General features: G+C 70.4%; 43 protein-coding genes, 1 tRNA gene and 1 pseudogene. 24 read left to right on the top strand and 21 right to left on the bottom strand.

Annotated features, from left to right (window positions below; all coding sequences use genetic code 11):
- The first annotated feature begins 11 nt into the window (after window positions 1–11).
- Entirely contained in the window at window positions 12–683 is a 672-nt protein-coding gene (locus G3I71_RS33320; RefSeq protein WP_164320526.1) for a response regulator transcription factor, read from the top strand.
- A 95-nt stretch (window positions 684–778) separates the two neighbouring features.
- On the opposite strand, the gene G3I71_RS33315 is transcribed toward G3I71_RS33320, so the two are convergent.
- From G3I71_RS33315 to metH, 4 genes are all read right to left on the bottom strand, one after another.
- Window positions 779–2,359: an ABC transporter substrate-binding protein gene (locus G3I71_RS33315; protein WP_164320524.1), complete on the bottom strand. Its 1,581-nt coding sequence runs from the start codon at window positions 2,357–2,359 to the stop codon at window positions 779–781.
- Window positions 2,360–2,444: 85 nt separating this feature from the next.
- Complete coding sequence (locus G3I71_RS33310; protein WP_164320522.1) at window positions 2,445–4,049, bottom strand: ABC transporter substrate-binding protein; 1,605 nt, start codon at window positions 4,047–4,049, stop codon at window positions 2,445–2,447.
- 487 nt (window positions 4,050–4,536) lie between these two features.
- A complete protein-coding gene (locus G3I71_RS33305) occupies window positions 4,537–5,235 on the bottom strand; it encodes an HAD family phosphatase (protein ID WP_164320520.1) in 699 nt (232 codons plus the stop codon).
- A 117-nt stretch (window positions 5,236–5,352) separates the two neighbouring features.
- Window positions 5,353–8,871 (bottom strand): methionine synthase, encoded by a 3,519-nt coding sequence (gene metH / locus G3I71_RS33300; RefSeq protein ID WP_164320518.1) that lies wholly within the window; start codon window positions 8,869–8,871, stop codon window positions 5,353–5,355.
- Window positions 8,872–9,179: 308 nt separating this feature from the next.
- Here metH and G3I71_RS33295 point away from each other — a divergent pair, with 308 nt between their 5' ends.
- The 4 genes from G3I71_RS33295 to G3I71_RS33280 all read left to right on the top strand — a co-directional run bounded on the left by G3I71_RS33295 (window position 9,180) and on the right by G3I71_RS33280 (window position 14,301).
- Window positions 9,180–9,944 (top strand): IclR family transcriptional regulator, encoded by a 765-nt coding sequence (locus G3I71_RS33295; protein ID WP_164320516.1) that lies wholly within the window; start codon window positions 9,180–9,182, stop codon window positions 9,942–9,944.
- Between the two features lie 304 nt (window positions 9,945–10,248).
- Window positions 10,249–11,034, top strand: a complete 786-nt coding sequence (locus tag G3I71_RS33290) for an MIP/aquaporin family protein (RefSeq protein ID WP_164320514.1) — start codon at window positions 10,249–10,251, stop codon at window positions 11,032–11,034.
- Between the two features lie 90 nt (window positions 11,035–11,124).
- Window positions 11,125–12,675, top strand: coding sequence for a glycerol kinase GlpK (gene glpK / locus G3I71_RS33285; protein WP_164320512.1), 1,551 nt, complete (start codon window positions 11,125–11,127; stop codon window positions 12,673–12,675).
- A 9-nt stretch (window positions 12,676–12,684) separates the two neighbouring features.
- Window positions 12,685–14,301, top strand: coding sequence for a glycerol-3-phosphate dehydrogenase/oxidase (locus G3I71_RS33280; RefSeq protein ID WP_164320510.1), 1,617 nt, complete (start codon window positions 12,685–12,687; stop codon window positions 14,299–14,301).
- A 130-nt stretch (window positions 14,302–14,431) separates the two neighbouring features.
- Here G3I71_RS33280 and mtnK read toward each other — a convergent pair whose 3' ends face one another.
- The 4 genes from mtnK to G3I71_RS33260 form a co-directional block, all read right to left on the bottom strand.
- On the bottom strand, window positions 14,432–15,601 hold the full coding sequence (mtnK, locus tag G3I71_RS33275; protein ID WP_164320508.1) for an S-methyl-5-thioribose kinase: 1,170 nt from the start codon (window positions 15,599–15,601) through the stop codon (window positions 14,432–14,434).
- 11 nt (window positions 15,602–15,612) lie between these two features.
- Window positions 15,613–16,653, bottom strand: a complete 1,041-nt coding sequence (locus tag G3I71_RS33270) for an ABC transporter permease (protein ID WP_164320506.1) — start codon at window positions 16,651–16,653, stop codon at window positions 15,613–15,615.
- Between the two features lie 232 nt (window positions 16,654–16,885).
- Window positions 16,886–18,421 carry a sugar ABC transporter ATP-binding protein gene (locus tag G3I71_RS33265; RefSeq protein WP_164320504.1) on the bottom strand — a complete coding sequence of 512 codons (1,536 nt, stop codon included), beginning with the start codon at window positions 18,419–18,421 and terminating at the stop codon, window positions 16,886–16,888.
- Window positions 18,408–19,505: a substrate-binding domain-containing protein gene (locus G3I71_RS33260; protein ID WP_164320502.1), complete on the bottom strand. Its 1,098-nt coding sequence runs from the start codon at window positions 19,503–19,505 to the stop codon at window positions 18,408–18,410. The genes G3I71_RS33265 and G3I71_RS33260 overlap by 14 nt, the downstream gene beginning before the upstream one ends.
- 596 nt (window positions 19,506–20,101) lie before the next feature.
- Between G3I71_RS33260 and G3I71_RS33255 the strand changes: the two genes are divergently transcribed.
- From G3I71_RS33255 to mtnB, 3 genes are read left to right on the top strand one after another with little or no spacing between them, the layout of a single operon-like run.
- Window positions 20,102–20,701 carry an acireductone dioxygenase gene (locus G3I71_RS33255; protein ID WP_164320500.1) on the top strand — a complete coding sequence of 200 codons (600 nt, stop codon included), beginning with the start codon at window positions 20,102–20,104 and terminating at the stop codon, window positions 20,699–20,701.
- A complete protein-coding gene (gene mtnC, locus G3I71_RS33250; protein WP_343243141.1) occupies window positions 20,698–21,480 on the top strand; it encodes an acireductone synthase in 783 nt (260 codons plus the stop codon). The genes G3I71_RS33255 and mtnC overlap by 4 nt, the downstream gene beginning before the upstream one ends.
- Window positions 21,477–22,085: a methylthioribulose 1-phosphate dehydratase gene (mtnB, locus tag G3I71_RS33245; RefSeq protein ID WP_164320498.1), complete on the top strand. Its 609-nt coding sequence runs from the start codon at window positions 21,477–21,479 to the stop codon at window positions 22,083–22,085. Before mtnC ends, mtnB begins: the two co-directional genes overlap by 4 nt.
- Before the next feature lie 64 nt (window positions 22,086–22,149).
- Here mtnB and mtnA read toward each other — a convergent pair whose 3' ends face one another.
- A complete protein-coding gene (mtnA, locus tag G3I71_RS33240) occupies window positions 22,150–23,190 on the bottom strand; it encodes an S-methyl-5-thioribose-1-phosphate isomerase (RefSeq protein ID WP_164320496.1) in 1,041 nt (346 codons plus the stop codon).
- A 317-nt stretch (window positions 23,191–23,507) separates the two neighbouring features.
- On the opposite strand from mtnA, the gene G3I71_RS33235 reads away from it, so the two are divergent.
- The 8 genes from G3I71_RS33235 (at window position 23,508) to G3I71_RS33200 (ending at window position 32,350) form a co-directional block, all read left to right on the top strand.
- Complete coding sequence (locus G3I71_RS33235; RefSeq protein ID WP_164320494.1) at window positions 23,508–24,560, top strand: BMP family ABC transporter substrate-binding protein; 1,053 nt, start codon at window positions 23,508–23,510, stop codon at window positions 24,558–24,560.
- Entirely contained in the window at window positions 24,538–26,088 is a 1,551-nt protein-coding gene (locus tag G3I71_RS33230; RefSeq protein ID WP_164320492.1) for an ABC transporter ATP-binding protein, read from the top strand. The genes G3I71_RS33235 and G3I71_RS33230 overlap by 23 nt, the downstream gene beginning before the upstream one ends.
- A gap of 37 nt (window positions 26,089–26,125) precedes the next feature.
- Entirely contained in the window at window positions 26,126–27,217 is a 1,092-nt protein-coding gene (locus G3I71_RS33225) for an ABC transporter permease (RefSeq protein WP_239149492.1), read from the top strand.
- Window positions 27,217–28,131 (top strand): ABC transporter permease, encoded by a 915-nt coding sequence (locus G3I71_RS33220; RefSeq protein ID WP_164320490.1) that lies wholly within the window; start codon window positions 27,217–27,219, stop codon window positions 28,129–28,131. Before G3I71_RS33225 ends, G3I71_RS33220 begins: the two co-directional genes overlap by 1 nt.
- Window positions 28,128–28,919, top strand: coding sequence for a nucleoside phosphorylase (locus tag G3I71_RS33215; protein ID WP_164320488.1), 792 nt, complete (start codon window positions 28,128–28,130; stop codon window positions 28,917–28,919). Before G3I71_RS33220 ends, G3I71_RS33215 begins: the two co-directional genes overlap by 4 nt.
- Window positions 28,916–30,217: an amidohydrolase gene (locus tag G3I71_RS33210; RefSeq protein WP_164320486.1), complete on the top strand. Its 1,302-nt coding sequence runs from the start codon at window positions 28,916–28,918 to the stop codon at window positions 30,215–30,217. The genes G3I71_RS33215 and G3I71_RS33210 overlap by 4 nt, the downstream gene beginning before the upstream one ends.
- Window positions 30,218–30,435: 218 nt before the next feature.
- A complete protein-coding gene (locus G3I71_RS33205) occupies window positions 30,436–31,107 on the top strand; it encodes a FadR/GntR family transcriptional regulator (RefSeq protein WP_164320484.1) in 672 nt (223 codons plus the stop codon).
- Window positions 31,108–31,345: 238 nt separating this feature from the next.
- Window positions 31,346–32,350, top strand: coding sequence for a PAC2 family protein (locus G3I71_RS33200; protein WP_164320482.1), 1,005 nt, complete (start codon window positions 31,346–31,348; stop codon window positions 32,348–32,350).
- Between the two features lie 129 nt (window positions 32,351–32,479).
- Here G3I71_RS33200 and G3I71_RS33195 read toward each other — a convergent pair whose 3' ends face one another.
- From G3I71_RS33195 to G3I71_RS33175, 5 genes are all read right to left on the bottom strand, one after another.
- Window positions 32,480–33,445: an SMP-30/gluconolactonase/LRE family protein gene (locus G3I71_RS33195; protein WP_164320480.1), complete on the bottom strand. Its 966-nt coding sequence runs from the start codon at window positions 33,443–33,445 to the stop codon at window positions 32,480–32,482.
- Between the two features lie 200 nt (window positions 33,446–33,645).
- Window positions 33,646–34,875 (bottom strand): cysteine--1-D-myo-inosityl 2-amino-2-deoxy-alpha-D-glucopyranoside ligase, encoded by a 1,230-nt coding sequence (gene mshC / locus G3I71_RS33190; RefSeq protein ID WP_164320478.1) that lies wholly within the window; start codon window positions 34,873–34,875, stop codon window positions 33,646–33,648.
- Window positions 34,876–35,006: 131 nt separating this feature from the next.
- Window positions 35,007–35,867 (bottom strand): SCO1664 family protein, encoded by an 861-nt coding sequence (locus G3I71_RS33185; protein WP_164320476.1) that lies wholly within the window; start codon window positions 35,865–35,867, stop codon window positions 35,007–35,009.
- Window positions 35,831–36,421: a DUF3090 domain-containing protein gene (locus G3I71_RS33180; RefSeq protein ID WP_164320474.1), complete on the bottom strand. Its 591-nt coding sequence runs from the start codon at window positions 36,419–36,421 to the stop codon at window positions 35,831–35,833. The genes G3I71_RS33185 and G3I71_RS33180 overlap by 37 nt, the downstream gene beginning before the upstream one ends.
- Before the next feature lie 91 nt (window positions 36,422–36,512).
- Window positions 36,513–37,199: a histidine phosphatase family protein gene (locus tag G3I71_RS33175; RefSeq protein WP_164320472.1), complete on the bottom strand. Its 687-nt coding sequence runs from the start codon at window positions 37,197–37,199 to the stop codon at window positions 36,513–36,515.
- 77 nt (window positions 37,200–37,276) lie between these two features.
- On the opposite strand from G3I71_RS33175, the gene corA reads away from it, so the two are divergent.
- Complete coding sequence (gene corA / locus G3I71_RS33170) at window positions 37,277–38,281, top strand: magnesium/cobalt transporter CorA (RefSeq protein ID WP_164320470.1); 1,005 nt, start codon at window positions 37,277–37,279, stop codon at window positions 38,279–38,281.
- Here the strand turns inward: corA and G3I71_RS51535 are convergent.
- Both G3I71_RS51535 and G3I71_RS33160 read right to left on the bottom strand, forming a co-directional pair.
- Window positions 38,248–38,430: pseudogene (locus tag G3I71_RS51535) on the bottom strand (ferritin-like domain-containing protein); the annotation flags it as partial. The gene corA and the pseudogene G3I71_RS51535 overlap by 34 nt on opposite strands.
- 194 nt (window positions 38,431–38,624) lie before the next feature.
- Complete coding sequence (locus G3I71_RS33160; protein WP_164320469.1) at window positions 38,625–39,680, bottom strand: LLM class F420-dependent oxidoreductase; 1,056 nt, start codon at window positions 39,678–39,680, stop codon at window positions 38,625–38,627.
- 371 nt (window positions 39,681–40,051) lie between these two features.
- Between G3I71_RS33160 and G3I71_RS33155 the strand changes: the two genes are divergently transcribed.
- Both G3I71_RS33155 and G3I71_RS33150 read left to right on the top strand, forming a co-directional pair.
- Window positions 40,052–41,035 (top strand): aldo/keto reductase, encoded by a 984-nt coding sequence (locus G3I71_RS33155; protein WP_164320467.1) that lies wholly within the window; start codon window positions 40,052–40,054, stop codon window positions 41,033–41,035.
- Window positions 41,032–43,338 carry a helix-hairpin-helix domain-containing protein gene (locus G3I71_RS33150; RefSeq protein ID WP_164320465.1) on the top strand — a complete coding sequence of 769 codons (2,307 nt, stop codon included), beginning with the start codon at window positions 41,032–41,034 and terminating at the stop codon, window positions 43,336–43,338. The genes G3I71_RS33155 and G3I71_RS33150 overlap by 4 nt, the downstream gene beginning before the upstream one ends.
- An 80-nt stretch (window positions 43,339–43,418) precedes the next feature.
- Here G3I71_RS33150 and G3I71_RS33145 read toward each other — a convergent pair whose 3' ends face one another.
- Window positions 43,419–44,141, bottom strand: coding sequence for a hypothetical protein (locus G3I71_RS33145; protein ID WP_164320463.1), 723 nt, complete (start codon window positions 44,139–44,141; stop codon window positions 43,419–43,421).
- A gap of 47 nt (window positions 44,142–44,188) precedes the next feature.
- On the opposite strand from G3I71_RS33145, the gene G3I71_RS33140 reads away from it, so the two are divergent.
- Entirely contained in the window at window positions 44,189–44,377 is a 189-nt protein-coding gene (locus G3I71_RS33140; RefSeq protein ID WP_018549191.1) for a DUF5703 family protein, read from the top strand.
- A 122-nt stretch (window positions 44,378–44,499) separates the two neighbouring features.
- Here G3I71_RS33140 and G3I71_RS33130 read toward each other — a convergent pair whose 3' ends face one another.
- The 3 genes from G3I71_RS33130 to G3I71_RS33120 form a co-directional block, all read right to left on the bottom strand.
- The gene (locus tag G3I71_RS33130; RefSeq protein WP_239149491.1) at window positions 44,500–45,789 is read right to left on the bottom strand and encodes a chaplin; all 1,290 of its coding nucleotides are present in this window, start codon (window positions 45,787–45,789) and stop codon (window positions 44,500–44,502) included.
- Between the two features lie 136 nt (window positions 45,790–45,925).
- Window positions 45,926–46,159 carry a chaplin ChpH gene (chpH, locus tag G3I71_RS33125; protein WP_164320461.1) on the bottom strand — a complete coding sequence of 78 codons (234 nt, stop codon included), beginning with the start codon at window positions 46,157–46,159 and terminating at the stop codon, window positions 45,926–45,928.
- Window positions 46,160–46,381: 222 nt separating this feature from the next.
- Entirely contained in the window at window positions 46,382–47,707 is a 1,326-nt protein-coding gene (locus G3I71_RS33120; RefSeq protein WP_164320459.1) for a M20/M25/M40 family metallo-hydrolase, read from the bottom strand.
- A gap of 188 nt (window positions 47,708–47,895) precedes the next feature.
- Here G3I71_RS33120 and G3I71_RS33115 point away from each other — a divergent pair.
- The 3 genes from G3I71_RS33115 (at window position 47,896) to G3I71_RS33105 (ending at window position 52,837) form a co-directional block, all read left to right on the top strand.
- Window positions 47,896–47,980 (top strand) — tRNA-Leu (locus tag G3I71_RS33115).
- Window positions 47,981–48,148: 168 nt separating this feature from the next.
- A complete protein-coding gene (locus G3I71_RS33110; protein WP_164320457.1) occupies window positions 48,149–51,457 on the top strand; it encodes a right-handed parallel beta-helix repeat-containing protein in 3,309 nt (1,102 codons plus the stop codon).
- Window positions 51,458–51,625: 168 nt separating this feature from the next.
- Entirely contained in the window at window positions 51,626–52,837 is a 1,212-nt protein-coding gene (locus G3I71_RS33105) for a S8 family serine peptidase (RefSeq protein WP_164320455.1), read from the top strand.
- A gap of 103 nt (window positions 52,838–52,940) precedes the next feature.
- Here G3I71_RS33105 and eccCa read toward each other — a convergent pair whose 3' ends face one another.
- Window positions 52,941–56,870 carry a type VII secretion protein EccCa gene (eccCa, locus tag G3I71_RS33100; protein ID WP_164320610.1) on the bottom strand — a complete coding sequence of 1,310 codons (3,930 nt, stop codon included), beginning with the start codon at window positions 56,868–56,870 and terminating at the stop codon, window positions 52,941–52,943.
- Window positions 56,871–57,125: 255 nt separating this feature from the next.
- Between eccCa and eccD the strand changes: the two genes are divergently transcribed.
- The coding region (gene eccD, locus G3I71_RS33095; protein ID WP_164320452.1) for a type VII secretion integral membrane protein EccD at window positions 57,126–57,671 on the top strand (546 nt) is incomplete at its 3' end.

Here is a 57,671-nt window from a genome sequence, read left to right as displayed (position 1 = left end):
AGGAGACTTACGTGGCCATCCGTGTCCTACTGGTCGACGACCAGCCGCTGCTGCGTACCGGGTTCCGGATGATTCTGGAGGCCGAGCAGGACATCGCGGTTGTCGGCGAGGCCGGAGACGGTCTTCAGGCGATCGACCAGGTGCGTGCCCTGCAGCCCGATGTGGTTCTGATGGACATCCGTATGCCGCGGATGGACGGTGTGGAGGCGACTCGGCAGATCACCGGGCCGGGGCGGGACGGGCCCGCGAAGGTGCTGGTGCTGACGACCTTCGACCTCGACGAGTACGTGGTGGAGGCGCTACGGGCGGGTGCCAGCGGCTTCCTCCTGAAGGACGCGCCGGCGAACGAGCTGGTGCAGGCGATCCGGGTGGTGGCCTCGGGCGAGGCGATGCTCGCGCCGAGCATCACGCGTCGCCTGCTGGACAAGTACGCCGGGCATCTGCCGTCGGGTGACGAGCCCGTGCCGGACGCGCTGAACACGTTGACCGAGCGTGAGGTCGAGGTGCTGAAGCTGGTGGCGCGGGGGCTGTCGAACGCGGAGGTCGCCGCTGATCTCTTCGTCAGCGAGACGACGGTCAAGACGCATGTCGGGCATGTGCTGACCAAGCTGGGGCTGCGCGACCGGGTGCAGGCCGCGGTGTACGCGTACGAGAGCGGGCTGGTGCGTCCCGGCGCGCAGTAGCCGGGCGGTGTGTACGTGTTGTACGTGTGCACGCATGAGGGCGCCCCTGCCGTTCCGGAACGGCAGGGGCGCCCTCATGCGTTTTGCGGCCGGCGTCAGCCCTTGTTGATCTCCCAGAAGCGGAAGACGGTCGAGGCGTCGAGGCAGTACTCCAGGCCGTAGACGTTGTCGCGGACGACGGCGTACTGCTTGGCCTGCCAGATGGGGAGGACGGGGACCTCCTTGGCGACGATGTCCTGGAGTTCACCGAAGTCCGCGTCGGTCGCGCCGCGGTCGCTCTGGGCGGCGGTGCCGGGGATCAGGGTGTCGGTGATGGTGCTGTTGGTGAAGTTGTTGCCGAGTACGTTGCCCTGGCCGAAGAAGGGGGCGGTGAAGTTGTCGGCGTCGGGGTAGTCCGGCACCCAGCCCTTCACGTAGACGCCGTACTTGCCGGCCTCGATGTCCTTCTCGTACTGCGCGAAGGGGACGGACTTGACGGTCGCCTCGAACAGGCCGCTGGCGTTGAGCTGCTCGGCGATGGCCTTGAACTCGTCGTCGGTGGCGGGGCCGTAGCGGGACGGGGTCGACCAGAGGGTCAGCTTGACCCTGCTGGTGATGCCGTCGGCCTGGAGCGCCGCCTGAGCCTTGGCCTTGGAGGGGCGGGCGCCGTAGGTGTCGAAGAAGGCGGTGTTGTGACCGGCTATGCCGGCCGGGATGATCGAGTAGAGGGGGGTCGCCGTGTCCTCGTAGACCTGGTTGACAAGGGCTTCGCGGTCGAGGAGATAGGCGATGGCCTTGCGTACGCCGATCTTTCCGGCGACCGGGTCGTTCATGTTGAAGACGAGGTGCTGGACCTCGGCGCTGGTGCCCTCGACGACGTCGATGCCCTCGTTGCCGCTGTCGTTCTCGATGTCGGTTATGTCGCCGGCGTTGAGGCCTCGGTAGGCGATGTCGATGTCCTTGTCGACGATCGCCTGCTTCAGCTCGGTCTGGTCGCCGTGGAAGAACTTGAGGGTGACGCCGGAGTTCTGGACCTCGGCGGTGCCCTTGTAGTTCGGGTTGACGGAGAAGACCGCGCTGTCGTCGCCGAACGAGTCGAGCTTGTAGGGGCCGGAGCCGACGGCTTCGCCGTCCTTGCGCAGGCCGTCCTCGTCGTACTGCCGGTGGTCGACGATCGAGCCCGCGCCGGAGGCGATCTTGCTGGGGAAGGTGGCGTCGGGCACCTTGAGGTTGAAGACGACGGTCTTCTCGTTCGGGGTGTCCACCGAGCCGAGCATCGGGAACATGATCGCGGGGCCGGCATCGTCGTTGATCTTCAGCATGCGGTCGAAGGAGAACTTCACGTCCTCCGAGGTGAGCGCGTCACCGTTGCTGAACTTCAGGCCGTCACGCAGGGTGCACTTGTAGACCTTGGTCTGCGCGTCGCTGAAGGCGCACTGTTCGGCCGCCTCGGGCTGGGGTTCGGTGCCCCCGTTGGGGAAGCTCAGCAACGACTGGAAGACGTTGTTGAACAACAGCCAGGAGCCGGGGTCGTAGCCGGAGGCGGGGTCGGTCGCCAGGACGTCGTCGGACATCCCCATGACCACGGTGGAGCCGCCGGACCCCAGATCGCCGTTCTCCGAGCCGCAGCCGGTCAGCAGGCCGGAGGCCAGCCCCGCCACGATGGGCAGGACCGGCCACTGGTTGCGCAGGTTCACGTGGAAGTGCCTTGTCGTCTGGTCTTGGATACCCGGGGCCGTCCCAGCCCCGGGTCGGGATGTGTGCGTCGGACCGGTGTGCGGGTCAGTTGGTCACACCGCGGCCGAGCTCCCAGAGCTGGAGCGTGGACGAGGAGTTGAGGGCCCACTCGGCGCCGGTGATGCCGTCGCGTGCGGCAATGTACTGGTTGCCCTGCCACAGCGGCAGCACGGGTACGTCGTCGGCAACGATGTCCTGGATGTCCGTGAGGCTCGTGGAGGCCGTCAGGCGGTCGGCCTCGCGACGGGACTCGGGGATCAGGCTGTCGCGGATCCTGGCGTTGGCGTACGGCAGGTTGAGGAAGTTGTCCTTGTCGAGGAACGGCGCGAGGTAGTTGTCGGCGTCGGGGAAGTCGGGGAACCAGCCCATCCCGTAGACGTCGTAGTCGCCTTCCTTCTCGGCCGGGCGGAAGGTGGCCCAGGGGGCGCCCTTGATGGTGACCTTGAACAGTCCGCTGGCGTTGAGCTGCTTCTGCAGTTCCTCGAACTCCTGCTTGGTGGCCGAGCCGTAGTGGTCGGTCGTGTAGTGCAGGGTCAGTTTCACCGGGGTGGTGATGCCGGCGCTCTCCATCAGGGTTTTGGCCTTGATGTCGTTCGGCTCGCCGTACTTGTTGAAGAAGGAGTTCGAGTGGCCGGTGATGGTGGCCGGGACCAGCGAGTAGAGCGGCTGGGCCTCGTCGCCGTACACCTTGGAGACGAGTTCGGGGCGGTTGATGATCTGGGCCATCGCCTGGCGGACCGCTTTCACCTTCACCGTCGGAGCGTCGGTGTTGAAGGCGAGGTAGCGGATTTCGAGGCCGGGCATCTGAACGAGGTCGATGTCGCCGGCCGAGTCCTCGTCGAGCTTCCTGATCTGCTCGGGGGACATCGTGCGGGTCATCAGGTCGATGTCGCCCTTGGAGAGCGCGGTGCCCATGGCCGCGGCGTCCTCGAAGGAACGCATTTCGACCTTGTCGTTCTTGGGGGTCAACTGCCCCTTGTAATACGAGTTCTTGGTGAAGACGGCCTTGACGAGTTCGTCGTTCTTGACCTCGGCGTGGAGCGTGTACGGGCCGGAGCCGTCGACGTCGAAACCGTCCCGCAGCTTGTCCTTGTCGTAGTCGTCCGGGTTGATGATGCCCGCGACCGGGGTGGACAGCTTGAACGGGAAGGTGGCGTCGGCGGTCTTGAGGTGGAAGATGACCTCGCGGTCGCCCTTGGTCTCGACGGTGTCGATCGTGGACAGCAGGGCGAACACACCGCTGTCGGCCTGGATCCGCAGGGCCCGGTCGATGGAGAACTTCACGTCGGACGCCTTGACGGCCTCGCCGGTGGAGAATTTGAGGTCCTTGCGCAGGGTGCAGACGTAGCGCTCGTTGCCGCTGTCCGTGAACCCGCACTTCTCGGCGGCCTCGGGCACCGGTTCGCCGTCGCCGCGCGGCTGGACCATGAGGGTCTGCACGGTCTGGCGCAGGATGTTCCAGGTGCCGACGTCGTAGGCGTAGGCCGGGTCGATCGGCGCCGGGGCCTCCTTCGAGGCGGTGAACCGGTCCGTGGTGCCGACGACGATCGCGTCGCCGCTGCTGCTCCCGCCGTCCACTCCGCCGCAGGCGGCCAGCACCGGAGCGAGCAGGCCGACCACTGTCGGCAGCACCAAAGTCTTGCGGTTCATGCTCGGGGTTCTCCAGGCTGTCGATCCCAGGGACCCGGCGGGCGTGGGGTGGTGCTCGCGGGTGAGGGATTGTGGCGATGTTCTCCCAACGAGATTAGTCCGGACCGCGGAGGGGCCCGCATGCAGCCGGAGTTGGGGGCTCATCACGCTGCGGAACCGGGTGTGGACGCACCGAAAAAACCGACAGTGGAAGGATTCCGCGCAGGTTCTCCCCAAACGGGACACAAGGGCGCACCGAGAGCTCTCGAACGAGGTGCATGTACACGGCACTTGTCGTTTGTCGAGCCCCTGTCGGGTGGCGAACCTCACACACCCGGAGCTGAGAGTGCTTACGTGAATTCGCCACCGACGAGATCAGAAGAGGGCCTTAATTCTCATTTGATGACCTGCCCGTTCATCCGCGCGTTATCCCGCATTCGATCGGGCACACTCGGTAAACGCGTCATCGCATTTCCGTGATCAGTCCGCTGCCATCAGTCATTCGCCGTCAGTCGTTCCTCATCAGCCCGTGCAGAAAGGGCAGGTCGACTTCTTCCAGCGAGGTCACGATCGTGCGGCGCGCGCCGGGGGCGATGGGCGCGACCGACGGCACGGCCACGACGTGGCAGCCGGCGGCCTCCGCAGCCGCGACCCCGGTGGCCGTGTCCTCGACGACGGCGCATCTCGCCGGGTCGGCGCCGAGTCGCGCGGCGGCGATCAGATAGGGGTCGGGGTAGGGCTTCGTACGCTCCACCTCGTCGCCCGCGATGCTCAGGGCGAAGTGGTGCGGGCCCAGGGAGGCCAGAACCCGGTCGATGATCCGGCGGTGCGAGGCGGAGACGAGGGCCGTCGGGATCTCGTGCGCGGAGAGTTCGGCGAGGAGGCGGGCGGCGCCCGGCATCAGGGGCAGGGCGCGGCCGATACGGTCCTCGAACCCGTCGTTGAGCAGTTCCGAGAGTTCGGCGAAGGTGATGTCGGCGCCGGTGGCCTCGATGAGGAAACCGGCGCTGCGGGTCATGGGGCCGCCGACCACGACGTGCCGCCAGGAGTCGTCGAGGGTGTGACCGAGGCCGGCGAAGATCTCGACCTCGACGTCCCACCAGAACCCCTCGGTGTCCACCAGGGTGCCGTCCATATCGAGGAGTACGGCCTGCAGTGCTGAGCCTTCGGCCGAACGGGTTCCGAGCGCGGGGACCGTGCTGGTCATCCTGGCGCACCTCCTTGAGGGACGATCAGGCCGGTTGCCCCTGAGTGCACAGAGGGCAACCGGCCTGCGGTGGACCGTCAAGTGTACGTCTTGTCCGATCAGCGTGCGCTGGAAGACTCAGCGGGCGTTGAAGTACTTCGCCTCGGGGTGGTGGATGACGATGGCGTCGGTGGACTGTTCGGGGTGGAGCTGGAACTCCTCGGAGAGGTGGACGCCGATGCGCTCGGGCTTGAGCAGGTCGGCGATCTTGGCGCGGTCCTCCAGGTCGGGGCAGGCGCCGTAGCCGAGGGAGAAGCGGGCACCCCGGTACTTGAGGGCGAACATGTCCTCGACGTCGGCGGGGTCCTCGCCGGCGAAGCCCAGTTCGGAGCGGACGCGTGCGTGCCAGTACTCGGCGAGGGCCTCGGCCAACTGGACGGACAGTCCGTGCAGTTCGAGGTAGTCGCGGTAGGAGTTCGCCTCGAAGAGCTTGGCGGTCTCCTCGCCGATCCGGTTGCCCATGGTGACGATCTGGAGGCCGACGACGTCCGTCTCGCCGGACTCCTCCGGGCGGAAGAAGTCGGCCAGACACAGTCGGCGGCCACGGCGCTGGCGCGGGAACGTGAAGCGCGTACGTTCGTTGCCCTGGTCGTCGAGGATGATCAGGTCGTCGTCCTTGGAGACGCACGGGAAGTAGCCGTAGACGACGGCCGCCTCCAGCAGGCTGTCCGTCTGGAGCTTGTCCAGGAGGCCGCGCAGCCTGGGGCGGCCCTCGGTCTCGGCCAGCTCCTCATAGGTCGGGCCGTCGCCGGTGCGGGCCTGCTTGAGGCCCCACTGGCCCTTGAAGAGGGCGCCCTCGTCGAGCCAGCTCGCGTACTCCTTGAGCTGGATGCCCTTGATGACGCGGGTGCCCCGGAAGGGCGGGGTGGGGACGGGGTTGTCGATGGCGACGTCGGAGCGGACGTGGCCTTCCTCGGGGCGTTCCTCGACCTGTACGGCGGCGGCGCTCGGGCGGACGCGGCGCTGCTTGAGTTCGGGCAGCTTGGCGCCGGGGACACCGCGCTTGACGCCGATCAGGGCGTCCATCAGGCGCAGGCCCTCGAAGGCGTCGCGGGCGTAGCGGACCTCGCCCTCGTAGATCTCGTGCAGGTCCTGCTCGACGTAGGCACGGGTGAGGGCCGCGCCGCCGAGGATCACCGGGTAGTCGGCGGCCAGCTTGCGCTGGTTGAGCTCCTGGAGGTTCTCCTTCATGATCACCGTGGACTTGACCAGGAGTCCGGACATGCCGATGACGTCGGCCTTGTGCTCCTGCGCGGCTTCGAGGATCGCGGAGACCGGCTGCTTGATGCCGATGTTGACGACGTTGTAGCCGTTGTTGGTGAGGATGATGTCGACAAGGTTCTTGCCGATGTCATGGACGTCGCCGCGGACTGTGGCGAGCACGATGGTGCCCTTGCCGTCGTCGTCCGTCTTCTCCATGTGTGGTTCGAGGTAGGCGACCGCCGTCTTCATCACCTCGGCGGACTGCAGGACGAACGGGAGCTGCATCTGGCCGGAGCCGAAGAGCTCGCCGACGACCTTCATACCCTCCAGGAGGGTGTCGTTGACGATGTCGAGGGCCGGGCGGGTCGTCAGGGCCTCGTCGAGGTCGGTCTCCAGGCCGTTCTTCTCGCCGTCGATGATGCGGCGCTGCAGTCGCTCGTCCAGCGGGAGGGCGAGGAGTTCCTCGGCGCGGCCGTCCTTCATCGACTTGGTGTTGACGCCCTCGAAGAGGGCCATCAGCTTCTGCAGCGGGTCGTAGCCCTCGGTCCGCCGGTCGTGGATCAGGTCGAGGGCGGTGGTCACCTCCTCCTCACTGAAGCGCGCGATGGGGAGGATCTTCGACGCGTGCACGATCGCCGAGTCGAGGCCGGCCTTGACGCACTCGTCGAGGAAGACCGAGTTGAGCAGGATGCGGGCGGCCGGGTTCAGGCCGAAGGAGATGTTGGACAGGCCGAGGGTGGTCTGGACGTCCGGGCGGCGGCGCTTGAGCTCGCGGATCGACTCGATCGTGGCGATGCCGTCCTTGCGGGACTCCTCCTGGCCGGTGCAGATGGTGAAGGTGAGGGTGTCGATGAGGATGTCCGACTCGTGGATCCCCCAGTTCGTCGTCAGGTCCTCGATCAGGCGCTCGGCGATGGCGACCTTGTGCTCGACGGTACGGGCCTGGCCCTCCTCGTCGATGGTGAGCGCGATGAGCGCGGCGCCGTGCTCCTGGGCCAGCCTGGTGACCTTGGCGAAGCGGGACTCCGGTCCGTCGCCGTCCTCGTAGTTCACCGAGTTGATGACGGCCCGGCCGCCGAGCTTCTCCAGGCCCGCCCGCAGGACGGGAACCTCGGTGGAGTCCAGGACGATCGGCAGCGTGGAGGCGGTGGCGAAGCGGCCCGCGAGCTCCTCCATGTCGGCGACGCCGTCGCGGCCGACGTAGTCCACGCAGAGGTCGAGCATGTGCGCGCCCTCGCGGATCTGGTCGCGGACCATCTCGACGCAGTCGTCCCAGCGGGCATCGAGCATGGCCTCGCGGAACTTCTTGGAACCGTTGGCGTTGGTGCGCTCGCCGATCGCCATGTAGGCGGTGTCCTGGCGGAACGGGACCATCTGGTAGAGCGAGGCGGCGCCCGCCTCGGGCTGGGGCCTCCGCTCGGTGACGGCCGTGCCGCGGACCCGCTCCACGACCTTGCGCAGGTGTTCGGGGGTCGTGCCGCAACAGCCGCCGACCAGCGAGAGGCCGTACTCGCGGACGAAGTTCTCCTGGGCGTCGGCGAGCTCCGGGGCGCTGAGCGGGTAGTACGCGCCGTCCTTGGTCAGGACGGGCAGACCGGCGTTGGGCATGCAGGAGAGCGGGATGCGGGCGCTGCGCGCGAGGTAGCGCAGGTGCTCGCTCATCTCGGCGGGGCCCGTGGCGCAGTTCAGGCCGATCATGTCGATGCCCAGCGGTTCCAGCGCGGTCAGTGCCGCGCCGATCTCCGAGCCGAGCAGCATGGTGCCGGTGGTCTCGACGGTGACGGAGCAGATCAGCGGGACGGTGAGGCCCACCGCCTCCATGGCGCGGCGGGCGCCGATGATGGAGGACTTGGTCTGCAGGAGGTCCTGGGTGGTCTCGACGATCAGCGCGTCGGCGCCGCCGGAGAGCAGGCCCTCGGCGTTGATCTGGTAGGCGTCCCGGATCTTCGCGTAGGTGATGTGGCCGAGCGTGGGCAGCTTGGTGCCGGGGCCCATGGAGCCCAGGACCCAGCGCTGCTCGCCGGTGGAGGCGGTGAACTCGTCGGCGACCTCGCGGGCGATGCGGGCGCCGGCCTCCGACAGCTCGAAGTTGCGCTCGGCGATGTCGTACTCGGCGAGCGCGGCGAAGTTCGCGCCGAAGGTGTTCGTCTCGACGCAGTCCACGCCCACCGAGAAGTACGCCTCGTGGACGGAGCGGACGATGTCGGGGCGGGTGATGTTCAGGATCTCGTTGCAGCCTTCGAGGTTCTCGAAGTCCTCGAGCGTCGGGTCCTGCGCCTGCAGCATGGTGCCCATCGCACCGTCGGCCACCACCACTCGGGTGGCGAGTGCGTCCCGGAGGGCGGACGCACGGATCCTGTTGTCGGCGGAAGGGGCGGACGGCGAGGCGGCCATGTAAGGGCTCCCTGGAGTGCGACGGCTGTCGGCTTTGCGTCTTCTTTGGGGAAGGCGCACGCGGCCAGGGTAGCCCGGTGCGGGGCCGTATGGTCAGGGCGTCCACGGGACGGACGTACGTGGCGTGCGTTGCGTGGCTGAAAGCCACCTGGTGTATGCAGTGGGTCCACACGGATGTACGCGGGATGTAACAGGTGTCGACGAGCCATTGGCGGGTGGTCGACATGGACCGGTAGTGTTCGACATTGCCGAACGGTGGCAGCGAACGCCGGGGGCCGGCGGTCGAAGGGGACGGAGGCAGGACGGCGATGGCACGGAACATCCAGTCGCTCGAACGGGCGGCGGCGATGCTGCGGCTCCTCGCGGGCGGCGAGCGTCGGCTCGGCCTCTCGGACATCGCCTCGTCCCTCGGCCTCGCCAAGGGCACCGCCCACGGCATCCTGCGCACCCTCCAGCACGAGGGCTTCGTCGAGCAGGAGGCCGCGTCCGGGCGCTATCAGCTGGGCGCCGAACTGCTGCGCCTGGGGACCACCTATCTGGACGTCCACGAACTGCGCGCGCGTGCCCTGGTGTGGACCGACGACCTGGCCCGCTCCAGCGGCGAGAGCGTCCACCTGGGCGTCCTGCACCAGCGGGGCGTGCTGATCGTGCACCACGTCTTCCGCCCCGACGACAGCCGACAGGTCCTGGAGGTCGGGGCCATGCAGCCCCTGCACTCCACAGCTCTGGGCAAGGTCCTGTCGGCCTACGACCCGGTCGCGCACAGCGAGGTCCTGGAGGCCGAGCGCAAGCCGTTCACCGACCGGACGATCAGCGACCTGGAGGGTTTCGAGGGCGTCCTGGACCTCACCCGCGCGCGCGGGTACGCGGCCGACGTCGAGGAGACCTGGGAGGGCGTCGCGTCCATCGCCGCCCCCATCCACGACCGGCGGCGGATGCCGGTCGGCGCGGTGGGCGTCACCGGCGCCGTGGAACGGCTCTGCCGTGAGGGCGAGCTGCGCCCGGAGCTGATCGCGGCGGTGCGGGACTGCGCCCGCGCGGTGTCACGGGACCTGGGCGCGGGACGGTTCTGAGCCCCCGTACGAAATCTGAACCTTCACACGAAAGCGGCCGGGACATCTTGGATGTTCCGGTCTTTTCGTGTGCGGGGCGTGTACGGGCGGACGCGGGTTGCGACCGGCCCAAGATCGATAGCTCACAGCAATCAATAACGATCGTGTTTTCGATAACAGAGCTCTTGACGTGCCTGTAACACCACGGCAAGACTCCCGTCCATCGGTCGACATTGTCGAACACCGACCGGCAATAGGCGTTAGAGTGTGACAACGCCAAGGGCCGGCAGCTCTTCCCCTGGAACGAAGGACAAAGGAGTCGCGGGTGTCCAGCTCCGACATCTTCATCGGCGAGACCATCGGTACCGCCATACTCATCCTGCTCGGCGGCGGCGTCTGTGCCGCCGTCACGCTGAAGGCCTCCAAGGCTCGCAACGCCGGCTGGCTCGCCATCACCTTCGGGTGGGGTTTCGCCGTACTGACGGCCGTATACACCTCGGCGCCGCTCTCCGGCGCCCATCTCAACCCGGCCGTGACCCTCGCGCTCGCGCTCAAGAAGAACGGCATCGAGTGGAGTGACGTCCCGATCTACTGGGGCGGCCAGCTGCTCGGCGCCATGATCGGTGCGTCCTTGGTCTGGGTCGCCTACTACGGTCAGTTCCTCGCTCACCTGACCGACGAGGAGATCGTCGGTGCTCCGGCCACGAAGGCCGTCGAGGCGCAGGAGAAGGGGGCGGGTCCGGTTCTGGGAATCTTCTCCACCGGCCCCGAGATCCGCGTCGTCTGGCAGAACATCGCCACCGAGGTCATCGGCACGATCGTGCTGGTGCTCGCCGTCCTCACGCAGGGCCTCAACGACAGCGGCAAGGGCCTGGGCGTCCTGGGTGCCCTGATCACCTCCCTCGTCGTCGTCTCCATCGGTCTGTCCCTCGGTGGGCCGACCGGCTACGCGATCAACCCGGCCCGTGACCTCGGTCCGCGCATCGTGCACGCACTCCTGCCCCTGCCCAACAAGGGCGGCTCCGACTGGTCCTACGCCTGGATCCCGGTGGTCGGTCCGCTGATCGGCGGCGCCATCGCTGCGGGCATCTACAACGTCGCTTTTGCTTAGAGCAGCCAGTACAACGAGTACTGGCAGCGCAGCCTTGAGCAGCAACGCCGTAAGCCAGTCCCCTACCCACGGACCTCTCAGGAGCACACAGTGACCGACGACGCGCACACCGCCGGCCCGTTCATCGCGGCCATCGACCAGGGCACCACCTCCAGCCGCTGCATCGTCTTCGACCGGGACGGCCGCATCGTCTCCGTCGACCAGAAGGAGCACGAGCAGATCTTCCCGAAGCCGGGCTGGGTGGAGCACGACGCCACCGAGATCTGGACGAACGTCGAGGAGGTCGTCGCCGGAGCCATCTCCAAGGCCGGCATCACCCGCGACGACATCAAGGCCATCGGCATCACCAACCAGCGCGAGACGACGCTGCTGTGGGACAAGAACACCGGCGTGCCCGTCCACAACGCCATCGTCTGGCAGGACACCCGTACCGACACGCTCTGCAAGGAGCTGGGTCGCAATGTCGGGCAGGATCGTTTCCGCCGTGAGACCGGCCTGCCGCTGGCCTCGTACTTCGCCGGCCCCAAGGCCCGCTGGCTGCTCGACAACGTCGAGGGCCTGCGCGAGCGTGCCGATGCCGGGGACATCCTCTTCGGCACCATGGACAGCTGGGTCATCTGGAACCTGACGGGCGGTGTCAACGGCGGCAAGCACTACACGGACGTCACCAACGCCTCCCGCACCATGCTGATGAACCTGCACACGCTGGAGTGGGACCCGAAGATCGCCGAGTCGATCGGCGTCCCGCTGTCGATGCTCCCGGAGATCCGCTCCTCCGCCGAGGTCTACGGCGAGGTCACCGGCGGCAAGCTGGGCGACCTGCTCGGCGGCATCCCGGTCGCCTCCGCGCTCGGCGACCAGCAGGCGGCCCTGTTCGGCCAGACCTGTTTCGCCGAGGGCGAGGCCAAGTCGACGTACGGCACCGGCACGTTCATGCTGATGAACACCGGCGACAAGATCATCAACTCGTACAGCGGCCTGCTGACCACGGTCGGCTACCGCATCGGCGACCAGGCCCCGGTCTACGCCCTCGAGGGCTCGATCGCGGTCACCGGTTCGCTGGTGCAGTGGATGCGCGACCAGATGGGCCTGATCTCCACCGCCGCCGAGATCGAGACGCTCGCGTCGTCGGTCGAGGACAACGGCGGCGCCTACTTCGTGCCGGCCTTCTCCGGTCTGTTCGCCCCGTACTGGCGCTCCGACGCCCGCGGTGTGATCACCGGCCTGACCCGGTACGTCACCAAGGCGCACCTCGCGCGCGCCGTGCTGGAGGCGACCGCCTGGCAGACCCGTGAGATCACGGACGCCATGACCAAGGACTCGGGCGTCGAGCTCGCGGCCCTCAAGGTCGACGGCGGCATGACCTCCAACAACCTGCTGATGCAGACCCTCTCGGACTTCCTGGACGCCCCCGTGGTGCGCCCGATGGTCGCCGAGACGACCTGCCTCGGTGCCGCCTACGCCGCCGGTCTGGCCGTCGGCTTCTGGACCAACACCGACGACCTGCGCGCCAACTGGCGCCGGGCCGCCGAGTGGACCCCCAACATGGACGCGGAGAAGCGCGACCGTGAGTACAAGAGCTGGCTCAAGGCCGTCGAGCGGTCCATGGGCTGGCTCGAAGACAGCTCTGTCGAGGAGTAAGAACCCCACATGACCAGTCAGTCCACCCTGCAGTCCGTGCCTGCCCTCGGTACGCACCCGGCCTTCGGCTCGAACCCGAGCCGTGCCGAGACCCGGGAGCAGCTCTCCAAGGCGACGTACGACCTTCTCGTGATCGGCGGTGGCATCCTCGGCATCTCGACGGCCTGGCATGCCGCGCAGTCCGGTCTGCGGGTGGCTCTGGTCGACGCCGGTGACTTCGCCGGCGCCACCTCCTCCGCCTCCTCCAAGCTTCTCCACGGCGGTCTGCGCTATCTGCAGACCGGCGCGGTGAAGCTGGTGGCGGAGAACCACTTCGAACGCCGTGCGGTCTCCCGCCAGGTGGCTCCCCACCTGGCGAACCCGCTCACGTTCTACCTCCCCGTGTACAAGGGCGGGCCGCACGGCGCGGCGAAGCTCGGGGCGGGCGTTTTCGCCTACTCCGCCCTGTCGGCGTTCGGTGACGGCGTCGGTCACCTGCTGTCGCCGGCCAAGGCCGCGCAGGACGTGCCCGAGCTGCGCACCGAGAACCTCAAGGCCGTGGCCGTGTACGGCGACGGTCAGATGAACGACGCGCGCATGGCGCTGATGACGGTCCGTGCGGCCGTCGAGGCGGGCGCTGTCGTGCTCAACCACGCCGAGGTGTCGGCTCTGCGCTTCACCCGGGGCCGGGTCACCGGTGCCGACCTGCGCGACCGGCTCTCCGGCGACGACTTCGGCGTCAACGCCCGGCTCGTGCTCAACGCGACCGGCCCCTGGGTCGACCACCTGCGCAAGATGGAGAACCCGGACGCGGCGCCTTCCATCCGGCTGTCGAAGGGCGCGCACCTGGTCCTGAAGCGGACGTCTCCGTGGAAGGCCGCGCTGGCGACCCCGATCGACAAGTACCGCATCACCTTCGCCCTCCCCTGGGAGGACATGCTGCTGCTCGGCACCACCGACGAGGTGTTCGAGGGCGACCCGGCGGATGTCGCGGTCACCGAGAAGGACACCGAGCAGATCCTCGACGAGGCCGCGTTCTCCGTCCGTGACCAGCAGCTCTCCCGTGACCTGATCACGTACTCCTTCGCGGGTCTGCGGGTGCTGCCGGGTGGCCCCGGTGACACGGCGAAGGCCAAGCGGGAGACGGTCGTGACCGAGGGCAAGGGCGGGATGCTGTCCGTCTCGGGCGGCAAGTGGACGACCTTCCGGCACATCGGCCGTACGGTCATGGAGAAGCTGGAGACACTGCCCGGCCGTCCGCTGGGTGACGACTTCGAGCCCGTCGCGTCCCTGCCGAAGTACCTGCCGCTTCCGGGTGTCGCCAACCCGCGCGCTGTCGCGCACCGGCTGCTGGTCGACAGCCCGGCACCGGGTCCGCGCATGGCAGCCGACACGGCGAAGCACCTCGCGACGCACTACGGTTCGCTGGCGTTCGACATCGCGCGGCTGGCGAACGAGAACCCTGAGCTGGGTGAGCGTGTGCACGCGGATGCGCCGGAGATCTGGGCGCAGGTGGTGTATGCGCGGGACAGTGAGTGGGCTGAGACGGCGGATGACGTGTTGCGTCGCCGGACGACGCTGACGATTCGGGGGCTGGCTACGGACGAGGTTCGTTCGAAGGTTCAGGATGTTCTTGACAAGAAGTAGGCGTACGGCGTGAAAAGGGCGGCTCCTTGTTGATGGAGCCGCCCTTTCGCGTTTGTTGTTCGTCTGCGGGTGCGTGGGGGCTGGTCGCGCCCACGCGGCGGAGCCGCAAATTGAACACAGCCCCGCGCCCCTAAAGACTCCCCACTACCGCCCGTACAGCGTTCGGGTTGGTCAACTCCTCGCGGCGGATGATCAGTTCGCGGCCCAGCAGCAGCGCCCTGCGTGAGGCCGGGACGGGGTCCGGGAGTGTTGTCAGGTCTGCCAGGTGGGCGAAGCCGATGATTCTGCGGATGATCTCCGTGCCCGCGTAGCCCACCGCCTCCGTCCAGATCCTGCGGAGGAAGCGGTCCAGGTACGCGTCGTCGAAGAAGGTGTCGGTCCTCGTCGGCCACAGGGCGCGGAACTCGGACTCGAAGGCCGCCCAGGACAGGGCCAGTTGATCGGCGTGGTCGCTCAACAGGCCCAGTGCGCGTGCCCGTTCCTCCGAGACCAGGGCGTTCGCCCAGTAGAGGCCGAGGTCGTAGCCGATGGGGCCGACGAAGGAGAACTCGGGGTCGAAGACCCGTACCACCGGGGCGCCTTCGCGTTCACCGACCATGACGCTGCCGGTGTGCAGGTCGCCGTGGAGGAGAGCCTGGGCGCTGGTCATGAAGGTGTGGCGGAGGTCGGCGACCTCCGTGCGGAGCCTCGCGTCGGCGCGGAACTCGGTCGCCAGGTCGTCCAGACCCTCGTGCCAGTGGTTGTGTTCGTGCTCGATGTACGGCTCGGCGAGGACCACGTCCTCGGTGATCTTGCACAGCTCCGGGCTCACCGAGGCCGCCAGCAAGGCCTTGCGGTCCGCCGACTCCATGCCGAAGTCGCTGGTCGCGAACGTCAGTTGGGCCACGAACTCGCCGATCCGGGCGGAGGTGTGCGGACCGTACGACGCGCCCTCGTTGAGGAGGGTGCGCAGGACCTCCAGGTCCGACATGTCCTCCATGACGAGGGCGTAGTTCTCTGGGTCGTACCCGAGGATCGCCGGGATCTTGTCGGGGGCCACCTTCGCGACCTGCTCGTACGCCCTTGCCTCGGCGTCGGCTCGCTCCGGGCTCATCGGCCAGGACGGGCCCGCCACCCGGACCCAGGGCAGGGCCTGCTTGACGGCCAGGCTGCGGGTGCCGTCGGTGGACCTGGCGAGGAACACACGGTTCATGTTGCCGTCGGAGACCTCGCGGACCCGGATGTCCGAAGGGTCGGGCCAGTGACCGCGCCCGTTCAGGTACGCGGGGATGTCGGCCGGCTCCAGGATGCGGTAGCCCATCGTGAACTTCCTTATGCGGTGCGGCGCTTGGACAGGGTGAAGCTGAAGACCAGGGCGAGGATCAGGACGGCGCCCTCGACCACGTCCTGTGTGTAGTACGGCAGGCCCTTGATGGTCAGGCCGGTGGTGATGATGCCGATGAGAACCGCGCCCAGGGCGGTGCCCCACACGTTCGGGCGGCCCCGGCCGAGGACGGAGGTGCCGACCAGGGCGACGGCGACGGCTTCGAGGAGTTGCGAGGTGCCTGCGGAGACGTCTCCCTGGCCGATGCGCGCCGCCAGGATCAGGCCGCCGATGGAGGCGAGGACGCCGGAGAGGACGTACGCCAGGGCCCGGTAGGCGCCCACGCGGATGCCCGCCAGGCGGGAGGCCTCGGGGTTGGCGCCGATCGCGTACAGCACTCGGCCCCAGCGGGTGCGGGCCAGGAAGACCCAGGCCACGACCGTCAGCGCGCCGAAGATGACCACGGAGACGGGGATGCCGAGGATCGTGCCCCGGTCGATGCGCAGGAAGCCGTCGGTGAATCTGCCGGGGGCCGTCGTGCCGTCGGACTGGGTCATGCCCGGGGTGATCGACTGGCCGTCGACCAGGATGAGTTTGGTGCCCTGGATGACGAACATGGTGCCCAGCGTGGCCAGCATGTCGGGGATCTTGAGGACCACGATGAGCAGGGCGTTGAGGAGGCCGGCCAGGGCGCCCGCCACTATCACTGCGATGATCGCGACCACGCCGACCTGGTTGTACGAGACCATCGTCTTCGCGGCGACGGTCACGCCGAGCCCGGCCACCGCGCCGACCGACATGTCCATTCCGCCGACGGCCATGGTGAGCGTGACGCCGAGGCCGAGGATCGCGGCGACGGACACGTACCGCAGGGTGTCGAGGAGGGTCGCGGAGTCGCGGAACGACGGCTCGCTCAGTGCGAAGTAGGCGAAGAGGGTGACGGTGACGAAGATGAAGCCGTACTTGATCACCGCGTTCTGGATGCGCGGACCGGCGGCGAGCGTGGACGGGGCCGCCGTCTTCGCGGGAGCGCTCTGGGTGGTGGTCATGGGGTGCTTCCTGGAGTGGCGTGCGGTGGGGTATGCGGCGTGACGTGGTCCGGCGGGGCCAGTGCTGTCCGGCGGGCGCGGGATCGCGCCCCTTCAGGGGCGCGGGGCGGTGTCGAATTGCGGCTCCGCCGCGATGGGGGTCCCCCCGCTCGAGCGAAGCCGAGAGTGGGGGAGCGACCAACCCCCACCGGCCCGCGGCCGAACAACCGCCCGACCCGCGGAGCGCCCCGCATCACACCGACGCCGAGATGGTCCGGATGACTCGGTCGCGTTCCGCGTCCTCGCCGTACGCGTCGAGGTGGATCTCGCCGGCCGCGAGGACGACGACCCGGTCGGCGACCTCCAGGATCTCGTCGACATCGGCGGACAGGACCAGGACCGCGGCGCCCTCGGCGGCCAGGGCGCGGGCGCGGCGGCCGATGTCGCGCCGGGCGCCGATGTCCACACCTCGGAACGGCTCGTCCAGGATGAGGACGCGGGGGCGTTCGGCGAGCCAGCGGCCGACGACGACCTTCTGCTGGTTGCCGCCGGACAGTTCCTCGACGGTGCTGTGCTCGTCGCGGGCGACGACGCCGAGGGCCTCGATGGTGTCGCGGCCGAGGGCGTCCTCCTTCGAGCGGTTCACCAGCCCGGCCGTCGAGAACGACTTGAGGAACGGCAGCGAGATGTTCTGGGCGAGCGACCAGCCGGGGACCAGGGCGTCGGCGTGCCGGTCCTCGGGGACGAGGTGGATGCCGGCCCGGATCGCGTCGGCGGGACGGCGCGGCGCGTACGGCTTGCCGTCCAGTTCCACGGCTCCGGTGGCGAAGGGTTCCGCGCCGAAGAGGCCGCGGGCCAGTTCCGTCTTGCCCGCGCCCAACAGGCCGACGACGCCGGTGACTTCGCCCGCGCGCAGGTCCAGGTCCTGGGGGGTACGGCCGTCCAGGAGGCGTACGCCGCGCAGGGACAGGAGGGTCTCGCCGGGTCCGGACTCGGCGCGGGGACGGGCCGACGTCGCCTCCTGGGCCTGGGCCAGCATGGCGCGCAGGGCGCTGTCCCAGTCGAAGGGCTTGACCTGGTCCTCGGTGAGACGGCCGTCTCGCAGGACGACCAGCCGGTCGGCCAGGGCGTCGATCTCGCCGAGGCGGTGGGAGACGTACAGGACCGCGATGCCGTCGTCGCGCATCTTCTCCACCAGGGCGAAGAGGCGTTCCGCTTCAGCGGCGGAGAGGGCGGACGTCGGTTCGTCGAGGATCAGGAGCCTCGGGCGGGTGGCCAGGGCGCGGGCCAGGATGAGCAACTGGCGGTCGGAGATGCCGAGTTCGGTGACGTCCCGCTTGAGCAGGGCGTCGCTCCAGCCGAGGTCGAGGGCCGACTGGATCTCGCGGGCGCGGGCTAGCACACGGCGCCCGTTCAGGAAGGGGTTGCCGCGTGCCTGGGCCAGCTCCTCGAAGACCAGGTTCTCGGCGACGGTGAGCCCGGGCACGATGCCCTCACCGATCCGCTGGTGCACCGTCTGGATTCCCAACTGGCGTGCGGCAAGCGGCGATTGGAGGGCGGCCGGCACCCCGTTCACCGTCACTTCGCCGCCGTGGTCCGTGTGGACGCCGGACAGGATCTTGATGAGCGTGGACTTGCCGGCCCCGTTCGCACCGAGCAGCGCGACGACGCTGCCCGGTGCGATGTCGAGCGAGACGGACTCCAGGACCGTCTTGCCGCCGAAGGCCATACTGACGTCCCGCAGAACGACCGCGGGCAGCGCCTGGGCGGGCGTCTCAGTGGGCGACATTGGCGATCCAGTCGGCCGTGCTGACCTGGGAGAGGTTCAGCGCGGGCAGCGCGGTGCGCAGCTGGTCCATGTTCTGGATGTTCTTGCTCTTCAGGAAGTCCTGGGTGATGGCGACGGCCGGGAACTCGACCGAGGTCTTGTTCAACTGGCCGGCCAGCTCCAGGGCGGCCGTACGGACGACCGCGGCGCCGACGGCGGACGGGTCGGTGCCCGCGGTGGCGACCCAGGGGCTGTCCGCGGCGGTCATGTTCTGGATGTCGGCGTTGGAGACGTCCGCGCCGAACACCTTCACCTTGTCCTGCAGCTTCTTGTTCTGCACGGCGAGGACGGTGCCCTTGGCCAGCTCGTCGTAGGGGGCGAAGACGCCCGTCACGTCCGAGTGCTGGGTGAGGGCGGCGGAGACCAGGGGAACGTTGTCAGTGGCCGTGGAGTCGGTGACCTTGCCGACCTTGAAGGCCTGCTTCCAGCCGTTGGAGTCGACCGCCGACTTCCAGACACTGTCGCGCTTGTCGAGGGCCGCGTAGCCGGCGACGTTGACGTAGCCGACCTTGGCGTTCTTGCCGAGTTCCTTCGCCATCACGTCGAGGACTGCCTGGGCCATGCTCGCGTCGTCCTGCTTGGTGCTGACGACGCCCTTCGTGGCGGTCTCGACGTCGTAGACGACGACCTTGATGCCCTTCTTCACCGCCTTGTCGATCTCGGGCTGGATCGTCGACGGGAAGCCGTGGTCCACGATGATCGCCTGCGCGCCTGAGTTGATCGCCGAGGACAGGTCGGTGGCCTGCTTGGCGTTGTCGGCCTGCGCGTCGTACACGGTCAGGTCGATGCCGAGGGCCTTGGCCTGCGCCTTGGCGCCGTTGCCCCACTGCTCGAAGTAGTCACCGGCGCCGCTCTGGCGGACCAGCGCGACCTTCACCGTGCCCTTGTCGAAGGGGGCGGGCTTCGTGCCGGTGGCGGCGGACGCGGAGGCGGACGTGTCGCCGGTGTCCTTGGAGGCGTTCGTCGACTGCGAGCAGCCCGCGAGGAACAGCGCCGAGACGGAGGCCAGGGAGAGCGCGGCAAGGGGGAGACGGGTGCAGGACATGCGGGACTCCAGGTGCAGGGCAGTACGGGAGGGAGCGAGGGAGGGATCAAGGATGAAGGGGCGCGATGGCCGGAAGGCGTAGGCGCGGGAGTGTCAGGCCCTGAGTGCCAGGTGGCGGCGTGGGGTGGAATCCACGCCACGGCCGGGGGCGTCTCGGGTACTCCGGATCAGGTCAGCGACAGCGGGCTGTGGTCGACCGGAGCAAGTCCACGTACAGCCGCCGCACGAGCAGCAGCGTCTTCATAGGGAGATCATGAGAACGTTTCCAGCCATTCGTCAAAGGCTTGGACACCAGATCTCAGCATATGGAACGCCGGATTCGTCACACTCTGCCGACCCGCCGACGGGAGTTACCATCTCGGAACCGGCACCCGACCCGGGACAGTGAGGCTTTTCGATGATGACGACACCCTGCGCGACAGCGGTACGACGCTGTACCGACGCGCCGTGTCGCGGCTGTCGCGACTGACGACCGGCCCGTCGCCTGCTCCTCTCCCGCCTCCTGGCCCATCTCCTGTCCCGTTTCCTGCTCGCTCGCCGTCCTTCTTGCCCGTGTTCCACGCTCCACTCCCCCCTTCGCATCTGGAGTTGCTCCCATGACCCTGCTGACGACCTGGCCCGAGTCCGGCCCGGAGACCGTCGTGCGCCGTACCTCCGACCCGGCCGAGATCGCCGCCGCCCTGGCCCCGATCGGGGTGCGCTACGAGCAGTGGCCGATCCGCGAGGACGTCCCCGCGGACGCCGACAGCGACACCGTGTTCGCCGCGTACGGCCGCGAGATCGACAAGCTGAACGCCGAGGAGGGCTTCACCACGGTCGACGTCCTCGGACTGCACCCCAGCGACGACCCGGAGTTCCCCGCGAAGGCGAAGGCGGCCCGCGCGAAGTTCCTCCAGGAGCACACGCACGACGACGATGACGAGGTCCGCTTCTTCGTCTCCGGCTCCGGCATCTTCTATCTGCACGTGGGCGGCGAGGTGCACGCCGTGTACTGCGAGAAGGGCGACCTGCTGGGCGTGCCGCGCGGCACCACGCACTGGTTCGACATGGGCACCAGCCCGGCCTTCACCGCGATCCGCTTCTTCCACGAGGAGGACGGCTGGATCGGCAACTTCACCGGCTCGGCCATCGCCTCCCGTTTCCCGGACTACGACACGATCGACGCCGGGTTCCAGCAGGACAGGGCCGCCGCGTGACCTTGCCGGGCGCGGTGTTCGACGTGGAATCCGTGGACGCCGTGGTGCTCGACATCGAGGGCACCACGAGCGCCACGGGGTTCGTCGTCGACGTGCTGTATCCGTACTCCCGCTCTCGTTTCGGAGCACTGCTCGCGGAGCGGAGCGGTGCTCCGGAGGTGGTGCGGGCGGTCGCGCAGGTGCGCGAGCTGATCGACGAGCCCGGCGCCGACGCCGTACTCGTCGAGAAGACCCTCAACGCCTGGCTCGACGAGGACCGCAAGGCGACGCCCCTCAAGACCCTCCAGGGCATCATCTGGTCCGAGGGCTTCGCACGCGGCGACCTCGTCTCGCACTTCTACGACGACGTCCTGCCCGCGCTCCGTGCCTGGCACGCGGCGGGACTCCGGCTGTACGTCTACTCCTCCGGGTCGGTCGCCGCGCAGCGCGCGTGGTTCGCGTCCACTCCGGAGGGTGACCTGCTGTCGCTGGTCTCGGGCCTGTACGACACCGAGAACGCGGGGCCCAAGCAGGAGCCGGAGTCGTACCGCCGTATCGCGGAGGCGACCGGCACCACGGACCCGAGCCGTCTCCTCTTCCTCTCCGACCGGCCGGGCGAGCTGGACGCGGCGCGTGCCGCCGGGTGGCGGACCGTCGGGATCCGGCGGCCCGGGGAGCCGTACTACGAGCAGGGCGTCGGGGACCACCCGCAGGCGGGGACGTTCGACGGGATCAGCATCACGGGTTCCACCAGTTCCACCGGATCTACCAGTTCCACCAGTTCAGGGAGCACCACGTGACCGCCGACATCAGCACGCTCGACATCGAGAAGGCGGGAGCGGTGCTCGCCGCCGAGTCCGCCCGTTTCGCCTCCTTCGGCTGGATGCGGGGCACCTCCGGGAACCTGTCCGTGGTGCTGTCCCGGGATCCGCTGCTCCTCGCGGTCACCGCGAGCGGCCACGACAAGGGTGAACTGACGCCCGCCGACGTGGTGTTGGTGGACGCGCAGGGCGCGGCGGTGAACGGCGGCAAGCCGTCCGCCGAGGCCGAGCTGCACGCCCGGGTCGCCGCGCTGACCGGCGCCGACGCGGTGGTGCATGTGCACACCGTGGCGTCCGTGGCGATGGGGCGACGCGAGCCCGGCGGGATCGTGTTCAAGGACGTCGAGATGCTCAAGGGCGTCGGCCAGCCCGCCCACGACGTCGAGGTGACCCTGCCGGTCATCACCAACAGCCAGGACATGAAGGTGCTCGGCGACCGTCTGGACGCGGCACGCGACCCCCGGATGCCGGCCGTGGTGGTCGCGGGACACGGGCTGTACGTGTGGGGGGACGACCCCCGCCAGGCGCGCCACCACACCGAAGTCGTCGAGTGGCTGCTGGAGTTGGAGCTCTCGCAGCGCTGACGTCCGGCGCGGAACGGGAGGAGGGGGTCCCCGGTTACCGGGGACCCCCTCCTCCCGTTCCGCGCTACTTCAGGCGCTCGCCCGGCAGTTCACCCGCCGATACCTCCAACACCCCACGCTCGGTGACCAGCCCGGTCACCAGCCGCCCCGGCGTCACGTCGAACGCCGGGTTGTGGCCGCGTGACTCGGCGGGTGCCGTCCGTACGCCCGACCACTCCAACACCTCCTCCTCGCCCCGGAGTTCGATGTGGATGTCGTCGCCGGTGGCCGTCGCCAGGTCGACCGTGGTCGTGGGCGCCGCCACCAGGAACGGGATTCCGGCGTCCGCGCACGCCAGCGCCACCCCGACCGTGCCGACCTTGTTGGCGGTGTCGCCGTTGGCCGCGATCCGGTCCGCGCCGACGATCGCCGCGTCGACCTCGCCGCGCAGGATCGTGCCGGCCGCGGCCCCGTCGGCCTGGACGTAGTGCGGGATGCCCTCCTGGACCAGCTCCCAGGCGGTCAGGCGCGAGCCCTGGAGCAGCGGGCGCGTCTCGTCGGCGTACACGACCTCCAGTCGGCCGCGCGCGTGCAGTTCGCGGATGACACCAAGTGCCGTACCCCATCCGGCCGTTGCGAGGGCGCCGGTGTTGCAGTGGGTCAGGATGCGCAGCGGGCGGTCACCGACGGTCCCGGCGAGGCGCTTGAGCAGCCAGTCGGCGCCGTGCGCGCCCATCGCGCGATTGCCCTCGACGTCCTCGCGCTGGACGGCGGCGGCCTCTTCGAGCACCGCCTCCAGGCCCTCGTCGAAGCGGGTCATGACCCGGTCCACGCACACCATGAGGTTGACCGCGGTCGGCCGGGCCTCGCGGATCCGCGCCACGGCAGCCCGCACCTGCTCCTCGGTCCAGCCCTCGCGCTCGCCCTGGAGCAACGCCAGGGCGACCCCGTACGCGCCCGCCGCACCGATCGCGGGCGCGCCGCGTACGACGAGCCGCTGGATCGCGTCCACCAAGGTGTCCACATCGTGGACATCCCTGGTCTCGTTGCGGTGCGGCAGCAGGGTCTGGTCGATGAGCGCGAGGCTGTTTCCGGTCCAGCCGACGGCGCGCAGTTCCTGGGGCATGACGGGACGCTCCTGAAGTTCCGACGGTGCGCGACACCGTACATGACCTCGGCGAACCACAGTTCGAGACAGCTGGGCCGATGACCGAATCACGGTGTTAGAGTCCAGCACCCGCACCCGTAGGGCTCATGTGAAGGAGGACGCGTGCCGCTCACCATGCGCCGCTTCCTCGACCACGGCCGGTGTGCGAGCGACGGCTGTCGGCGCTGACCCGTCCCCCTCGGCGTGGCCCGTTCCGTCCCGCCTTTGCCACTCTCCCTCTCCCGTGCTCAGCGCAGAGCGCGCGCTGTGCCGTACGTAGCTCCGGAAGGTCCCCGATGCCTCGCAGATCCCGTCGTACGCTCCCGATCGCCGCCATGACCGTGCTGCTCGTCGCCGGTGCCAGCGCCTGCAACGCCGCCAAGAAGGACGACGCCTCCTCGGACAGCAGTGCGGGCAGCGCGTCGTTCACGCTTGTCACGCCGGACGCCGTCGGGCAGAACGAGTTCCTCAAGCTGGCCGTGACCGGCGTCAAGGCCGCCGCGAAGGCGCACAACGGGTCCGAGAAGGTGTTCGAGTCCACCGACGCCGCCTCCCAGCAGCAGAACGTGCAGGCCGCCGTCGACGCGAAGCCCGATGTCATCGTGCTGGTCGGCTTCGAGTTCGCCGACCTGGTCGCGAAGCAGGCCGCCGCGCACCCCAAGCAGCAGTTCCTGATGATCGACGCCTGCACGACGAGGGCGATCGACAACGTGAGCTGCGAGGTCTTCCGCGAGCACGAGGGCGTCTTCCTCGCGGGCGCGGAGGCCGGGCTGCTGAGCAAGAGCGGCAAGGTCGGCGCGGTGGACGTGCTGGACACGCCCGTGTTCCGCCGTTTCAGCGACCCGTTCGCGGCCGGCGCCCAGCATGTCGCCGCGAAGACGGAGACCGGCACCCGATTCGTCGGCGGCCAGTCCCCCTTCGACGACTCCGCGCGCGCCAAGGAGCAGGCGAACGACCTGCTCTCCAAGGGCTACGACCAGCTGATGGCGGCTGCCGCGGCCGGTAACTACGGCGTGTTCGAGGCGGCGAAGGCGAAGGGCGCGTTCGCGTACGGCGTCGACGTCAACCAGTGCCCCTCGGCACCCGGCACGGTCGTCGACAATGTGATCAAGCGCACGGACATCGCCGTGGAGAAGGGCGTCGAGCAGGTCCTCGCCGGTCAGACGGGCACGACCACCTCGTACGGCCTGAAGGAGGGCGGCATCAGCCTCACCGGCCTGGAGAAGGGCGTCGCCTCGTCCCAGTGCGTGATCGCCGAGCACTCCGACGTCCTGAAGAAGATCGAGGCGCTCCGCGACCAGATCGTGTCCGGAGAGCTGACGGTCGATGACCCCGCCGCCGTCGGCTGACCCGGAGGCGGCGGCTGTCGAGCTCCGGGGAATCACCAAGCGGTTCCCCGGCACGCTCGCCAACGACGCCGTCGACCTGACCGTCCGGCGCGGCGAGATCCACGCCCTGATGGGCGAGAACGGCGCCGGCAAGTCGACGCTCATGTCCGTCCTGTACGGGATGGAGCGCCCGGACGCCGGTTCGGTACGGATCGACGGGCGCGAGGTCGCGTTCGCCGACCCCGGTGACGCGATGGCCGCCGGGCTCGGCATGGTGCATCAGAGCTTCAAGCTGTTCGACTCGCTGACGGTCGCCGAGAACGTGGTGTACGCCGCCGAGCCGCGCCGTTTCGGCCTGGTGGACCGGGGTGCGGCCCGCCGCCGGGTGCGTGAGCTGGCCGAGGAGCACGGGCTCGCGGTAGATCCGGACGCTCGGGTCGGTGACCTGCCCGTCGGGCTGCGCCAACGCGTCGAGATCCTGAAGCTGCTGCACCGCGGCGCCCGGACGCTCATCCTCGACGAGCCGACCGCCGTCCTCACGCCCGCCGAGGCGGACGCCCTGTTCGCGGTCCTCAAGTCCCTTGCCGCACAGGGCCGTACGGTCATCCTGGTCACGCACAAACTCCGCGAGGTCCTCGAAGGCAGCGACAACGTCACGGTGTTGCGGGACGGCCGGGTCGTCGCCCGGCTGGTCACCGCCGAGACGTCCGCCGCCGAGATAGCCACCGCGATGACCGGCCGCGCCGTGGAACTCGACCGAGTCCACGCCCCCGGCACCCCGGACGACGTGATCCTGGACGTCACCGGCCTCGTCACCGACGGCGTACGGGATGTCCGACTCACCGTCCGCGCAGGGGAGATCGTCGGAATCGCGGGCGTCGCGGGCAACGGCCAGAGCGAGCTGGTGGAGGCGCTGGCCGGCCTGCGGCCGGTGAACTCCGGCCGGGTCGCGCTGCTCGGCGACGACATCACGCACGCCTCGGCGACCGAACGCCGCGCCAAGGGCCTCGCGTATGTCCCCGAGGACCGGCACGCCGTCGGTACGGCGCCCGCGGCTTCGGTCGCGGACAACCTGGCGATGGGCCACCACCGTACGTCGCTGTCCGCACGCGGACTGCTGCCGCCCGCCGCCGTACGAGGTCACGCGCGGCGCCTGATCGAGCGCTTCGGCATCAAGGCGGCGTCCCCGGAGGTGGCCGCGTCCTCACTGTCCGGCGGCAACCTGCAGAAGCTGCTCATCGGGCGCGAACTCGCCCATGACGCACCGCTGTTGCTCGTCGAGCAGCCTACGCGCGGGGTCGACATCGGCGCCGTCCAGAACATCCACGACCAGCTGATCGCCTACCGCGACGCCGGCCACGCCGTCCTGCTCGTCTCGGCCGAGCTGAGCGAGATCCGAGGGCTCGCCGACCGGGTCCTGGTGATGTACGAGGGCCGCGTGACGGCGTCGTACGAGAAGGCCGAGGCCGACGAGCGGACGCTGGGGCTCGCGATGGCGGGCGGCATCGAAAGCCCGGCTCCCCCGGCCCCGGTGAAGGTCAGGGACTGATATGGAACAAACAACCCGAACATCGCCAGTGACTCATATGACGAAAGCCCTCCGCTCCCCCGTCGCCTTCTCGGTGCTCGCCGGGGTCGTCATCGGCGCCCTGTTCCTCGTCGGGACCGGCGCCGATCCGGTCGCCGCGTACGGCGCGGTGCTCAGCGGTTCGCTCGGCGCCGACGGCATCGGGTCGACGCTGACCACCCTGACGAGCGTGCTGGGCCTGGCCCTCGCGCTTGCCGTGCCGCTGCGCGCCGGGCTCATCAACCTGGGCGGGGACGGCCAGATGGTCCTCGGCGGGATGGCAGCCGCAGTGACCGGGCTGTACTCACCGCTGCCCGCGCCGCTCACCGTCGTCCTCGCGCTGCTCGCCGGCATGGCGGCCGGTGCCGGATACGCGGCCCTGGCCGCCCTGTGCGAGAACCGGTTCGGGGTGCCACTGCTGGTCAGCAGCCTGCTGCTCAGCTACCCCGCCTCGTCCTTCGCCTCCTACCTGGCCCGCTACCCGCTCAAGGAACCGGGCTCCAGCCTCCCCCAGACCCGGCAACTGCCGGACGGGGTCGCGCTGCCCGCGTTCGGTTCGTCGACCGTGACGGTCGGGCTGCTGCTGGTCGTCGTGGCCGCCGCCGCGTACTGGTTCACCGACCGGCGCACCGCGTTCGGCTACGAGATACGGATGACCGGCCTCAACTCCCGTTTCGCCGCGTACGCGGGCGTCGAGCGCAAGGGCCTCACGCTCCGGCTGATGGCGATGTCGGGCGCGCTGGCCGGACTCGTGGGCGCCATAGGCGTGTTGAGCTTCCCGTACCGCTTCCTCGACGGTTCGCTCACCGCGTCCGGCTACACCTGGACGGGTCTGACGGCGGCCCTGCTGGCCGGCGCCGCGCCCGTCGGCACGGTCCTCGCGTCCTTCTTCTTCGCCATGCTGCAAGTGGGAGGCCTGTCGATGGAGCGGACGACCGAGGTACCGCGCGAGCTGACGCAGGTGCTCCAGGCGATCGTGATCGTGTTCCTGGCGGCCCGGCTGCGCTTCCCGCGCTTGTCCCGAAAACGCGACAACAGGCCCGTCCCACCAAGCCCAACAAGCCCGCAGAGCCCGCAGAGCCCGCAGAGCCCACAAGGGGAGTTGGTCTGATGTTCTTCGACTCCGATCTCCTCATGTCGGCGCTGCGCGCGCTGACGCCCATCCTGCTGGCCGCGCTCGGCGGGGCGATCTGCGAACGGGCGGGCGTCTTCAACATCGGCCTCGAAGGCATGATGCTGATGGGCTGCTTCACAGCGGTGGCCACGAGCTGGTTCACCGGCAGTCCCTGGCTCGGCGTACTGGCGGCGGCGCTCGCCTCCGCCGCGTACTCCCTGATCCTGGCCGTGGGCGCGGTGACCCTGCGCGGAGACGCGGTGGTGCTCGGAATCGCCCTGAATCTCCTGGCAGTCGGCCTGACCAGCTTCCTCCTCCGTACCGTCTTCGGCGTGCAGGGCACTTTTGACGATCCGTCACTGGCCGGGCTGCCGTTGGTCGGTGGCTTCTCGCCGCTCGCGTATCTGGCGTGGGCGGCGGTCGGTGTGGCCGCGCTGATGCTGTCCCGGCATGTGTGGGGGCTCAGGCTGCGCGGGGTCGGCGAGGCACCGGACGCGGCGGCCACGCTCGGCGTGAGCCCGGTCAGATACCAGTACGGGGCCGTACTCGTATCCGGTGTGCTGTGCGGGCTCGCGGGAGCCCAACTCGCTCTCGGCAACGTCACGTTGTTCTCCGAGAACATGACGGCGGGGCGTGGTTGGATCGCGGTCGTCGCGGTCATGCTCGGCCGTGCGCTGCCGCTCGGTGTGCTGCTGGCGGCGCTGCTGTTCGGCCTCGCGGAGGCGGCCGGTTTCCGTCTCCAGGGCCTCGGGCTGCCGCAGCAGGCGACCGATGCCGCGCCGTACGTCGTCACGCTCGGCGCCCTCTTCCTGACGACGGCCCGCCGCCGTCGCCGGACACCGTCCACGTCACCCTCCACGACCCCTTCCCCACCCCCTTCCGCGTCCCCTTCCACCGGAGCCGTCTCATGACGCAGGACCTGTTGCCCGTCACCCGAATACCCCGCACGGGGCTGCCGCCGCGCGCGCTGGTCGTCGGCGACCCGCTGCGTGCCGCTCTCGTCGGCGCCAAGCTGGAGGGCGCGCAGGAGGTGTCGTACCACCGCGAATACCGTGTGTTCAGCGGGAGTTGGAAGGGCGTGCCGGTGGTGGTCGCCTCGCACGGGGTGGGCGCCCCGGGTGCGATCCTGCTGTTCCAGGAGCTGGCGGACGCCGGTGTGCGGACCTTCCTCCGGTTCGGTACGGCCGGTGCGATGAGGCCGGGGATCGGTGACGGCGACCTCGTCATCGCCGAGGCGGCCGTCCGGGACGACGGTGTCACCCAGCAGTTGCTGCCTCCGGAGTATCCGGCGGTGTCCTCCCCCGAGGCGGTGCTCGCGCTCCAGCGGGCGGCGCGGGAGGCGGGCGCCCCGCACCACCGGGGCATCGTGTGGACGCGGGCCGCCTTCCAGCCCGGTCTGCTCCCCCTCTTCTCCTACGAGGGCGCCGGACTCGCCGCCATCGAGATGGAGTTGAGCGCACTGCTGGTGACGGCCTCGCTGCGTGGACTGGTCGCCGGCGGAGTGGTCGTCATCGACGGGGCGAACGCCGACGAACTGGTCGACGAGACCGCTCCCTTGTCGACAGGTCGTTACGACCCGCACCGGGAGATCGTGGCGGAGGGCGTCGAACGCGGCGCGGTCGTGTCTCTGGAGGCGCTGCGCCTGCTGGCGGAGGACGAGGGCGGCGCCGACGCCGAAGCCGAAGGGCCCCTCGGATGAGCGAGCGGATCGACCTGTTCGTGTACGGCGGTGACGTGCTCACCGTGGACGAGGCTGGAACCGTCGTACCGGACGGGGCGGTTGCCGTGCGGGACGGCGAGATCGTCGCCGTAGGCCCGACCCAGGAGCTGACAACCCGGTTCACAGCCGACGAGTCCCTTGACGCCGCGAACTGCCTCGTCCTCCCCGGCCTGGTCAACACGCACACCCATCTCGCGATGACGTTTCTGCGCGGCCGTGCCGACGACGTCACCCTCCAGGGCTTTTTGGAGCGCGTCCTGAAGTGGGAGGCCAAACTGCTCTCGCCGGAGAACGTCGCGGCGGCCGTCCGGGTAGCGGTCGCCGAGAGCGTACGGGCCGGGGTGACCTCCGCGCTCGACATGTACTGGTTCCACGAGGCGGCCGAACAGGTCGCGCGCGAGACGGGCTGGCGGCTGCACACCGGCCCCACCTTCATGGACGTACCGCAGCCGCCCGACGGCATCGCCTACGAGGACCGGCTGGCGTGGGCCCGGCAGGACCTGGCCGCCCGTGGCACCCCCCGCCCCGGCCACCGCCCGATCCTCTTCGCGCACTCCACGTACACCCTCTCCCCCGAACAGCTCGTCGAAATCGCCGCCCTGGCAGGGGAGTTCGGCGCCCTGCTGCACATCCACGCCGCCGAGAACGCGACCGAGGTCGCCACCGTCGAGGTGCGGTACGGCAAGCGCCCGGTGGAACTGCTCGACTCGCTCGGACTGCTCGGCCCCGACCTGCTGCTGGCCCACGCCGTGGACCTGACCGGTCCGGAGATCGCGGCGCTGGCCCGCACCGGCACGGCAGTCGCCCACTGTCCCGTCTCGAACCTGAAGCTCGGCTGCGGTATCGCGCCCGTGCCCCGGCTGCTCAGCGCGGGCGTCACGGTCGGCCTCGGCACCGATGGAGCCGTCAGCTCGAACACCTTGGACGTACTCGGCGCGGTCCGGCAGGCGGCCCTCGTGCACAAGGCGGGCGGTGATCCCACGGCCGTCGGCGCCGAACAGGCCGTACGCATGGCGACCGCCGAGGGCGCGAAGGCGCTGGGCCTGGGCGATCGGCTGGGCTCCCTGGAGGCGGGCAAGCGGGCCGACCTGATCGTGCTCGACCTCGGCGCACCGCATCTGCGACCCCGGCACGACCCCTGGTCGACGCTCGCGTACGCGGCGCACTCGGCGGACGTCCGGGACACCGTCGTGGACGGCAGGTTCCTGATGCGGAACCGGACCCTCACCACCCTTGACGAGGCCGCCGCGCTCGCCGACCTGGAAGCACTGGCCTGACATCTGCGAGGGAGGCCGGCCCGACATCCGTACGGACTGCCGGGCCGCCACCCGAACGTGCTGCCGAACCAGTAGCCCGCAGGTACCGTTCCAGCCACCCGTAGGGCACTCTCGTACGGGCTGACATCGCATTTTGTGTGCCGTTCAGCCCACTGAACCCCCATAATGGCCTGAGACATCGGATGTCTGAACAGGTCTGAACGGCAGGGAGGCCCGCCATGGCAGTCACCGACGAGGCGATCGAGAAGATCAAGGGAATGATCGTCTCCGGGTCACTGCGCCCCGGCGACCGGCTGCCGAAGGAGAGCGAGCTGGCCGCCGAACTGGGGCTGTCCCGCAACTCCCTGCGGGAGGCGGTGCGCGCCCTGTCACTCATCCGGATCCTCGACGTACGGCAGGGCGACGGCACCTACGTCACCAGCCTGGATCCCCAACTCCTGCTCGAAGCACTGAGCTTCGTCGTCGACTTCCACCGCGACGACACGGTTCTGGAGTTCCTGGCCGTGCGCCGCATCCTGGAGCCGGCCGCCACCGCGATGGCGGCGACACGCATCAGCGAGCAGCAGCTGGACGCTCTGTCCGCCCAGTTGGAACGGCTGGGCGGTGAGCCGTCGGTGGAGGAACTGGTCGCCGCCGACCTGGAGTTCCACCGGGGGATCGTGCAGAGCTCCGGCAACTCGGTGCTCTGTTCCCTCCTCGACGGTCTGTCCGGGCCCACCACCCGGGCAAGGATCTGGCGCGGTCTGACCCAGGAGGACGCGGTCAGCCGCACCCTGCACGAGCACCGGGCGATCCTCGGCGCCCTGCGCGACAGGGACGCGGAGGCGGCACGGTCGTGGGCGACGGTGCACATCGCGAGCGTGGAGCAGTGGCTGAGATCGACCCTCTAGCCGTACCGGAATCCGTATCTCAACCCGTATCCGGATCCGGATCCGAGCCCTCAGGACCGCCGCCCCCGACTGCTCGGATGAATACGGGGGTGGTGAGGGGTGGCTCACGGATGGTGTTTCGGGGGGTCTATCGGGGCAGTGATCCGTTCACTCCCCCGTGCATGGGGGCTGCGAGCGCCCCCGCCGCACGCCGTAAGGTTGGGTGGTCAAGCGAGGGCACGTCGGAAGGAGGCGCTGGGTGATCGAGCTGGAGGGGGTTCCCGAGCTGATCGACCCAGTCATGGTGGCCGCGTTCGAGGGTTGGAACGACGCAGGCGACGCAGCTTCCAGCGCGGTCGCGCATCTGGACCGGGAGTGGAAGGGCGAGGTGTTCGCGGCGCTCGACGCCGAGGACTACTACGACTTCCAGGTCAACCGCCCCACCGTGTGGCTGGACAACGGTGTCCGCAAGATCACCTGGCCGACGACCAGGCTGTCCGTGGTCAGGGTCGGCGGCGACAAGCCCCGTGACCTCGTACTGGTGCGAGGCATCGAGCCGTCGATGCGCTGGCGCTCGTTCTGCAACGAGCTGCTGGGCTTCGCGCACGAGCTGGGCGTGGAGCTGGTGGTGGTCCTGGGCGCTCTGCTCGGCGACACCCCGCACACCCGTCCGGTCCCGGTCAGCGGGGTCACGTCCGACGCGGATCTGGCCCAGCGGATGGATCTGGAGGAGACCAAGTACGAGGGCCCCACGGGCATCGTCGGCATCCTCCAGGAGGCGTGCACCCACGCGGGCGTACCGGCGGTGTCCCTGTGGGCGGCGGTCCCGCACTATGTGTCGCAGCCGCCCAATCCGAAGGCGACGCTGGCCCTCCTGAACCGCCTGGAGGACCTGATCGACATCCGCATCCCGCTGGGCGAGCTGCCCGAGGACGCGCGTGCCTGGCAGGTGGGTGTGGACCAGCTGGCCGCCGAGGACAGCGAGGTCGCGGAGTACGTGCAGACGCTGGAGGAGGCCCGGGACACCGCCGAGCTGCCCGAGGCGACGGGCGAGGCGATCGCCCGCGAGTTCGAACGCTATCTGCGCCGCCGCGACGGCACCGGCCCGGCGGGCCCCGGCCCGTCCCCCGGCGGCCACGCCACGGCGGACGGCACCGACAGCGCGTCGTACCTCCGGGACAACCCGACGGCCCGCCCGAAACCGCAGCCGCCGAAGCCGCCCCAGCTGCCGAGCACGGACGACGAGGACTCCGCCGAGGAGTGAGCGGTCAGGTACGGGGAAGGGCCGGTGCACGAGGTACTCACCTCATGCACCGGCCCTTCCCCGTCCGTCACGTCCGTCACGTCCGTCACGTCCGTCACGTCCGTCAGGTCCGTAACGTCCTGGCGACCGTCAGCGCTCCACCGCGACCACGGCGTACGTCGTCCCGGGCGTCGGCGTCGTCGAGAAGCGGGCGTTGGGCAGATACAGCCGGTTGCGGTACGCGGCCACCGTGGTCGGCACATCGAAGGCCGGGTCGGTGATACGCCGCCGGAAGACCCCGCTGCTCCCGTCCTCCGACAGCGTGAACACGTCGACCGCGTTCTGCCGGTTCTGTACGACGTACAGCGTGCGCCCGACGAGGAGCAGGCCGTCGCCGTTGGTGAGCGGGGCCGCGTCCCCGAGGCCGACGAGCCTGGTGACACCGGTGCGCGGGTCGACCCGGTGCAGTCCGCCGACCCCGGACTGGACGACGAGCAGCGCCTTTCCGTCGGGCGTGGCGGTGATGCCGTTGGCGTTGACGACCTCGCCGGGCACCTGGCTCCAGTCGCCGCTCAGGGTGATCCGTACGACGTCGCCGGCGCCCGGCAGCGCGCCGCCCCGGCCGAGCGGGAGGACGTACAAAACCGGCTGGAAGGAGTCGGTGAAGATCGCTCCCCGCGGCGTCAGGAACACGTCGTTGACGAAGGTGGGGGTCGCCGTGGTGAAGGCGTACGAGGCGAGGACGGCCCCGGTACGGGTGTCCACGACCCGGGCGCCCTCGGTACGGGCGGCGACGAACAGGCGTCCCCGGCCGTCGAGTTTGAGCCCGACGGACGGGGTACCCGGACCGGTCGAGATGATCTCGCCGGCGCCGGTGCGCAGGTCGGCGCGGTAGATCGAGCCGTCGCCGAGCGAGCCCAGGTAGGCGTAGGGGCCGGCGCCGGTGGCTATGCCTTCCGGACGGAACCCGTTGGGCAGCGGTATCAGGGTCGGCAGGGTCTTCGGGGAGGCGGCGGCCGGTGAGGCGACCAGGGCGGCGGAGACGGTGGCGGCGCCCGCCGCGAGGAGTCCGCGGCGGCTGACGTGGCGTGCGAAGGAACCGTGTGTGGGTGCCACGGGGTTTCCTTCCAGGAAGGGACCGGCAGTTGGCCGGTCCTGAGGGTCAACTGACCCTGATACCACATCACATGTCGACTACCGCCACAGCTTCCCCCGGAGACTCGACAGCACCTCGACAGCAACGGGCCCGGCAGTGAGCAGGGGCGCCGACGGCCGAACCCGCCCGGCGCCCCACCCCCCTCTCTACGGGAACTCCGTTACAGCGCCACGCCCAGCAGGGCGTCCACGGCACGGGACGCGACGCCGGGGGCGCCCTCGTCCGTACCGCCCCGCTCCGCCTGGAGGGCCGCCCAGCGGTCCACGGCGGCCAGTGCGGCCGGGGCGTCCAGATCGTTCGCGAGAGCCTCGCGCAGCTCCTCGACCAGCGCGTCAGCGGACGGCCCATCGGGCCGGGACACGGCGGCGCGCCAGCGCCCGAGCCGCTCGACGGCGTCCGCGAGCACCTGGTCGGTCCACTCCCAGTTGTCCCGGTAGTGGTGGGCGAGCAGCGCGAGCCGTATGGCGGCCGGGTCGACCCCGTCGCGGCGCAGGGCGGACACGAAGACGAGGTTGCCCTTGGACTTCGACATCTTCTCGCCGTCGAGCGCGACCATGCCGGCGTGGACGTACGCCTTGGCCATGGGGAACTCGCCGGTCAGCGCCTGGGCGTGCGAGGCGCCCATCTCGTGGTGCGGGAAGACGAGGTCGGAGCCGCCGCCCTGCACGTCGAAGCCCATGCCGAGGTGCTCCAGGGCGATGGCGACACACTCGATGTGCCAGCCGGGGCGACCGCGGCCCAGCGAACCGCCGTCCCAGCTCGGCTCACCCTCCCGGGCGGCCATCCACAGCATCGGGTCGAGCGGGTTCTTCTTGCCCGGCCGGTCGGGGTCACCGCCGCGCTCGGCGGACAGCAGCCGCATGGCGGCGGCGTCCAGGTGGGACACCTTGCCGAAGTTCGGGTCGGCCTCGACGGAGAAGTAGACATCCCCTTCGAGCTCGTAGGCGGCGCCCGCGTCCCGCAGCCGCTCGACGAGCGGGACGATGCCGGGTATCGCCTCCACGGCGCCGATGTACTGCTTCGGGGGCAGCATCCGCAGCGCGGTCATGTCCTCCCGGAAGAGAGCGGTCTCCTTCACGGCGAGCCCCACCCAGTCGATCCCGTCACGCACGGCCCGCTCCAGCAGCGGGTCGTCGACGTCGGTGACGTTCTGGACGTAGTGAACCTGCCGCTTGGTGTCGAGCCACACGCGTTGCACGAGGTCGAACGCGTTGTAGGTCGCCGCGTGACCCATGTGGGTCGCGTCGTACGGGGTGATGCCGCAGACGTAGATACGGGCGACGGGACCGGGGTCGAGGGTCACCAGAGCACCGGTCGCGGTGTCGTGGATCCTCAGGTCGCGGCCCTGACCAGTCAGGGCGGGGACCTCGGAAGCGGGCCAGGCATGCATGTCATGAGCGTAACCGGACGGATGTTCCGTATACGAGCCGGACCGGGTCCAGATGGCCGGGAAGAGGGTCTTGTGAGATTCCTCCCTAAGTGCAGGGGCCTACGGGACGCCCGCACCGGCCACGCGCACCCTCACACGGGCGGCCACGGGATCGCCGGCCACTCTCCGCTGGGCTCCGGATGCTTCCCGGACTCCAGCAGCGCGTCCACACGCGCGCGCGTGGCCTCGATCTCGTCGCCGGTGACCAGCTCCGCCAGCCGCAGGGCCAGCGCTCCGCCCTCGCCCAGGGCGCCCTTGAGTCCTGTCAGGACGTCGACCGCCTCCGGCGTCAGGGGCTCCCCGGCCCACCCCCACAGCAACGTACGCAGCTTGTTCTCGGCGTTGAAGGTGACCCCGTGGTCGATCCCGTACAGCCGCCCCTCGTCGCCCGGCAGCAGATGCCCGCCCTTGCGGTCCGCGTTGTTGATCACCGCGTCGAGGACGGCCAGCCGGCGCAGCCGCTCGTCGTCGGCGTGGACGAGCAGTGCCGTCTTCCCCTCGCCGACCTCGGCGAACGCGATCGCCTTCCACCCGGGCCCGGGTTCCTCACCGTCGACCAGGGCGAGCAACCGGCCACCCTCGTCCGACTCCGTCTCTGACTCCGCCTCGATCCACAGCTGGCACATCCCCTGGCCGTACGGCCCCTCGCGCAGCACGGTCGGCGGTACGAGCCCCCAGCCGGTCGCCTCGGAGACCTCGAACGCCGCCAGCTCACGCTCGGCCAGGGTCCCGTCGGGGAAGTCCCACAGGGGCCGCTCACCGGCCACCGGCTTGTAGATGCAGGCGGCCTCCTGCCCCTCGTACGAGACCGTGCAGTACAGCGCCGCGTTCGACGCCTCGCTGATCCGCCCGCGTACGGTCAGCTCACCCTTGGCGAGCAGTTCGGCGAGCTGTTCGGCGGGCGTGCGGGTGGCTGTCACGCTCCGCGGCGGTATCCGTTCTGGCGCGGACATACGTGTCCTTCCGGGTCGAGCGGGAGGCTGCACAGGGGGCAGGGCGGCCGGCCGGCGTTGACGACGTCGAGGGCGCGCCTGGCGAAGGCACGGGCCTGCGCGCCGGTGAGCCGGACACGCAGCATCGGGGGGCCGTTCTCCTCGTCCTGGAGGAGCCGCTCCTCGGCCTCGACGAGGTCCTCCTCGGACTCGGCGTCCAGTTCCACCAGGGCCTGCGCCTCGACGATCATGCGCTGCTCGTCGCCGTCCCAGGCGAGCGCCATGGTGCCGACCCGGAACTCCTCCTCGACAGGGGTGTCGAGGGGACGGGTGTCGGACACATCGGTGGGGACCACGGCCGGGACGGCGGCGTTGCCCCCGCTACGGCGTACGACCTCGTCGAGCAGTTCGTCCATGCGTTCGGCCAGCGCGGCGACCTGGGTCTTCTCCAGGGCCACGCTGGTCACCCGAGGGCCGGCGGTGGCCTGGAGGAAGAACGTACGACGCCCGGGCAGCCCGACCGTACCGGCCACGAAGCGGTCCGGCGGGTCGTAGAGGAACACCTGACGGGACACGTCCTGTCTCCATTGAATCGAATGATGTGAATCGAATGACTTCGGTGTCCGCGGCGCTGCCGCGACCGCTTCACCCTACTGCTGCCGACGATCACGGTGCGCCCGCACCACCCCCGACCGCGGCCTCCTCGCCCGGGGGTACCTCGCGCGGCGCCAGCGAGGCGAAGTCACCGGTGTCCCCGAGGCGGACGAGAAACGGCCTGAGGCGGGTGTAACGGATCGCGGTGATGGAACACGGATCTACGGACACCCTTTGAAAGAGGTCGAGATGAAGCCCCAGCGCGTCCGCGACAAGGGACTTGATGATGTCGCCGTGCGAGCACATGAGGTAGACGGCGTCGGCGCCGTGATCTGCCTCCACGCGCGCGTTCCACTCACGTACGGCCTCGGCCGCGCGCGTCTGCATGGCCCGCATGGACTCACCGCCCGGGAAAGCGGCGGCGGTCGGGTGGGCCTGGACGACCTGCATGAGGGGATCGTCCGTCAGCTCGGCGAGCTTGCGCCCCGACCAGTCCCCGTAGTCGCACTCCGAGATCCGCTCCTCGGTGTGCGGGCGCAGTTCCGGCCTGGCTTCGAGAAGGGGCCGGATCGTCTCCTGGCAGCGCTGGAGCGGGCTGGTGACGACCTCGGAGATCGGCAGCTCGGCGAGACGCCCGGGCAGCGCGGCGGCCTGCGCGGCGCCCCGCTCGTCGAGGGCGACACCGGGTGTGCGGCCGGCGAGCACTCCAGAGGTGTTGGCGGTGGAACGTCCGTGCCGGACGAGGATCAGCGTGGGCATGCGGCCCAGGGTAGGCGTACGGCACCCGGCGGGAGGCCGGGGTGCTTTTCCGGCCGGGCGGCGGGAGAATGCACATCGTGATCGTCGACTGCGCCATCTACCGTGACGGACGCCGGACGGAGGGGCCCGCGGACTTCTCCGACGCCCTCGACGAGTGCCGTGCGCACCACGTCGGGGACGCCTTCGTCTGGGTCGGTCTGCACGAGCCCACCGAGAAGGAGTTCGAGCTGGTCACGGAGGAGTTCGGACTGCACCCGCTGGCCGTCGAGGACGCCCTCAAGGCGCATCAGCGGCCGAAGCTGGAGGTGTACGACGACTCGCTGTTCATGGTCCTCAAGCCGGTCGGGTACGAGCCGAAGGCCGACATCGTCTCCTCCGGCGAGATCATGGTCTTCATCGGCGACTCCTTCGTGGTGACCGTGCGGCACGGCGAGGAGGCGCCCCTCGCGGCCGTACGGCACCGTCTGGAGGCGGAACCCGAGATGCTGCGGCAAGGCCCCACGGCGGTGCTCTACACGATCGCCGACGCCGTCGTCGACCACTACGTGGAAGTGGCGGACGAACTGGGCACCGACCTGGAGGAGCTGGAGGCGGAGGTGTTCTCACCGTCCGACGGGGGCTCGCGCAACACCGCGTCCCGCATCTACCGCTTCAAGCGGCAGATCCTGGAGTTCCGCCGTGCCACCGGCCCCCTGGCGACGCCGCTCGGCAAGCTCTCTGGCACGGGCGCCTTCGGCTCGCGCGTGCCCTTCGTCCACGAGAAGGCCGAGCCCTTCTTCCGGGACGTGAGCGACCACCTCACGCGCGTGAACGAGTCCGTGGAGGGCCTGGACCGCCTGGTCTCCGACGTACTGTCGGCCCATCTCGCGCAGATGAGCGTCCGGCAGAACGACGACATGCGGAAGATCTCCGCGTTCGCCGCCATGGCGGCCTTCCCCACGATGGTCGCGGGGATCTACGGCATGAACTTCGACCACATGCCGGAGCTCCGCTGGGTGTGGTCGTACCCGGCGCTGATCGCGACGATGGCCGTGGTGGAGGTCCTGCTCTACCGCATGTTCAAGCGCCGGGGCTGGCTGTAGCAGACCGTGCGGCTCCGGCCGACGACGCGCTCGCAGACGTACACCGCACGGATGCCCGCCGCGAGGAACGCCGGCTTGCGCCTCGGCCGGCCCGGCACACGCCCCATGTGGGTTGTGTGGGCCATGACTGCGAGGCTCACGTCCCGGTGCTCCGCCGAAAGAAGGACCGGCTGGGGCCCGTCGGGACGTGAGTACGAGTCCCCGGCGGGCTCGGGGGCCGTAACCGCCGCGTCCGCCGCGCGTTGTGCTCCGTGACGGCCGTGGCGGGGAAGACCCCCGAGCCCCCACCACGGCCGCGGAACTTTTCCGTCCCTGCCGCCTACGTCCCTGTCGCTTACGTCGCTTACGCGAGTCCGGCGCGCTCCAGGGCGTCGGTGCCCGCCCGGAGCGAGGCGAGCCGCTCGTCGAGCGTGAAGCCGGCCGGGGCGAGGGTGAGCGTGGTGACACCGGCCGCGGCATAGGCCCGCATCCGGTCGGCGATCCGGTCCACCGAGCCGAGCAGCGTCGTCTGGTCGATCAGGTCGTGCGGAATGGCCGCCGCGGCGCCCGCCTTGTCGCCGGACAGGTACTTGTCCTGGATCTCGGCGGCTTCCTTCTCGTATCCCATGCGCTGGGCGAGCTGGTTGTAGAAGTTCTGCTTACGGCTGCCCATGCCGCCCACGTACAGGGCGGTGTACGGCCGGAAGGTGTCGGCGAGCGTCGCCACGTCCTTGTCGTCGCCGACGGCGAGCGGCAGTGTCGGGCAGACGTCGAACCCCTCCAGGGTCTTGCCCGCCTTCTCGCGCCCCGCGCGCAGGTACTTGATGGCGGTGTCCTCGATGTGCGCGGCGGACGGGAAGATGAGCAGCGCCCCGTCGGCGATCTCGCCGGTCTGTTCGAGGTTCTTGGGGCCGATCGCCGCGATGTAGAGCGGGATGTGCTCGCGCTCGGGGTGCACGGTCAGCTTGATGGGCTTGCCCGGGCCGCCGGGCAGCGGCAGCGTCCAGTGCTCACCGTCGTGGGAGAGCCGTTCGCGGCTCATCGCCTTGCGTACGATCTCCACGTACTCGCGCGTACGGGAGAGCGGCTTGTCGAACTTGACGCCGTACCAGCCCTCGGAGACCTGTGGCCCCGAGACGCCGAGACCGAGCCGGAACCGCCCACCCGAGAGCGAGTCCAGCGTCGCGGCGGTCATCGCGGTCATCGCGGGCTGGCGGGCCGGAATCTGGAAGATGGCCGAGCCCACGTCGATGCGCTCGGTCTGGGCGGCGACCCAGGTCAGTACGGTGGCCGCGTCCGAGCCGTAGGCCTCGGCGGCCCAGCAGACGGCGTATCCGAGGCGGTCAGCCTCCTGCGCGACGGCCAGATTGTCCGCGTCCATTCCGGCGCCCCAGTAGCCGAGGTTGATCCCGAGCTGCATGGCCGATTCCCCTTACCGATCAGTAACGTCCCTTGTACGACCGACACTAGCGCGTCAGCCCCCGGCGGCGATGGGGCGTGGATCTCGCCGGCCCGGTGTCGATGCGACCTTGGAGTTCTCGCCCCCGCCGCCCCTACCCGTCCCATCCCGAACCTGGGGGCTGCGCCCCCAGACCCCCCTTCGCGCTGAAGGTGCCGGCCGGGGCTTGATCATTCAGCCCGTCCGGCGTTTGAGGACGAGCGCGTTCAGCGCGATACGGGGGTTCGGGGGCGGAGCCCCCAGGGATGGGACGGGTAGGGGCGGCGGGGGCGAGGAAACCGTTGTCCACAGGCAACCCACTTGGTCGGTTCTGGCCAGTAATCTCGGCGTTCATGGAGCAGAGGCATCTCGGCCGTACCGGCCTGCGTGTGTCCCGGATCGGACTCGGCACCCTGACATGGGGTCGGGACACCGACGAGCATGACGCCGCGGCCCTGTTGAAAGCGTTCTGGGAAGCGGGCGGAACCCTCGTCGACACCGCGGACGTGTACGGCGACGGAGAGGCCGAGTATCTGCTCGGACAGCTCATGGAAGGGCTGGTGCCGCGCCGCGACCTGGTCATCTCGACCAAGGCCGGCAGCGTCCCCGACCCCGACCGCCGCGTCGACGGCTCCCGCGGCCACCTCCTCGCCGCCCTCGACGCCTCCCTCGCCCGCCTCGGCACGGACTACGTCGACGTCTGGCACATCCACGCCTACGACCCCGACACCCCCCTGGAGGAGACCCTCCAGGCCCTCGACCTCGCCGTCAGCAGCGGACGCGCCCGATACGTCGGTGTCTCCAACTTCTGCGGCTGGCAGCTGGCCAAGGCGGCGACCTGGCAGCTCGCGGCACCGGGCATACGTACGCGCCTGTCCAGCACCCAGGTGGAGTACTCACTGCTCCAGCGCGGCATCGAACGCGAGGTGCTGCCCGCCGCACTCGACCTGGGCGTCGGGCTCCTGCCCTCGTCGCCGCTCGGCCGCGGCGTCCTCACGGGCAAGTACCGTCAGTCGACGCCTGCGGACTCCCGGGGCGCCTCGGAGCATCTGGCGCCCTTTGTCGCGCCGTATCTCGACGACACGGCGAGCCGCATCGTGGACGCCGTACAGATCGCGGCGGACGGACTGGCGGTGACGCCGCTGCAGGTGGCGCTCGCCTGGATCCGCGACCGGCCCGGTGTGGTCGCCCCCATCGTCGGCGCGCGCAACGCGCAGCAGCTCACGGCCGCGTTGTCAGTGGAGACCCTTAGTCTTCCTGACGAGATCTGCCGGGCGCTCGACGACGTGTCAGCGCCTGTGCACCGCTATCCCGATCACGACTGGAGCACGCTGTGACCACGGAGCCCGACACCACGGAGGAAGCCGAGCCGGGGACCCCGGGCGCCCCCGAGGAGGCCGCCCAGGACACGGCGGACGATTCGTCGACCGAGAACACCGAGACTGCCGAGAACGCTGAGACCGCTGAGCAGACCGAGTCCACCGCCACCGCCGACGCCGGCGGTGGCGGTGGCGACGCCGCGCAGCTGTCCGAGGCCCAGGCCGAGCTGGCCGCGCAGCGGGAGCTCCGGGAGCGGATCGAGCGGCGCAAGGCCGAGAAGCAGGGGCCGATCGCGAGCGGCACGAAGCTCAGCGGTAAGGCCGCCGATCTGATGGCGGCCGTCCGGGCCGTGGAGAGCGGGGAGAAGCCCGCGGCGGCCATCGTCTTCCGCTCACCGGAGTCCCGGCCCACGTCCGGGTCCGGAGTCCCTGCCGCACGGCCCTCGGTCTCCCCCGCCCCCTCCCCCGCGCCCTCCGCCTCGACCGTTCCCGCACGGCTGCCCGAGACCGCCACGCCCGTCGTCGGCGACCCGGAAGCCGTCGAGACCGTACGGGGCGTACTGGCGCAGGGCGGCGCGCCGGACACGCTCGCGTCGCAGGTCGTCACGGCGCTCGGCGAAGGAGCGGACGGACAACTGCGCGCGGATCCCTGGCAGTTGCTCCGGGTCGCCGGGGTGCGGCCCGAGCAGGCCGACGGGTTCGCACGGGCGTTGCTCGGCGCCGGGTGCGGCCCGGACGACGAGCGGCGGGGCCGGGCGCTCACGGTGTGGCTGCTGGAGCAGGCCGCCCTGGCCGGACACACGGTGCTGGACGCCTCCACCCTCACCGGCGCGCTCACCCAGCGCGGCGTGCCCGACCCGGACACCGCAGTGCAGAGCGCGGTCGCGGAGGGCGAGGCCCTGGAGTTCCAGGACCCGGTCGAGGAAGCCACAGGGCCCACCGCGGCCGGACAGGACACCGGGGACGACACGGACGACGAGGACAGCGAGGCCCCCGAGCGCCCTGTTCGCGTGCTCATCGGGCTGGAGCGGTACGCGCTCGCCGAGGAGAGCCTCGCCGACGGACTCGCCCGGATCGTCAACTCGCTGCCCAAGGAGGCGTCCGAGGACTGGGAGTCGTCGGCCGGGGCGTCGGGCTCCGGATCCGGTTCCGCGGCCGAGTTGATCCGTGCCGTAGCCGGGCACGGGCTCGTGCTGCACACCGGCGGTGACGCGGCGCGCGCCGAACCGGCCGCCCTCGTCGCCGCGGCCCGTTCCCTGGGCCTGCGGGTCTGCGCGGCGGCCCACACACCCGACGGGCGCCGGCGTTTCGCGGCACTTCTCGCGCCCGAGGACACCTCCGACGCGGACTCACGGTCGGACTCGGAGTCCGTCGTCACCGTCGCCGGGTTGCTGGCCGGGTTCGAGGGGCCCGGGCGGGACGCCGAGGGCGCGTTCGAACTCGATCTGCTGGTCGTACTGGACGCGCCGCAGCTCGACGTGGAGAGCGCGGCGATGCTCGTGGAGTCGCTGCCCGACGGGGCCAGGCTGCTGCTGAGCGGTGATCCGGCGGTGCTGTGGTCGGCCGGGCCGGGCCGGGTCTTCGCCGACCTGCTCGCCGCACGCGCGTGCCCGCACATCGTCTCGCGCACGCCCGATCCCGGCCCGATCGGCGAACTCGTCTCGGGCGTCTCCGTAGGCGAGCTCACCCAGGTCGAGGCGCCCGGCAAGGAGGTCGTGATCGTCCCCGTGCGGGACGCGGGCGAGGCGGTGCACCGGACCGTGCAGCTCGTCGCGGACTCGTTGCCCAGGGCGCTCGGTGTACCGCCGGAGCAGACCCAGGTGATCACCCCGGGGCATGGCGGCGCGGCGGGCACGCGCGCGCTCAACTCCGCTCTCAAGGAGCGGCTGAACCCCGGCCCGGGCCGCTTCGGCGGCTTCGACCCGGGGGACCGGATCGCGTACTCCCCCGCGCCGGGGCGGACGGTGTCCGGGCAGGTCGTCAAGGCCGACGCGGAAGGGCTCCACCTGGAGTGCGGCGGCGCCCCCGTCGTCGTACCGAAGGAGCGGGTCGAGCTGAGCGTGCGGCACGGGTGGGCGCTCACCGCGCACCAGGCGGTCGGGCTGCACTGGCCGGCGACCGTCGTGGTGCTGCCCGGGGACGCGGCCTCGTCGCTGACCCGGCCCTGGGTCTACACGGCCTTCGGCCGCGCGGAGCGTCACCTCTCCGTGGTGCACGGCGTGGACCAGGCGCTGGCCCGCGCGGTCGCGGAGGTCCCGGCGAAGGCCCGTACGACGCGGCTGCCGGGCCTGCTCGGAGCCCAGGTGCCGCCGGCAGGCTGACCAGGACGAACGACAGAGGCGGTCATGAGAAGCAGGGCTTCTCATGACCGCCTCTGTCTGGGCGTCCGATCACCGGCCGGCTAGCGCCGGCGATCGGCGTCCAGTGGTTCCAGGTCCTCGTCCTCGTCCAGGCCCGCTGCCACCAGGTCGGGATCGAGTTCGTCCTCCAACAGGTCGTCGTCCTCGATGACGTCGTCGGCGTCGTCGTCGAAGACCGCGCTGACGTCGAAACGGCAGACCACCCGCTCCGCGTCGACCTGGTCGAAGGGAGCCTCCAGCCACTCACCGGGATCGGCCGGCTCGTCCGCGGCCGTCACCCACAGCGTGGAGTCGGCCTCCTCAAGGCCGAACTCCTTGTGCCGGGAGGCGATCTCGTCCGGCTCGAACTCGCCGAACAGAATGCCCAGCGCCCCGTGCACGGTGCCGGCGGCCTCGGCGCCCGTGCCGTCGTCGTCCACGGCCTCCACCCGCTGCGCCTGCGCCAGAAGTCGTTGCGGCTCCACCACGGCGTAGTCGCGGCGGATGAGCACACTCAGCGCGTTCGGCTCCTCGGGGCCCGCGTACGGCGGCAGCGCGTCGTCCGTACCCGGGATCTCGAAGGGGGTGACCTCGTCATAGCGGTCGTAGAGCAGCTCGTCGTACACCTCGGCGGCAGCGGCCAGCTGGTTGAACGCCTCATAGACATCGGGGTCGTCCTCCCCCGACCGGCGTTCGACCGCCGCCAGGTGGCGGTCGAGCGCGGTCTTGACCGCCTCGGCGGCGGCGCGTACCTCGGCAGCGGTGGGCTGCGCAGCATCAGACATAGTGCAGACGCTATCCGTACCGGGCCTCTGCCCGCACAATAGATGCGATGCCGGAATACGAATTTGTCGACGTGTACGTACCACGCGGGGTCACCCGCAAGGAGGCGACACGTCTGCTCACGGACCATGCCGAGTACGGACACTGGGAGTTGGACCGCCTGAGCCTGCTGCGCGACGGCAGCCGCAGAGTGCGGTTGCGGCGGCGGATCATCCGCCAGGTGCGGGCCACGTGGTGAGGTGACAGCGCGGAAACGGAGCGGGCCCCGCAGACGCGGGGCCCGCTCCGTTCAGCACGCCGCCGGGTGACCGTGCGGCGTTTTACTCCCGTTCGTACGGAACTGCCGTATTCCGTACGGGTCTACGCCGAGGGGCGTGACTTGCGGTAGAGGACGGTGCCCGCGAGCAGCATGCCCGCACCCACCGGCAGGGCGACGCCCAGCGGCAGGTCACCGCCGGTGTGCGCGAGCTGCGCGGCGGCCCGGGGCTGCGGCACGGTCCGCCCACCGCTCCGGTCGACGTACGTGGGGGCGGCCGGAGGCGTCACGCCGTGCGCGGTACTGGGCGGTGTGAGCGGCGACGCCGGCCTGACGGGAGTGGTCGGCTGGGCCGGGGTTCCCGGGTGGTGCGGGGTCGCCGGGTGCTCCGGGGTGGTGGGCTGCTCCGGGGTGGTGGGCTGCTGCGGGTGTCCGGGCGTCTGCGGGTTCCCCGGGAGCTGGGGAGTGACCGGAACCTGGGGAGTGCCCGGGTTTCCCGGCTGTGCGGGGCCGCCCGGAAGCTGAGGGCTCTCCGGCTGCTGCGGCTTTCCGGGCTGCTCGGGGCCGCTCGGCCGGGGCGGCGGCGGGGTCTCGGGACCGCCGCTGGGGGGCGTGCACGGCTCGTCGGTCTCCGGAGGCGGCGCCGGGTGGCCGCCGCCCGCGTGGTCCCCGGTGTTCGCGCAGTCGTTGCCCATCGCCGGGTTGAGCAGACCGACTACGTCGACGGTGTTGCCGCAGAGGTTCACCGGTGCGTCGACCGGGGCCTCCACCTGGTTGCCGGACCCGACCCCCGGGGAGTCGGTGGCGTACCCGCCGGCGTGCGAGCCCTCCCAACCGTGCCAGTCGGCCCAGTCACCGGAGCCGCCGGGGCTGCCCGGGTACCCGAAGTCACCCGGGGCGCCCGAGTCGCCGAACCCGCCCTGGCCGCCGTACCCATCGTGACCGCTGTAGCCGCTGTAGCCGCCGTAGCCGCCGTAGCCGCCAGGCGAGCCGTAACCGCCGCCGTCGTCGCCGTAACCGCCGGACGAGCCGTGACCTCCCTGGCCGCCATGACCACCCTGGTTGCCCTGGTTGCCATGACCGCCGTGCTGGCCCTGGTCGCCGTGTCCGCCCGGTGCGCCGTGGCCGCCGCTGCCCTTGCCGCCGCCTCCGCCGTTGGCGCACTTGTTGCCCATTGCCGGGTTGAGCAGACCGACGCCGCTCACGGTGTTGCCGCAGGCGTTGACCGGCACGCTCACCGGCGCGCTCACCGTGTTGCCGGACAGCACGCCCGGCGAGTTGGAGGCGGCGGCGTTCGCGCCCGAGTCCGCGTGCGCCTGGGCGCCGCCGGCGGCGGCCATCACGCCTGTCGCGGCCGCCACGGTCATCAGGCCCTTGCGGGTGACCTGTCGCATTGCTGCATCCCTGCCTTCACATGCTGTGTCGTGAACCTTCCGGAACGACCTGTCGGCCCCGGAGCGCAAAAAGCGTTCCGGGGCCGACAGGCTCAGACTCACTGGGAGTCAGAACCTCACGAGGTGAGGTGCAGCATCAGTTGTTGACGCAGGTGTTGCCGAAGGCGGGGTTCAGCAGCCCGATCACGGAGATCGTGTTGCCGCAGACGTTCACCGGGACGTGAACGGGAACCTGGATGACGTTGCCGGACAGGACACCCGGGGAGTGCACGGCAGCACCCTGGGCACCCGCATCGGCGACGGCCAGGCCCGCACCCGCGAGAACCAGACCACCGGTGGCAGCCGCAGCGGCGACGATCTTCTTGATCATTATTTTCTCCTTGTTGGCAATGCGATCCCGAGTAGCGGACCGCATCACCAGTAACGAGGAGGGGGCATTAGGGCTACGACCGTATGAGCGCATTCACTCTTCTCAGTCAGCCACGCACATGCGGACGATTATTGGAGTGTCGTTCAATCGGGTAATTCCGGGCGCATTCAAGGGTGTCGGGAACCCGGAGGAACTCCCGGGAACACAGTCCCGGCGCGGGATTCAGGATGCCCCGATGAAGCGGTCGAGCACACGCACCCCGAATTTCAGCGCGTCGACCGGTACACGTTCGTCAACACCGTGGAACATGCCCGCGAAGTCCAGCTCCGGCGGCAGCTTCAGCGGCGCGAAGCCGAAGCAGCGGATGCCGAGGTCCGCGAAGGACTTGGCGTCGGTACCGGCCGAGAGCATGTAGGGCACGGCCCGGGCGATCGGGTCCTCGGCGACCAGCGCGGTCTGCATGGCGTCCACGAGCGCCCCGTCGAAGGAGGTCTCCAGCGCCTTGTCGGCGTGCACGTCCTCGCGCTTCACGTTCGGGCCGAGGACGCGGTCCAGGTCGGCCAGGAACTCCTCCTCGTAGCCGGGCAGGTAACGGGCGTCGATGTGCGCGGTGGCCTGGCCCGGAATGACGTTGACCTTGTAACCGGCGCCCAGCTGGGTCGGGTTGGCCGTGTTCTGCAGCGAGGCGCCGATCAGCTTGGCGATGCCGCCGAGCTTGGCGAGCGTCGCGTCCATGTTCTCGGGGTCCAGCTCGGTGCCCAGCGCGTCGCCGAGTTCGTCGAGGAAGTGCCGGAGCGTCTTGGTGACCCGGACGGGGAACTTGTGCCGGCCGAGGCGTCCGACAGCCTCCGACAGCTCGGTGATCGCGTTGTCCTTGTGGATCATCGAACCGTGTCCGGCGGTGCCGTCGACGGTCAGCTTCATCCAGTGCATGCCCTTCTGGGCCGTCTCCACCAGATACAGCCGCAGCTTCTCGTTGACGGTGAAGGAGAACCCGCCGACCTCGCCGATCGCCTCCGTCACGCCCTCGAACAGGTCGGGGTGCTTGTCCACGAGGTGCCGCGCGCCCCACGTACCACCCGCCTCCTCGTCCGCGAGGAAGGCGAGAACGATGTCGCGCGGGGGCTTGCGGCCGGTGCGCAGCCGGTCACGGACGACCGCGAGGGTCATCGCGTCCATGTCCTTCATGTCGACCGCGCCCCGGCCCCACACGCACCCGTCCGCGATCTCGCCCGAGAACGGGTGGTGGGTCCAGTCCGCCGCGTTGGCCGGTACGACGTCGGTGTGGCCGTGGATGAGCAGCGCCGGCCGGGACCGGTCCTCGCCCTCGATGCGCGCCACGGTGGAGGCGCGCCCCTTGTGCGACTCGAAGATCTGCGGCTCCAGACCCACCTCGGCGAGCTTCTCCGCGACATACTCGGCGGCCTTGCGTTCACCCGGTCCCGAATGGTCGCCGAAGTTGCTGGTGTCGATCTGGATGAGCTCGCGACAGAGGTCCACCACCTCGTCCTCGCCGGTGACGCCTCTGGTCGTGTCCGTCCCGCTCACGGTGCTACCTCCCACTGTTCCTGCTGGTGGTCATCCCTCATCCTCCCTCTCCGACCCGCCGCACCCCAAGGCCGGTCCGGGCCCGTCACACACCGTTCACGCGGCGACAGGGGGTGACCGGCCACCCTGGAAAGCCTGGTAATGTTTCCTTCGTCGCCACGGGGGCAACCCCGCGCGACAGACACCTTGTCCGGGTGGCGGAATGGCAGACGCGCTAGCTTGAGGTGCTAGTGCCCTTTATCGGGCGTGGGGGTTCAAGTCCCCCCTCGGACACTCGCTGAGACCCCACTTCACGTGGGGTTTTCTGCTTTTCTCCCCCTGTGCTTCGGCCCCCTCCGGCTGTCTCCGCTTTCCGGGGCTGTGGCGTGACCATGCCCGTCCGTCCCGGCATGATGGTGCTGCCCACGCCGGGCAGGGAACGCCGTGAGAGATGGAGGGCGCGTGTCACGCCAGGTACTGACGGTCTGCCCGGAGGGCACCGAGGACTTTCGGACGATCGGAGAGGCACTGGCGAGGGCGCGCAGCGGCGCCGTGATCAGTGTGCGACCCGGGACCTACGAAGAGAACCTCGTCGTCGTCACCCGGGTCACCATCGTCGCCGAGCAGGCACGCGGCACGGTGGAGATACGTCCGCGGCGTGGCAGCGTGCTCACGCTGAAGGCTGACGCGGTGATGCTCACCGACCTGGTGCTGCGCGGCCGTGACGAGGAACTTCCCGCCGTGGACGCCGCCCGCGGGCAGGTCGCGATGGACGGCTGCGATGTCTCCGGTGCCTCCTGGGCGGCCGTACTGGCACGTGGCGCCGGCTCGCTGGCGATGCGGGACTGCCGGGTGAGCAGCCCGGCCGGGGCCGGGGTGGTGGTCACCTCGAACGTGGACAGTTCGGTGGACTCCTGCACCATCGAGCACCTGGGAACCTCCGGAGTGGTCATCGGCGAGCGCGGCCGGGTAACGGTGCGCGGCTGCACCATCCGGGACGCCCGGGGCAACGGCGTCCTCGCCAACGGTCAGGCGCAGGGCTCCGTCGAGGAGTGCGACATATCGTCCACCGACAAGCCGTCGATCGCGCTGGAGGAGCACTGCACGACCCAGGTGGTGCGCACGGTCGTGCACGACACCTCCATCGGCGTCCATCTGACCAGCTCCTCGCGGACGGTCCTGGAGGAGCTCCGGGTCACCGCGACGACCGGGCCGGCCATCGTCGTCTCGCACGGCAGCGACCCGCTGCTGCGGCGCTGCCGGACCGCCCGTACGGAGGGCAACGGCATTCTGGTCACCGACCGGGCGCGCGGCACGTTCGAGGACTGCTGGCTGGACACCTCCCAGGCCCCCGCGCTGCGCGTGGCCGGGTCCGCCTCTCCCACGCTGACCTCGCTGACCGTGCGGGACTGTGCGGCGACGGGCGTGCTCCTGGAGGAGGAGTCCACCGCCGAACTCGACCGGCTGGACGTCATCGACGCCGCCGGAGTCGGCATCAGCGTGCGCAGCGGCGCCAATCCCATGCTTCGCCGGGCCAGGGTCAGCGGTTCGGGCAGCCACGGCGTGGAGGCCGTCAAGGACGGGCGGGGCCGGCTGGAGGACAGCGAGATCGACCGGGCCGGCGGCGCGGGTGTCCATGTCGAGAGTGACGGCAACCTGTACATCGGCGGCACCAGCGTCCTCGCCCCGGCCGGTGTGGGCCTGATGGTGGCCGCCGGCGGCAGCGCCACCGCCCGCGACTGCGAGTTCCGCGAGCCGGGCGGCGACGGTGTCGTCGTCGACTCGGGGGGCGAACTCACCGCGACCCGGGTCAAGGTGAACGCCGCCGGCGAGAACGGTGTCCTGGTCCGCGAGGGTGGCCGGGCCTCCCTCAACGCCTGTGAGATCGGCGGAAGTTCGAAGGACGGCCTGCGGGTCGAGAGCACCGACCCGGTGTCCGTCGTCAACTGCGTGGTCCGCGACAACAAGGGCGGCGGCCTGATCCAGTCCAAGCGGGGTGACCGGCTCGCCGTCGAAGGGCTCACCAGCAACGGCAACGGCCAGCGGGACGCCTGGGGTTACGGCGACAGCGAGGGCACCGACCCCGCCGGAACCGCCCCGGCCGGCGGCGCGGCGGCCGAGACGGGCCCGCTCGCCGAACTGGAGGCGCTCATCGGCCTGTCCAACGTGAAGCAGCAGGTCCGTACGCTGGTCAACCTCACGCAGCTGGCGCAGCGCCGTGCCCAACTCGGTATGTCGGCACCGCCGATGAGCCGCCATCTGGTCTTCGCGGGGCCGCCCGGCACCGGTAAGACCACCGTGGCCCGGCTCTACGGCACGATCCTCGCCCAGTTGGGCGCGTTGCGGTCCGGGCATCTGGTGGAGGTCTCGCGGGCGGATCTCGTCGCCCAGGTCATCGGTGGTACGGCGATCAAGGCCACCGAGGCGTTCAACCGGGCACTGGGCGGAGTGCTGTTCATCGACGAGGCGTACACCCTGACGGCCGACAGCGGGAGTTCAGGGGCCGACTTCGGGCGGGAGGCGGTGGACACGCTGCTCAAGCTCATGGAGGACCACCGGGAGGACGTGGTCGTCGTCGCGGCCGGGTACTCGGGCGAGATGCAGTCGTTCCTCGGCTCCAATCCGGGGCTGGCCTCCCGATTCTCCCGGACCGTGGAGTTCGAGAACTACTCGGTGCCCGAGCTGGTCGCCATCATGGAGAGCATGTGCGTCCGCCACCAGTACGAACTGGGCGAGGGCACGGCCGCCGCGTTGGCCACGCACTTCGAACGCATGCCGAAGGATGCCGCGTTCGGCAACGGCCGGGCCGCCCGGCAGGTCTTCGAGGAGATGGTCGACCGGCAGGCCGTACGGCTGGCCGGCCTGGTCGAGGTCGGCGAGCGTGACCTCTCGCTGCTGCTCCCGGAGGACGTCGGTGCGGAGGCCGCCGCGGCGGCGGGTGAGGCGGGGGGCGGGCCCTCGCGGAGCGACGCGCTGTCCCGGCTCGGCGACATGGTGGGCCTGGCCGCCGTCAAACGCGACGTCACCGATCTCGTCAACCTTCTCTCCACCGCCCGCCAGCGTGAGGCCGCCGGCCTCCCCGCACCCCGGATCAGCCACCACCTGGTCTTCAGCGGCCCGCCCGGCACCGGCAAGACGACCGTGGCCCGGCTCTACGGCGAGCTGTTGGTCTCGCTCGGGGTGCTGCCGCGCGGGCAGTTGGTGGAGGTGTCCCGGGCCGACCTCGTCGGACGGTACGTGGGACACACCGCGCAGCTCACCCGCGAGGTCTTCGAACGGGCCCTGGGGGGCGTCCTGTTCATCGACGAGGCGTACACGCTGACGCCCGCGGGATCGGGCTCCGGGTCCGACTTCGGCCAGGAGGCCGTCGACACGCTGCTCAAGCTCATGGAGGACCACCGGGAGCAGGTCGTGGTGATCGTCGCCGGCTACACACGGGAGATGGAGGGCTTCATGGCCTCCAACCCCGGCCTGTCCTCACGCTTTTCACGGCGCGTCAGGTTCGCGGACTACTCGTCCGACGAACTGGTCACGATCGTACGGATGCACGCGGACAGTACGGGTTACGAGTGCGGTCCGGGAACCGGGGCCGTGCTGCGGGAGTACTTCGACGCGCTGCCGAGGGACCGCTCGTTCGGCAACGCTCGCCTGGCGCGGCAGGTGCTGGAGGGCATGATGACGCGTCAGGCCGGGCGGGTCAGCGTGATGGCCGCGCCGGGACTGGACGACCTGCGACTGCTGGTGCCGGGGGATGTGCCTCAACCGGGCTGAGGGGGATGGTGGTTGGGGGCGGGGACGGGGACGGCAGAGGTTTCGGTGTGGCGTCCGTAGCGCCGACCTGGCGCCACGGCATGTGGCCCGTGTGTCTCAACTGGGTGCAGGAGAGGCGGGGGTTGGGAGGTAGGGCGTCTGGGTCGGGTCTGGCTTCAGCGCCATAGGATGCGGTTCATGCGTCGCCCTCTCCCCCGTCTCCGGCCGGCCCGGACGTTCGCCGTACTCCTGCCTCTGGTTCTCCTCGCCGGGCCGGCCGCCTCCGCCGCGGACGGCTCGCCGGTACGGCTGCCCGTGATGCCGTCCCGGCTCGATGCCGACGACGCCTGCACCGGTGCCTCCACCGAGCGGGCCACTTCCGTGCCGTGGGAGCAGCAGAGTCTCCAACTGCCGCGCGCGTGGCAGTTCTCGGCCGGCGCCGGGGTGACCGTGGCGGTCGTGGACACCGGGGTGTCGACGACCGCGCCCGCGCTGAAGGGGCGGGTGACGGTGGTCGGGGAAGCGGGGCAGGACTGTGTGGGGCACGGGAGTTTCGTCGCCGGGCTGGTCGCGGCCACGACCGTGGACGGGGTCCGCTTCGCCGGGGTCGCCCAGCAGGCCCGTATCGTCGCCGTGCGCGGCACCGACGCCCGGGGCACCGCCACGGCGGCGAGCGTCGCCGCGGGGATCGGGGCGGCGGTCGACGCCGGGGCGAAGGTGATCGAGGTGTCGCCGGCGCTGGTGCAGGGGTCGGCGGCACTGACCGAGGCCGTCGAGGACGCGGTCGCGCACGACGCGTTGGTGGTGGCCGCCGCGGTTCCCGATCCGCCGGCCAAGAGCAGCGCGTCATCCAGGGACACGCCGGATCCGCGGGCGTACTGGCCTGCGGCGCAGGAGGGTGTGCTGTCCGTGCTGGACGTGGACTCCAGCGGCGGGCGGCCGGACAACGCGCTGCTGCCGCGTGACGCCGATCTGACGGCGCCCGGTGATGGTGTGGTCGGTCCCGGACCTCGCGGCGGCGGCCACTACATCGGCTCCGGGGCGTCGTTCGCGGCAGGGTTCGTGGCCGGGGCGGCGGCGCTGGTGCGGTCGGCGCATCCCGGGCTGACGGGCGCGCAGACCGCGGCGCGGCTTGTCTCGACGGCATATCCCGATGCGGTGCCGCGGCTGGATCCGTATGCGGCGGTGACGTCCGTGGGGGCGGCGGAGCGGGGAGTGGCGGCGGCTGTGGGGCAGGAGGCGCCGGTGCGGCTGCCTGACGATCCCGGTGCCGCGCCGACGCGTCGTGCCGTGTTGTTCGCGGCGGGGGGTGGGGCGGTGTTGCTGCTGGTGGTGTGGGCGGTGGTCGTGTTGCCCCGAGGGCGGGCGCGGGGGTGGCGGGCGGGGCAGGACCTCGGCTGAGGCGGGGGCTCTTCGCCCCCGGCCCCCTGCCCGGCCCCTCCTGTTCCTGAAGGCTGCGCTCCCGGACGGACTTGATGGTCCGGGTCCGGGCGGGGCCCCGGGGTCAGTCCATGTCGCCGGACCCCTCCAGCACCGCCGTCTGGATCAGGGTCGCCTTGCGGCGTACCACGTACTGGGCTCGGCCCGGGGGCAGGTTGCGTGGCTTGATGTTGCCGAAGACGTAGCCCTCGCTCGGGGGACAGGACAGCAGTATGCCGGGGGTGTTGACCTCGTCCAGGCGGCGCAGGAGCTGGTCGTTCAGGCCGCGGCCCGCGCCGGTCGCCGAGCGGACCGCGATGACGTGGAGGCCCAGTTCGTGGCCGAGGGCCAGGTGGTCGAAGAGCGGGGCGAAGGGGTGCTCGTAGTTGTTGCTGCCCACGACCATGTCGTAGTCGTCGACGAGGACGAACAGGCGGGGGCCCTTCCACCAGTCGGCCAGGCGCATTCGGGCAGGGGTGATGTCCGGGCCCGGGAGGCGGGTCTTCAGGGCGCGGGCGGAGCCGCCCACCAACTCCTTGAGGGCGTCCACCGACACCGCGTGGCCGAGCTGGTATTCGGCGGGGACGGCGTCGACGAGGTCGCGGCGGTAGTCGACGACCAGGATGCGGGCCTCTGTGTCGGTGTAGCGGTCGGTGACGGCCTTGGCGGCCAGGCGCAGCAGGTTGGTCTTGCCGCTCTCGGTGTCGCCGATGACGACGAGGTGCGGGGTGCGGCTGAAGTCGTGCCAGACGGTGGAGAGCGTCTCCTCGTCCTGACCGAGGGGCAGGCGGAGGCCGTCGCCGAGTTCGGCCGGGGGAAGCGCGGAGGCCGGCAGACGCTGCGGGAGCATGCGTACGGGCGGCGCGGGCGGGCCGGTCCACTCGGCGGCGATCTTCTCCACCAGGGCGGTGACGCCATCGGCGAGGTCCTCGGCGGTGTCTGTGCCGTCGATGCGCGGAAGCGCGGCAAGGAAGTGGAGTTTGTCGCCGACGGTCAGGCCGCGGCCCGGAGTACGGGGCACAGTGGCCGCCTTGCGGACGTCCACCACGGAGTCCATGGTGTCGCCGAGCCTCAACTCCAGCCGGGTGGCGCTCTGGTCGCGGATCTGCGCGGACAACTCCACCCAGCGGGTGGTGGTGACGATGAGGTGGATGCCGTAGTTCAGGCCACCGGTGGCGAGTTGGTTGAAGGTGGGCAGCAGGTTGTCGAAGTTCTGCTTGACCTGCGCCCAGCCGTCGACCACGAGGAAGACGTCGCCGTGCGTCTGGTCGGCGAACTCGCCTGCCGCGCGGCGCCGCCGATAGGTGGCCATGGAGTCGATGCCCTGGTCGAGGAAGAACTGCTCGCGCTGGTTGAGCACGCCGGTGACCTCGGCCACCGTACGGCTGATGCGTTCGCTGTCGAGCCGGGCCGCGACTCCGCCGACGTGCGGCAGTCCGGCCAGGGAGGACAGGGTGCCGCCGCCGAAGTCGAGGCAGTAGAACTGGACTTCGGCCGGGGTGTGGGTGAGCGCCAGTGAGGCGATCAGGGTGCGCAGCACCGTGGACTTGCCGCTCTGTGAGCCGCCCGCGATGGCGACGTGGCCGCCGCCCGCCGACAGGTCCACCACCAGTGGGTCGCGGCGCTGGTCGAAGGGCTTGTCGACGAGGCCGACCGGCACCCGCAGGCGGCCGGTTCCGGGCCAGCCGGCGGCGGACAGGCCCCGGTCGGCCGAGGGGGCGAGGCCAGGGAGGAGCGTGTCCAGGGTGGGGGACGCACCGAGTGGCGGCAGCCAGACCTGGTGGGCGGTGGGGCCGTGGTCGCGCAGCCGGTCCAGGGCCACGGACAGCAGGCTGTCGGTGGACTCCGTCTCCTCCTCGCGCTCCGGTTCGGGTACGGCGGCGGGGCTGCGTGGCACCACCCAGCCCGCCGACCAGGGCACGACCTGGCTGGCCACGCGGGCCTGCACGACGGCACCACGCCGGTGCCGGTACGGGCCGGAGACGTAGGCGGCCCGGAAGCGGGTCAGTGCCTCGACGCCGCTCTTGAGGAAGCCGGCGCCGGGCTGCGAGGGCAGCTGGTAGGCGTCGGGGACGCCGAGGACGCCCCGGCTCTCCATCGCGGAGAAGGTCCGCAGGCCCACCCGGTAGGACAGGTGGCTCTCCAGCTGGTGCATGCGGCCCTCGTCCAGGCGCTGCGAGGCGAGCAGCAGATGGACGCCGAGGGACCGGCCGAGGCGGCCGATCATGACGAACAGGTCCATGAACTCGCGGTGCGCCGCGAGGAGTTCGCTGAACTCGTCGACGACGACGAAGAGGCTGGGCAGCGGGGCCAGCGGGGTGCCGACGGCCCGCGCCTTCTCGTACTCCAGGGCGGATGAGTAGTTTCCGGCCGCCCGCAACAGCTCCTGGCGGCGGATGAGTTCGCCGTGCAGGGCGTCCTGCATCCGGTCCACCAGGGCGACTTCGTCGGCGAGGTTGGTGATCACGGCGGAGGTGTGCGGGAGTTCGTCCAGGCCGAGGAAGGTCGCCCCGCCCTTGAAGTCGACGAGGATGAAGTTCAGGGTCTCGGAGGAGTTGGTGAGCGCCAGGCCCAGCACCAGGGTGCGCAGCAGTTCGCTCTTGCCGGAGCCGGTGGCGCCGATCAGCATGCCGTGCGGGCCCATGCCGCCCTGCGCGGACTCCTTGATGTCGAGTTCGACGGGCGCGCCGTCGGCACCGATGGCGACCGGTACGCGCAGCCGGGCGGCGCCGGTGTGTTTGCGCCAGAGGGTCGCCGGGTCGTGCCGGTAGAGGTCGGGGATGCCGAGCAGGGTCGTCAACTGGACGTCGGCGGCAAGTGGTTCGGAGGAGTCGGCGGTCAGGCCCATCCGGTAGGGGGCGATCAGCCGGGCCAGTGACTCGGCGGCGGCCGGGCCGACCCGGTCGGGGCGGCCCAGCAGGGTGGTCTGCTCCTTGCGGGTGCGGTCGGTGCGTACGAGCCGTACCGCGGCCGGTGTCACGTCCAGGCGGAGGGTGGAGCGGCCGGGACGCCAGGTGAGGGAACCGGACAGGTCGAGGACGATGGTGTTGCGGAAGCCGGGGCCGTCCAGGCGGTGTCCGGCCGGCACGGTGACGCCGTCGACGACGATCACCGTGAACGGCTCGTCGCGGCCGGGCACCGCTTCGGGGTCGAAGACCGGGCGCTCGGTGAACTCGGCGCCGAGCAGGTCCTCCAGGTCGTTGAAGGCGGTGGCCACCATGCGGGCGGGGCCCGCGCCGTCCTGCTCCTGCGGGTGCAGGTTGTGCGGCAGCCACTTCACCCACTCCCACTCCGCGCGCCGCTCGTCGGAGACGCAGAGCGCCACCCACAGTTCCTCCGGCGGGTGGAACAGGGCGAGTTGACACAGCGCGGCCCGCACCATGGCGCGTACGGCGGCGTCGTCGCCGCGGGTCAGGACGCGGGACCAGGAGCGCAGGTAGAGGGCGATGGGCTGCTCGGGCACCGTGCTGTAGGCGCGGACGAAGCGGCGCAGGGCGTGCGCGCTGAGCGGTTCCAGGTCCTCGACCGGCTTGGTGGAAAGGGGGTTGAGCCGCATGGCGAACTGCTGGTCGCCGACGGCTATCCGTACCTCGCCGAAGTCCTCGTCCTTGACCCGCCGTTCCCAGAGCCGGGTGGTACGCACCATGGTGCGCAGCACTTTGGGGTCGGGGTGCCGCCAGGCCAGCGCCAACTGCTGTTCCACGACGGCCCGGTGGACCTTGCGGCGGGTCTGGGTGAGGTAGCGCAGATAGTCACGCCGCTCACCGCGCAGCCGTTCCTTGCGCTCGCCGGCCTTGCGCATCACCTGGCCGACCATCATGGCGGCGGACGCCAGCACCATCATGCCCAGCGCGATGTACATGAACGCGCCGTTGCCGCCGCCCGGCCGGATGAACATCAGCATCATCGACACCGACATCATGGCCATCGGCAGATACGTCCAGATCGCCGAGCTGTCCGCGACGACCTCGGGAAGCGTCGGTGGCTCCTGGAGAGTCAACTCGCCCTCGGGCATGTCCGGGCCCCGGCGGCGGGCCGGCCTGCGGAACAGAACCACGCTCAACGCACATGCTCCTTCAAAGGGTTGAAATGCCGCCCGGTCGCGAACCGGCCGACAGAGGCGTGCCGGTGGGGCTTTGTGACACACGACTGCAACGGGACCCATAATTCCGTTCGATCGGCGGTCAGTAGTCTGCATGTCATCAACTCGTACGTCCAAGCGGACGCGAACGAGCCTGCCGCCCAAACCTCTGGAGACGTGAGCCCCACCATGACCGACAGCTCCGTTGCGGGCCTGTGCCGCCTCACGGTACGGGCCCCGGCCAGGACCATCGATCTGGCGGTGCCCGCCGACGTGCCCGTGGCCGATCTGCTGCCCACCGTGCTGCGGTACGCCGGGGAGGACATCGAGGAGAACGGCCTGGAGCACGACGGCTGGGTCCTGCAGCGCCTGGGCGGCGCCCCGCTGGACGAGGAGGGCACCCTGGAGGCGCTCGACCTCAAGGACGGCGAGGTGCTGTATCTCCGCCCGCACACCGAGTCGTTGCCCGAGGTCCGGCTCGACGACCTGGTGGACGGTATCGCCAACGTCACCCGGGACCGGCTGCACGGCTGGAACCCGGCCGCAGGGCGCCGGCTGCTGCTCGGGATGACGGTGGCCGCCCTGACGCTGGGCCTGCTGGTGCTGGCCTGGCCCGGCGGCCCCGCCGACGTCCGGATCGGCACCGCGGGTGTGGCCGGGCTGCTGCTGCTCGCCGGGGCCGCCTCGGCCAGCCGCGCGGTCGGCGACGCGGCGGCGGGCGCCACCCCCGGTTTC

This window comes from Streptomyces sp. SID12501 (assembly GCF_010550245.1).
Lineage (GTDB): Bacteria > Actinomycetota > Actinomycetes > Streptomycetales > Streptomycetaceae > Streptomyces.
Note: the sequence above shows the minus strand (reverse complement) of the source record. Positions and strands in the feature narration are given on the sequence as shown.

Bases quoted from the DNA above. Each gene is read 5' to 3' on its own strand.
- G3I71_RS33310 (WP_164320522.1), bottom strand. From the start codon at position 4,049: ATGAACCGCAAGACTTTGGTGCTGCCGACAGTGGTCGGCCTGCTCGCT.
- G3I71_RS33305 (WP_164320520.1), bottom strand. From the start codon at position 5,235: ATGACCAGCACGGTCCCCGCGCTCGGAACCCGTTCGGCCGAAGGCTCA.
- metH (WP_164320518.1), bottom strand. From the start codon at position 8,871: ATGGCCGCCTCGCCGTCCGCCCCTTCCGCCGACAACAGGATCCGTGCG.
- G3I71_RS33295 (WP_164320516.1), top strand. From the start codon at position 9,180: ATGGCACGGAACATCCAGTCGCTCGAACGGGCGGCGGCGATGCTGCGG.
- G3I71_RS33280 (WP_164320510.1), top strand. From the start codon at position 12,685: ATGACCAGTCAGTCCACCCTGCAGTCCGTGCCTGCCCTCGGTACGCAC.
- mtnK (WP_164320508.1), bottom strand. From the start codon at position 15,601: ATGGGCTACCGCATCCTGGAGCCGGCCGACATCCCCGCGTACCTGAAC.
- G3I71_RS33270 (WP_164320506.1), bottom strand. From the start codon at position 16,653: ATGACCACCACCCAGAGCGCTCCCGCGAAGACGGCGGCCCCGTCCACG.
- G3I71_RS33265 (WP_164320504.1), bottom strand. From the start codon at position 18,421: ATGTCGCCCACTGAGACGCCCGCCCAGGCGCTGCCCGCGGTCGTTCTG.
- G3I71_RS33260 (WP_164320502.1), bottom strand. From the start codon at position 19,505: ATGTCCTGCACCCGTCTCCCCCTTGCCGCGCTCTCCCTGGCCTCCGTC.
- G3I71_RS33255 (WP_164320500.1), top strand. From the start codon at position 20,102: ATGACCCTGCTGACGACCTGGCCCGAGTCCGGCCCGGAGACCGTCGTG.
- mtnA (WP_164320496.1), bottom strand. From the start codon at position 23,190: ATGCCCCAGGAACTGCGCGCCGTCGGCTGGACCGGAAACAGCCTCGCG.
- G3I71_RS33235 (WP_164320494.1), top strand. From the start codon at position 23,508: ATGCCTCGCAGATCCCGTCGTACGCTCCCGATCGCCGCCATGACCGTG.
- G3I71_RS33230 (WP_164320492.1), top strand. From the start codon at position 24,538: ATGACCCCGCCGCCGTCGGCTGACCCGGAGGCGGCGGCTGTCGAGCTC.
- G3I71_RS33225 (WP_239149492.1), top strand. From the start codon at position 26,126: ATGACGAAAGCCCTCCGCTCCCCCGTCGCCTTCTCGGTGCTCGCCGGG.
- G3I71_RS33220 (WP_164320490.1), top strand. From the start codon at position 27,217: ATGTTCTTCGACTCCGATCTCCTCATGTCGGCGCTGCGCGCGCTGACG.
- G3I71_RS33215 (WP_164320488.1), top strand. From the start codon at position 28,128: ATGACGCAGGACCTGTTGCCCGTCACCCGAATACCCCGCACGGGGCTG.
- G3I71_RS33210 (WP_164320486.1), top strand. From the start codon at position 28,916: ATGAGCGAGCGGATCGACCTGTTCGTGTACGGCGGTGACGTGCTCACC.
- G3I71_RS33205 (WP_164320484.1), top strand. From the start codon at position 30,436: ATGGCAGTCACCGACGAGGCGATCGAGAAGATCAAGGGAATGATCGTC.
- mshC (WP_164320478.1), bottom strand. From the start codon at position 34,875: ATGCATGCCTGGCCCGCTTCCGAGGTCCCCGCCCTGACTGGTCAGGGC.
- G3I71_RS33185 (WP_164320476.1), bottom strand. From the start codon at position 35,867: ATGTCCGCGCCAGAACGGATACCGCCGCGGAGCGTGACAGCCACCCGC.
- G3I71_RS33175 (WP_164320472.1), bottom strand. From the start codon at position 37,199: ATGCCCACGCTGATCCTCGTCCGGCACGGACGTTCCACCGCCAACACC.
- G3I71_RS33160 (WP_164320469.1), bottom strand. From the start codon at position 39,680: ATGCAGCTCGGGATCAACCTCGGCTACTGGGGCGCCGGAATGGACGCG.
- G3I71_RS33155 (WP_164320467.1), top strand. From the start codon at position 40,052: ATGGAGCAGAGGCATCTCGGCCGTACCGGCCTGCGTGTGTCCCGGATC.
- G3I71_RS33145 (WP_164320463.1), bottom strand. From the start codon at position 44,141: ATGTCTGATGCTGCGCAGCCCACCGCTGCCGAGGTACGCGCCGCCGCC.
- G3I71_RS33140 (WP_018549191.1), top strand. From the start codon at position 44,189: ATGCCGGAATACGAATTTGTCGACGTGTACGTACCACGCGGGGTCACC.
- G3I71_RS33130 (WP_239149491.1), bottom strand. From the start codon at position 45,789: ATGCGACAGGTCACCCGCAAGGGCCTGATGACCGTGGCGGCCGCGACA.
- chpH (WP_164320461.1), bottom strand. From the start codon at position 46,159: ATGATCAAGAAGATCGTCGCCGCTGCGGCTGCCACCGGTGGTCTGGTT.
- G3I71_RS33105 (WP_164320455.1), top strand. From the start codon at position 51,626: ATGCGGTTCATGCGTCGCCCTCTCCCCCGTCTCCGGCCGGCCCGGACG.
- eccCa (WP_164320610.1), bottom strand. From the start codon at position 56,870: ATGCCCGAGGGCGAGTTGACTCTCCAGGAGCCACCGACGCTTCCCGAG.